The 45479-nt window shown below is 33.6% G+C and carries 40 protein-coding genes, 1 rRNA gene and 1 pseudogene; 23 read left to right on the top strand and 19 right to left on the bottom strand.

The features are described from left to right. The coding region (locus tag A9G31_RS03930) for an IS3 family transposase (protein ID WP_141671374.1) at nt 1-650 on the top strand (650 nt) is incomplete at its 5' end. Nucleotides 651-733: 83 nt separating this feature from the next. On the opposite strand, the gene A9G31_RS03925 is transcribed toward A9G31_RS03930, so the two are convergent. From A9G31_RS03925 to miaB, 12 genes are all read right to left on the bottom strand, one after another. Then, on the bottom strand, nt 734-1150 hold the full coding sequence (locus A9G31_RS03925; protein WP_065560534.1) for a HEPN domain-containing protein: 417 nt from the start codon (nt 1148-1150) through the stop codon (nt 734-736). A 13-nt stretch (nt 1151-1163) separates the two neighbouring features. Next, complete coding sequence (locus A9G31_RS03920) at nt 1164-1688, bottom strand: hypothetical protein (RefSeq protein WP_141671372.1); 525 nt, start codon at nt 1686-1688, stop codon at nt 1164-1166. 175 nt (nt 1689-1863) lie between these two features. Further along, nucleotides 1864-2421, bottom strand: coding sequence for a ribosome recycling factor (gene frr, locus A9G31_RS03915; protein ID WP_065560532.1), 558 nt, complete (start codon nt 2419-2421; stop codon nt 1864-1866). Nucleotides 2422-2450: 29 nt separating this feature from the next. Further along, the gene (gene pyrH, locus A9G31_RS03910) at nt 2451-3185 is read right to left on the bottom strand and encodes a UMP kinase (protein WP_065560537.1); all 735 of its coding nucleotides are present in this window, start codon (nt 3183-3185) and stop codon (nt 2451-2453) included. 118 nt (nt 3186-3303) lie between these two features. Continuing rightward, on the bottom strand, nt 3304-4161 hold the full coding sequence (gene tsf, locus A9G31_RS03905) for a translation elongation factor Ts (protein WP_065560531.1): 858 nt from the start codon (nt 4159-4161) through the stop codon (nt 3304-3306). A gap of 84 nt (nt 4162-4245) precedes the next feature. Then, nucleotides 4246-4983, bottom strand: a complete 738-nt coding sequence (rpsB, locus tag A9G31_RS03900) for a 30S ribosomal protein S2 (RefSeq protein ID WP_065560530.1) — start codon at nt 4981-4983, stop codon at nt 4246-4248. A 465-nt stretch (nt 4984-5448) separates the two neighbouring features. Then, nucleotides 5449-6630 carry a serine hydrolase gene (locus tag A9G31_RS03895; RefSeq protein WP_065560529.1) on the bottom strand — a complete coding sequence of 394 codons (1182 nt, stop codon included), beginning with the start codon at nt 6628-6630 and terminating at the stop codon, nt 5449-5451. Between the two features lie 14 nt (nt 6631-6644). Then, nucleotides 6645-7751 carry a peptidoglycan glycosyltransferase MrdB gene (gene mrdB / locus A9G31_RS03890; RefSeq protein WP_065560528.1) on the bottom strand — a complete coding sequence of 369 codons (1107 nt, stop codon included), beginning with the start codon at nt 7749-7751 and terminating at the stop codon, nt 6645-6647. Nucleotides 7752-7753: 2 nt separating this feature from the next. Then, a complete protein-coding gene (gene mrdA, locus A9G31_RS03885) occupies nt 7754-9691 on the bottom strand; it encodes a penicillin-binding protein 2 (RefSeq protein WP_065560527.1) in 1938 nt (645 codons plus the stop codon). An 18-nt stretch (nt 9692-9709) separates the two neighbouring features. Beyond that, entirely contained in the window at nt 9710-10744 is a 1035-nt protein-coding gene (locus tag A9G31_RS03880; RefSeq protein ID WP_065560526.1) for a PhoH family protein, read from the bottom strand. A gap of 25 nt (nt 10745-10769) precedes the next feature. After that, nucleotides 10770-11249 (bottom strand): hypothetical protein, encoded by a 480-nt coding sequence (locus A9G31_RS03875; protein WP_065560525.1) that lies wholly within the window; start codon nt 11247-11249, stop codon nt 10770-10772. A gap of 79 nt (nt 11250-11328) precedes the next feature. Further along, nucleotides 11329-12756 carry a tRNA (N6-isopentenyl adenosine(37)-C2)-methylthiotransferase MiaB gene (miaB, locus tag A9G31_RS03870; RefSeq protein ID WP_065560524.1) on the bottom strand — a complete coding sequence of 476 codons (1428 nt, stop codon included), beginning with the start codon at nt 12754-12756 and terminating at the stop codon, nt 11329-11331. A gap of 300 nt (nt 12757-13056) precedes the next feature. Between miaB and A9G31_RS03865 the strand changes: the two genes are divergently transcribed. Further along, nucleotides 13057-14292 carry an N-acetylmuramoyl-L-alanine amidase gene (locus tag A9G31_RS03865; protein ID WP_065560523.1) on the top strand — a complete coding sequence of 412 codons (1236 nt, stop codon included), beginning with the start codon at nt 13057-13059 and terminating at the stop codon, nt 14290-14292. Between the two features lie 43 nt (nt 14293-14335). Here A9G31_RS03865 and rsmG read toward each other — a convergent pair whose 3' ends face one another. Together rsmG and mnmG are read right to left on the bottom strand one after the other, a co-directional pair. After that, nucleotides 14336-14935 carry a 16S rRNA (guanine(527)-N(7))-methyltransferase RsmG gene (gene rsmG, locus A9G31_RS03860; protein ID WP_065560522.1) on the bottom strand — a complete coding sequence of 200 codons (600 nt, stop codon included), beginning with the start codon at nt 14933-14935 and terminating at the stop codon, nt 14336-14338. Beyond that, the gene (gene mnmG / locus A9G31_RS03855; RefSeq protein WP_065560521.1) at nt 14913-16805 is read right to left on the bottom strand and encodes a tRNA uridine-5-carboxymethylaminomethyl(34) synthesis enzyme MnmG; all 1893 of its coding nucleotides are present in this window, start codon (nt 16803-16805) and stop codon (nt 14913-14915) included. The genes rsmG and mnmG overlap by 23 nt, the downstream gene beginning before the upstream one ends. A 573-nt stretch (nt 16806-17378) precedes the next feature. Between mnmG and hda the strand changes: the two genes are divergently transcribed. Then, nucleotides 17379-18062, top strand: coding sequence for a DnaA inactivator Hda (gene hda, locus A9G31_RS03850; RefSeq protein ID WP_080702332.1), 684 nt, complete (start codon nt 17379-17381; stop codon nt 18060-18062). Between the two features lies 1 nt (nt 18063). Next, complete coding sequence (locus A9G31_RS03845) at nt 18064-18843, top strand: Cof-type HAD-IIB family hydrolase (protein ID WP_065560520.1); 780 nt, start codon at nt 18064-18066, stop codon at nt 18841-18843. 68 nt (nt 18844-18911) lie between these two features. Here the strand turns inward: A9G31_RS03845 and A9G31_RS03840 are convergent, their stop codons facing one another. After that, entirely contained in the window at nt 18912-20414 is a 1503-nt protein-coding gene (locus A9G31_RS03840; protein ID WP_065560519.1) for an MFS transporter, read from the bottom strand. A 289-nt stretch (nt 20415-20703) separates the two neighbouring features. Between A9G31_RS03840 and A9G31_RS03835 the strand changes: the two genes are divergently transcribed. The 4 genes from A9G31_RS03835 to A9G31_RS03820 are packed head-to-tail and all read left to right on the top strand — an operon-like array spanning nt 20704 to nt 27333. After that, nucleotides 20704-22272 (top strand): oligogalacturonate-specific porin KdgM family protein, encoded by a 1569-nt coding sequence (locus A9G31_RS03835; RefSeq protein WP_065560518.1) that lies wholly within the window; start codon nt 20704-20706, stop codon nt 22270-22272. Between the two features lie 40 nt (nt 22273-22312). Continuing rightward, nucleotides 22313-23878, top strand: a complete 1566-nt coding sequence (locus A9G31_RS03830) for an SGNH/GDSL hydrolase family protein (protein WP_065560517.1) — start codon at nt 22313-22315, stop codon at nt 23876-23878. 18 nt (nt 23879-23896) lie between these two features. Beyond that, a complete protein-coding gene (locus A9G31_RS03825; RefSeq protein WP_065560516.1) occupies nt 23897-25063 on the top strand; it encodes a pectate lyase family protein in 1167 nt (388 codons plus the stop codon). A 32-nt stretch (nt 25064-25095) separates the two neighbouring features. Continuing rightward, nucleotides 25096-27333 carry a right-handed parallel beta-helix repeat-containing protein gene (locus tag A9G31_RS03820; protein ID WP_065560515.1) on the top strand — a complete coding sequence of 746 codons (2238 nt, stop codon included), beginning with the start codon at nt 25096-25098 and terminating at the stop codon, nt 27331-27333. Nucleotides 27334-27627: 294 nt separating this feature from the next. On the opposite strand, the gene A9G31_RS03815 is transcribed toward A9G31_RS03820, so the two are convergent. Further along, nucleotides 27628-28263, bottom strand: coding sequence for an RpiB/LacA/LacB family sugar-phosphate isomerase (locus tag A9G31_RS03815; RefSeq protein ID WP_065560514.1), 636 nt, complete (start codon nt 28261-28263; stop codon nt 27628-27630). A gap of 253 nt (nt 28264-28516) precedes the next feature. On the opposite strand from A9G31_RS03815, the gene A9G31_RS03810 reads away from it, so the two are divergent. From A9G31_RS03810 to kdgR, 4 genes are all read left to right on the top strand, one after another. Then, nucleotides 28517-29689, top strand: coding sequence for an oligogalacturonate lyase family protein (locus A9G31_RS03810; RefSeq protein ID WP_065560513.1), 1173 nt, complete (start codon nt 28517-28519; stop codon nt 29687-29689). 43 nt (nt 29690-29732) lie between these two features. Next, nucleotides 29733-30533 (top strand): gluconate 5-dehydrogenase, encoded by an 801-nt coding sequence (locus A9G31_RS03805; RefSeq protein ID WP_065560512.1) that lies wholly within the window; start codon nt 29733-29735, stop codon nt 30531-30533. Nucleotides 30534-30623: 90 nt separating this feature from the next. Then, nucleotides 30624-30944, top strand: coding sequence for a cupin domain-containing protein (locus tag A9G31_RS03800; protein WP_065560511.1), 321 nt, complete (start codon nt 30624-30626; stop codon nt 30942-30944). Between the two features lie 116 nt (nt 30945-31060). Further along, entirely contained in the window at nt 31061-31855 is a 795-nt protein-coding gene (kdgR, locus tag A9G31_RS03795) for a DNA-binding transcriptional regulator KdgR (protein ID WP_081299334.1), read from the top strand. 9 nt (nt 31856-31864) lie between these two features. Here kdgR and A9G31_RS03790 read toward each other — a convergent pair whose 3' ends face one another. The 3 genes from A9G31_RS03790 to tusB all read right to left on the bottom strand — a co-directional run bounded on the left by A9G31_RS03790 (nt 31865) and on the right by tusB (nt 33939). Further along, nucleotides 31865-32971 carry an anhydro-N-acetylmuramic acid kinase gene (locus tag A9G31_RS03790; protein WP_065560509.1) on the bottom strand — a complete coding sequence of 369 codons (1107 nt, stop codon included), beginning with the start codon at nt 32969-32971 and terminating at the stop codon, nt 31865-31867. 4 nt (nt 32972-32975) lie between these two features. Further along, a complete protein-coding gene (locus A9G31_RS03785) occupies nt 32976-33539 on the bottom strand; it encodes a Sua5/YciO/YrdC/YwlC family protein (RefSeq protein WP_065560508.1) in 564 nt (187 codons plus the stop codon). 118 nt (nt 33540-33657) lie between these two features. Then, nucleotides 33658-33939, bottom strand: a complete 282-nt coding sequence (gene tusB / locus A9G31_RS03780) for a sulfurtransferase complex subunit TusB (RefSeq protein ID WP_065560507.1) — start codon at nt 33937-33939, stop codon at nt 33658-33660. Between the two features lie 127 nt (nt 33940-34066). Here tusB and tsaE point away from each other — a divergent pair, with 127 nt between their 5' ends. From tsaE to A9G31_RS03725, 11 genes and pseudogenes are all read left to right on the top strand, one after another. Continuing rightward, nucleotides 34067-34540, top strand: coding sequence for a tRNA (adenosine(37)-N6)-threonylcarbamoyltransferase complex ATPase subunit type 1 TsaE (gene tsaE / locus A9G31_RS03775; protein ID WP_065560536.1), 474 nt, complete (start codon nt 34067-34069; stop codon nt 34538-34540). A 65-nt stretch (nt 34541-34605) separates the two neighbouring features. Continuing rightward, nucleotides 34606-35310 (top strand): annotated as a pseudogene (locus tag A9G31_RS03770) (N-acetylmuramoyl-L-alanine amidase); the annotation flags it as partial. Between the two features lie 20 nt (nt 35311-35330). Beyond that, on the top strand, nt 35331-37187 hold the full coding sequence (mutL, locus tag A9G31_RS03765; RefSeq protein WP_065560505.1) for a DNA mismatch repair endonuclease MutL: 1857 nt from the start codon (nt 35331-35333) through the stop codon (nt 37185-37187). Then, complete coding sequence (gene miaA / locus A9G31_RS03760; protein WP_065560504.1) at nt 37180-38091, top strand: tRNA (adenosine(37)-N6)-dimethylallyltransferase MiaA; 912 nt, start codon at nt 37180-37182, stop codon at nt 38089-38091. Before mutL ends, miaA begins: the two co-directional genes overlap by 8 nt. A gap of 289 nt (nt 38092-38380) precedes the next feature. Next, nucleotides 38381-38626: an RNA chaperone Hfq gene (gene hfq, locus A9G31_RS03755; RefSeq protein WP_065560503.1), complete on the top strand. Its 246-nt coding sequence runs from the start codon at nt 38381-38383 to the stop codon at nt 38624-38626. Nucleotides 38627-38645: 19 nt separating this feature from the next. Next, nucleotides 38646-39941: a ribosome rescue GTPase HflX gene (gene hflX, locus A9G31_RS03750; protein WP_065560502.1), complete on the top strand. Its 1296-nt coding sequence runs from the start codon at nt 38646-38648 to the stop codon at nt 39939-39941. A 23-nt stretch (nt 39942-39964) separates the two neighbouring features. Then, entirely contained in the window at nt 39965-41182 is a 1218-nt protein-coding gene (hflK, locus tag A9G31_RS03745) for an FtsH protease activity modulator HflK (protein ID WP_065560501.1), read from the top strand. 10 nt (nt 41183-41192) lie between these two features. After that, nucleotides 41193-42152, top strand: coding sequence for a protease modulator HflC (gene hflC, locus A9G31_RS03740; RefSeq protein WP_065560500.1), 960 nt, complete (start codon nt 41193-41195; stop codon nt 42150-42152). Nucleotides 42153-42171: 19 nt separating this feature from the next. Next, the gene (locus A9G31_RS03735) at nt 42172-43470 is read left to right on the top strand and encodes an adenylosuccinate synthase (protein ID WP_065560499.1); all 1299 of its coding nucleotides are present in this window, start codon (nt 42172-42174) and stop codon (nt 43468-43470) included. Nucleotides 43471-43548: 78 nt separating this feature from the next. Beyond that, a complete protein-coding gene (gene purT / locus A9G31_RS03730) occupies nt 43549-44730 on the top strand; it encodes a formate-dependent phosphoribosylglycinamide formyltransferase (RefSeq protein ID WP_065560498.1) in 1182 nt (393 codons plus the stop codon). Nucleotides 44731-45029: 299 nt separating this feature from the next. After that, nucleotides 45030-45479 (top strand): 16S ribosomal RNA (locus tag A9G31_RS03725); the annotation flags it as partial.

Genomic DNA, 45479 nt, shown 5'->3' with positions numbered 1-45479 from the left:
TTCCTAAATGCTTTAATCGTATCAGAAAGCTCGGCTATAAATGGAATCATAAACGGGTGTATCGGGTGTATTGTGAGTTGAAACTTAATCTCAGGGTAAAGCGTAAACAGCGCATTCCTCCACGAAGCCCAGAAAGGCTATCAGCACCCAATAAACAAGGTGAATGTTGGTCAATGGATTTTATGAGTGACAGTAGTCGTAATCAACGTCGCTTTAGGACATTCAATGTTATCGATGACTTTAATCGTGAGGCGTTAGGGATTGATATTGCAGTAAGCTTACCAGCAGGAAGGATTTCCCGTTACTTAGATAAACTGACCGAATATCATGGATATCCATTAAAAATACGGGTCGATAATGGGCCAGAATTTACAGGAAAAACCTTTATAAACTGGGCTAAATCACATGATATAACCATTGATTATATCCAGCCCGGTAGCCCTTATCAAAATGGCTATATTGAACGATTTAATCGTACCTATCGTACTGAAGTACTCGATTTATATCTTTTTAACAACTTAGCACAAGCAAGGAGAATAACCGAAGAATGGTTAACGATTTATAATACCGAAAGACCGCATGAGGCATTAAATAACATGACACCGATTGAGTATAAAACACTAAAACAAGCAGTATTATTTTCTATGTAAGTTGTATACTAAGTTTGGGGTATTTACACTTTGGCTTTTTTTGGGGAGTGGTGTTTTTTACGAGGGTAGCGGTTGGGTGTTTTTTAAAAGAAGTTATAGTTAAGCGTTTGGCACAGAGTCGTTTGATAAAGGTATAACTTGTTTATATCTTGTATAAATTTTCTAGCTTTAGCTATACTAAGTTCAGCTTCTTTTTTGTCTAATGTTTCTTGTAAATGATAATCACATTTAATTCTAAGTGCTTTTTGCTCTAACAATCTTGCCCTTAAAGAAATTAATTTCATTCTTGGAATGGCTTCATCTTTACCAGGAGCAGCTAAATAATCGGTGACTCTTTTATGAGAAGGTTCATCTTTAGGTAATCTAAAATTGATTGAAGATAAGATAGCGTGGTAACAACTATAATACGCTCTAGCAATTGCATTACGATAACCGATTTCATCATTCCGTTTTAATGAATCTTCAGCAAAAGAGAGAAAGTCTTTACAGTTTACTGGCACTTCCTTTCGCCTCCTAAGTAATAACTCGATATTCAGATTTTAGATAACGAATAGAGACGCCGAACGCCTTATCATGAAGGTGTTTATTTTCAGCAATTTTATCAGCCAACTCACCATCTATTTTAGCCAAACGTACAAAATCAGAGTCGTTGGTTGTTAGTATCATAATATTAATATCGTCGTCTGGATAATACTCACAACAAATTTTAGAATGTGATAACCGATAGGTATCAGCTATATCAAGAAAAGTTTTAAGTAAAAATTGCATATTTTCATCACTCAATTTTAAATTAGTTTGAAATTGACGCAATGAATCAAGGCGTTGAGATAACCCATAAATAACATCTTTTTTATTTAATTTATCAAGTTCTTGATATACTTTGTTAATTCCCTCAAAATTACCATTCCATAAATATGCATCAAACAAATGTATTAAAAAATTAGAGCTATTTGAAATTTGATTATTTGCCCTAATGATTTCTGCAATATGTTTTTTAATGAATCCTATATCAAATAAATAGGTTATATAATTCATCATAAAATAAGGTTCATTATAAGAAAAAGATTTTTCCTATCAACCAATAAAAATTTAGATTACTTATATTGGCATTTTCCATCCTAAAATAGGTTTGTATAAAAATTAATTTTTCAAGGGAAAAACGCTCTGCTTTATAAAACAGAGCGTTTGGAAGGAAAGGGAAAAAGTAGAAGAATTAGAATTCCATTAGTTCTTTTTCTTTATCAGCAAGCACTGTATCTAATTTTTTAATTGCGGCATCTGTCGCTTTTTGGATTAAATCTTGTGCCTTACGTTCATCATCTTCAGATATTTCTTTATCTTTTAGTAATGCTTTGATTTGGTCGTTGGCATCACGGCGAATATTACGGATCGATACTCGGCCTTGTTCTGCTTCGTTACGAACAATTTTGGTTAAGTCTCGACGGCGTTCTTCGGTTAATGGTGGAAGTGGTACGCGAATAACAGTACCTGCTGATGCTGGGTTAAGTCCTAAATCTGATGTTAAGATTGCTTTTTCAATTAGTGGTGTAAGTGATTTGTCAAATACAGTAATCGCTAGCGTTCTTGCATCTTCAGCAACGATATTAGCTAGTTGGCGTAATGGTGTTGGACTACCGTAATATTCAACCATAATACCATCTAATAAGCTTGGTGATGCGCGCCCCGTTCTTACTTTAGAAATATGATTTTGAAACGCATCAATACTTTTTTCCATGCGCGTTTGCGCTTCTTTTTGAATCTCGTTTAACATAATAAAAACCTTATTTAAAATAAAGATGATTAACTGGTTACAGTTGCTTTGTTATTAATTAATGTTCCTTCTTGTTCGCCTAATATAACACGACGCAACGCTCCAGGTTTATTCATATTAAAGACACAAATTGGTAGATTATGATCCCTTGCTAATGTAAATGCCGCTAAATCCATTACTTTAAGCTCATCTGTAAGTACTTTTTCATAGCTTAGTGTTTTATAAAGTGTTGCTGTTGGATCTTTAACAGGATCGGCAGAGTAAACACCATTTACTTTGGTCGCTTTTAAGACAACATCTGCACCAATTTCAATACCCCGTAAGCATGCTGCTGAATCGGTTGTGAAAAAAGGATTACCAGTTCCTGCAGAAAGGATAACGACTTTACCATGGCGAAGCAAGCTAATTGCTTCGGTCCAACGATAGTCATCGCATACACCATTTAATGGAATGGCTGACATTAAGCGAGCGTTTACTTCTATTCGGTGCAATGCATCGCGCATCGCAAGTCCATTCATGACGGTTGCAAGCATGCCCATGTGATCACCAACTACTCGGTTCATTCCCGCTTTAGCAAGTCCTGCACCACGAAATAGATTACCCCCCCCAATAACAACAGCAACTTCAACATTCATTTCAATAAGCTCTTTTATTTCTTGAGCCATACGATCAAGAACGGTTGCATCAATACCAAAACCTTCGTCACCTTGTAGTGCTTCACCACTGAGTTTAAGAAGAATACGTTTATAAAAAGGGGTTACCATATGATGTCTCACTGTTTCGTTATTTAATAAAATAAGGAGCTAGAGCTCCTATCTAGCAGTAATTTTAAAATACTTTGTAGATAAACAAAACCGCCTTAACGGCGGTTTTATAAAACAATTAAGATTGTTTTGATATTGCTGCAACTTCTGCAGCGAAGTCAACTTCGACTTTTTCAATACCTTCACCCACTTCAAAACGAATGAATGAAGCAACTGCTGCACTCTTTTCTTTTAATAAGTCGCCAACAGTTTTTGAAGGTTCCATTACAAATGGTTGACCAGTTAGTGATACTTCACCAGTGAATTTACGCATACGGCCTTCAACCATTTTTTCAGCGATTTCACGTGGTTTACCTGACTGCATTGCGATATCAATTTGAATGTTACGTTCATGTTCAACCACGTCAGCAGGTACATCACTTGGATCAACGTATTCTGGTTTGCTTGCAGCAATGTGCATTGCAATATGTTTAACTAATTCATCATCAGCACCGTTTGCAGCAACTAATACACCAATACGAGCACCGTGTTGGTAACTACCTACTACGTCACCAGCAATTTCAGCAACACGACGAATACCGATGTTTTCACCAATTTTAGCAACTAAAGCTGTGCGCTCTTCTTCAAATTTAGCTTGTAGTGTAGCAATATCGCTAATGCGTTCTGTTAATGCTGCCTCTGCAACTTTATCACTAAATGCTAAGAATCCTGCATCTTTGGCAACAAAGTCTGTTTCGCAGTTTACTTCTAAGATTACACCAAATTTTTTATCCGCAGAGATTTTAGAAATAATAACACCTTCAGCTGCAACACGACCTGCTTTTTTAGCTGCTTTTGCTTGACCTGATTTACGCATGTTGTCAATTGCAAGTTCGATATCACCGTTTGCTTCAACTAATGCTTTTTTACATTCCATCATACCTGCGCCAGTTCTTTCGCGCAGTTCTTTTACCATAGAAGCGGTAACTTCAGCCATTTTTTAATCCTCTATTTAACCATTGTGATGATTTTCATTAGAATGGGTCGATATTATTATCGACCCTGAAAATATTTGAGTTTATTACTCTGCTGCTGGTGCTTCTTCTACGAAGCTTTCTTCAGATACTGGAGATTGGTTTTGTTCACGACCAGAACGTACTGCTTCAGCAACTGCATTTGCATATAATTGAATTGCACGAATCGCATCATCATTACCTGGAACAATGTAATCAATACCATCAGGATCTGAGTTAGTATCAACAATAGCAATGACTGGAATACCTAAATTGTTAGCTTCTTTGATAGCGATATGTTCGTGGTCTGCACCAATAACAAAGATCACATCGGGTAAGCCACCCATATTTTTAATTCCACCCAAACTATTTTCTAATTTAGCCATTTCACGAGCACGCATTAGTGCTTCTTTTTTGGTTAATTTATCGAATGTACCATCACTAGCTTGTGTTTCTAAATCTTTTAGACGTTTGATTGATTGACGTACTGTTTTCCAGTTAGTCAACATACCACCTAACCAACGGTGATTAACGTAGTATTGTCCACAGCTTTCAGCAGCTTGTTTAATTGCTTCGCTAGCTGCACGTTTTGTACCAACAAATAAAATTTTACCTTTACGAGCGGCAATCTTGTTTAATTCAGCTAATGCTTCGTTGAACAGTGGTACTGTTTTTTCAAGATTGATAATATGAACTTTATTGCGTGCACCAAAAATAAATGGTTTCATTTTTGGGTTCCAATAACGAGTTTGGTGTCCAAAGTGTACACCCGCTTGTAACATATCGCGCATTGATACTGTAGTCATGATTTCCTCATTTTGACGTTGGGGTTATGCCTCCACATATCCGCTCTATCCGACCTATACATAAAGAAAAAGGCACCCCGGAAAAGTGTAATGATATGTGTGTGTTATAACGTTAATTAATCATTAAATTTAATGCTTTTATTCATCATTACTTTTGCAAAAATAATGTGAAATGTAGCGCGCGTTTTATACCATAAATAGTATAATATTGCTAGCTTTATTTGCATTTATAAGTTATTAGCGGTGTTAATTATTGTAATGATGTATAGGTTAGTTTTATTAAGTGTTTATTGTATATTTAATTAGCAGCTATTTGTTAAATACAGCGTTTTAATAAAAAATTCAATAAAATCAATATTCTACCGGAGTGTTTTTCATAACGATTTTTTATGTTAGAAGATGATTTATTTTTAATAGGTAAGGTTGTTCTGTAAGCTGATACTTACAGAACAATGATAACTGAAACTAGCTAAATAATTTATGGCATTGTAAGCTTATCCAATCCCATATACCGCCAAAGAATCCTGTTTCTTCAACATTTTGTAAAGCAACAAGTGGCTGTTCACTAATCACTTTTCCATCTAATAGGAACTGCATTTTACCTACGGCCGTACCTTTGGTTATTGGAGCATAAATATAATCATCAATTTTGTATTCAACTTGCACATCTGCTGAACGACCTTTTGGTACTGTGATGTAAGCCCCATTAATTGCACCTAATTGAACTTTATTTTCATCACCATACCAAATCGTTTCTGTTGCTAATGCCGTATCAGCTTTTACAGGATTTGCAGTTTCAAAAAAGCGGAATCCCCATACTAATAGTTTTTTACTTTCTTCTTCACGCCCTTTAAAGGTTCGTCCACCTAGTACCGCTGAGATTAAGCGAGTATTGCCATCAACCGCTGAAGCAACTAAGTTATAGCCAGCAGCATTAGTATGTCCTGTTTTAATTCCATCAACGTTTAATGTGGTATCCCAAAGTAGTCCATTTCGATTAAGTTGTGGTTTTGATAGGGTATAGGTAAATTCTTTTTGTTTATAAATAGAATATTCTTCTGGTAAATCACGAATCAATGCTTGCCCTAAAAAAGCCATGTCTTTAGCTGTTGTGTATTGCCCTGGCGCATCAAGCCCATGAACGGTTTCAAAATGGGTATGGTTTAGCCCAATTTTTTTTGCATAATCATTCATTAGGTTAACAAATGCACCTTGGCTTCCTGCAACATGTTCTGCCATTGCAATACAAGCATCGTTGCCAGATTGGATGATAATACCTTTATTAAGATCAGAAACTGATACTGTTTTACCCACTTCTAAAAACATCAATGATGATCCTTTTAAAACAGGGTTGCCCGTTGCCCATGCATCTTTACTTACTACAACCATATCATCATTTTTTATGCGTCCTGATCGTAACGCTTGACCAACCACATAGCTGGTCATCATTTTAGTTAGGCTAGCAGGATCACGCTGCTGTTCAGCGTTATATTGCGCTAAAATTTCGCCCGATTTTGCATCGATTAATATATAAGATTCAGCATCTAGTTGTGGAATAGCTGGGATAGGAAAAGCCATTTCAGCCGACGCTGATGAACTAATTGCAAGCGCAAACAAAGCAAAAGATAATTTAAATTTCTTTTTCATTTATATCAATTCCGTTAAATATTTTTAGACAACATATATCGATGTGTGTGGATAGACATCATAATGCCAAAACTTGCCATTAATACGACTAAGGATGAGCCACCATAACTTATTAGTGGTAATGGTACACCAACAACAGGCAAGATTCCACTGACCATACCAATATTAATAAATGCATAAATAAAAAATACTAAAATTAGTCCACCCGATAAAATTCGTCCAAATGTTGTTTGTGCTTGAGCTGCAATAATAAGTCCACGCACAATTAAGCATAAAAATAGAATTAATAAAATAATAGAACCAATAAAACCAAACTCTTCAGCTATAACTGAAAAGATAAAATCGGTGTGTCGCTCTGGTAAAAATTCAAGTTGTGATTGTGTCCCTTCAAGCCAACCTTTACCCCATATACCTCCTGATCCTATTGCTGTTTTGGATTGAATAATATGATAACCAGCTCCATTTGGATCAAGTTCAGGGTTAATTAGCATTAATACACGTTTTTGTTGATAATCATGCATTAAAAAGAACCACATAATTGGTAAAAATATAGCAATTAAAATTAATGCAATAAGAATATAGCGCCAGTTCATTCCTGCTAAAAAAATAATAAAAAGCCCTGACATAATAATCAATATTGCTGTACCTAGATCTGGTTGCATAGCAACAAGTAATGTCGGTACGCCAATTATACCAAGTGTTTGTAGTGTGGTTTTTAATGGCGGTGGGCATCCGTCACGGTGAATGAATTTAGCAACCATTAATGGTACGGCTATTTTGGCTATTTCAGATGGTTGAAATCGCAAAATACCTAAATCTAACCAGCGCTGTGCACCTTTACTGGTATATCCAAAAATATCTACTAGTAATAGTATGATAATACAAACAATATATAGGTGTGGAGCCCATTTTTCATATGTTCTGGGCGAAAATTGTGCCAGCGTAATCATTACACTATAGCCAAGTAATATTTGTATTACTCGCTTTTGCATCATATCAAGACTTTGTCCGCTAGCACTCCATAGTATATAAAGACTATAACCAAGTAATAAAGTAATAAATAAAAAAAACAGGGGATCAATATGTATTTTTTGCCAAAAAGATTTTTTACTATTATTCATTATTAGTCTTCAGCTCCTGTATTTGGTGATGATTCATCTAGCTCTGTTGAGTTATTGCCGAGAAGATAAAAATCTAATATTTTACGAGCTACTGCACCACCATTTGAACTTCCGCCACCACCATTTTCTAAAATAATAGCTAATGCAATTTTTGGTTTATCGTAAGGTGCATAAGCTATAAATAATGCATGATCGCGTAAATGTTCAGGTATCTTATGGGCGTTATAGACTTCATCTTGTTTTAAACCATAAACTTGTGCGGTACCTGATTTGCCAGCCGCTTGATATTTTGCATCTGCATAAATTTTACGGGCTGTTCCTCGTGATCCAAACATGACACGATGCATACCTTCTTTAGCTAAATCCCAATAAATTGATTTAACATTAACTAAACTATTATCTTCTATGTATTTTTCAGGATTAATTGTTGGTTGATGTTCATCTGAATTTAAAATATCGCTCTTTTTATATAATAAAAAATGCGGAGTATAAGTTTTACCATTATTAATTAACGTAGTTAATGCTTTTGCCATTTGGATAGGTGTTGCTGTCCAATAACCTTGACCAATGCCAACTGGAATAGTGTCACCTTGTAACCAAGACTTTTTATGGCGCTTCAATTTCCATTCACGACTAGGCATAACTGCTCGTGTTTCTTCGTTTGGTGAAATATCTATACCTGTTCGTTCACCATAACCAAATTTAGTCATCCATAAATTTAGGCGGTCAATGCCCATATCATAAGCAACTTGATAAAAGTAGGTATCAACTGATTCTTCAATCGACCTTAATACATCAACTCGACCATGTCCCCATTTTAACCAATCACGATAACGCCGTTCAGTACCAGGTAGTTGCCACCAACCAGGATCATTAACCACACTTTTTGGGGTGATCACTCCTTCACTTAAGGCCGCAATGGAAATAAAAGGCTTAACAGTCGAAGCTGGTGGATAAGCTCCTAGTAAAGCTCGATTGAAAAGTGGCTTACTAGGATCTTTGAGTAATTCGCTATATTTAGTACTTGATATGCCACCAACAAAATAGTTGGGATCATAACTTGGGCTAGAAACTAAGGCTAAAATTTCACCATTGTTAGGATCAATAGCTACCACAGCCGCTTTACGTCCAGCCAGTAATTGTTCTATATAAAGTTGTAATTTTAGGTTAATAGATAAATAGATATCTTCGCCCGCTTGTGGTAGTTGTTGATTTAGTTTGCGTACAATTCTACCTCGGCTGTTGACTTCAACCTTTTCATAACCAGGGATTCCGTGTAATACATCTTCGTAATACTTTTCTATCCCCATTTTTCCAATATTAAAAGTTGCTACATAGTCGCTAGTTTTATTTTCATCTTCTAAACGCTGTTTATCTTGACTATTAATTTTAGAAATATAACCAAGAATATGCGTCAGTGATGCTCCATAAGGATAATAACGATGCTGTATACCTGCAATAGAAACATAAGGAAAACGATGTTGATCTACAACAAAACGCGCTATTTGTTTTTCGGTTAAATTATCTTTTAATGGTACCGGACGATGAGCTCTATAATTACGACGCTCTTTTTGAAAATTTTCAATATCTTCATCAGTCAAATCAACAATTTTTTTTAATTCTTCAAATTGTTCATTGAGGTTTTTAGTTTTATCGGGAATGATATTTAATTGATAAGTAATATTGTTAATCGCTAATGGCGTACCATTACGATCATAAATCATGCCGCGATTAGGTGGAATAGGGATAATTTCGATGCGATTATCATTAGATTTTGTCGTGTAATAACTATAATTCAAAATCTGTAAACTAGCTAAGTTTGCAATCAATACAATAATTAAAATAATAATGACAATAAAAGAAAACAGTGCTCGGCGTAAAAACAAGTTTGCTTCCGCTGAATGATCTCGAATTTTAGTTTTCTTATGTTTACTTGAGATAGAGATAATAGTACTCCTCTAAATACTTCTTTCTGTATGCTGCAACTTATGTTGCATAAGTTGCTGTTCTTCCCATTTTTCGTAAGCATTAACAATTCTAGCAACTACTGGGTGGCGCACGACATCTTCACTATTAAAAAAATTAAAACTAATTTCATCAACTTGGCTTAATACTTCTATTGCATGACGTAATCCAGATTTTTGATTTCGCGGTAAGTCAATTTGAGTAATATCACCTGTTATTACCGCTTTTGAATTAAAGCCAATTCGAGTTAAAAACATTTTCATTTGTTCAATCGTAGTATTTTGACTTTCATCAAGAATAATAAATGCATCATTTAATGTTCGTCCACGCATATAAGCGAGTGGCGCCACTTCAATCACGCTTTTTTCAATTAGTTTTTCGACTTTTTCAAAACCTAACATTTCAAATAAGGCATCATAAAGTGGACGTAAGTAAGGATCCACTTTTTGGCTTAAGTCACCTGGTAAAAAGCCAAGTTTTTCACCAGCTTCGACTGCTGGTCGAGTTAGTACAATACGACGAATTTGTTGTTTTTCGAGCGCATCAACGGCAGCTGCTACCGCTAAATAAGTTTTACCTGTTCCAGCAGGTCCTATACCAAAAGAAATGTCGTAATCCAAAACATGAGCTATGTATTGTGCTTGGTTCGCTGTTCGGGGTTTGATTATACCTCGCTTAGTTTTTATCATCACTAGCTTTCCGCCTTGATGATCAACATAACTAGGTAAGTGTTCACTCATTTTTTCAAGCGCACCTGTCTCTTTGATAGCTAAATGAATTTGTTCTGGTTCAATATCAATTATTTTGTCTTTGATTTTGGTTTGTTTATAAAAAGATTGCAAAATATCAATAGTCGCCCTAACACAAATATCATCGCCAGTTATTGAAAATAAATTACCTCGATGATTAATTTCAATACCAAGCCGACGCTCTAACTGTTTTATATTGTCATTATAAGGACCACAAAGACTATTAAGCCGCTGATTATCAGCGGGATCAAGTATGGTTTCTTGTGTTGTAATATTCAAAAATAAAACCTCTATTCAATTAATTTTAATTGCTGAGACGCTGTTCACATAAAGAACATTTTTCAACGCCTTTTATAAAATCCATTTTACATTGATGACAAGAAACTATATTTCCCTTAACAACATTATTTACTGCACTTGTTGATTGATTTTCATCAAATCCTTGTGATTTCAATTTATTAACCAACATTGAAATAGGTGTTCCACTTTTTAACTCTTGTTCAACATATGAAGCTATTTGTTCTTCAAATGTTGGCGGTACATAGTCGAGCACATTTTCGTTATAATCGTTATTACATTGATTACATTTTATATAACGACCTAAGGTAGAGTAACTAAAAATAGGAATAAAAAATAATGTAAAATATTTTGCTACTTTTATTTGTGTGTATTTCTGTTGTTTTTCGTCAGTAGTAATATTTTGTTGTGAGCAACAATTAGGACAATTAAATTGTCCACCACGTTCGTTAACTTCTCTTCCACGAGTACCAAAAATAATAAACATTTTTTCTTTCCTATTTTCTTATTTAATAACTTTTTAATTTCTATTTAAAATAACTAACTAAATATTTTACGTTTTGCTTTTATGGTTGATAAATACCAACACCTAAATCATTTTCCTTTCGGGTTCGAGATATAACTGACATTGGTGATTCGCTTACGCGTAGATCCATTTCATCTTCAGTTCTTACTACTTTGCCACGCAATGAATTTGGATAAACATCGGTAATTTCAACGTCAACAAATTTACCAATCATTTCAGGGCGACCTTCAAAGTTAACAATTCTATTATTTTCAGTTCGGCCTGTTAATTCCATAAGATCTTTTTTAGATGGACCTTCAACCAAAATACGTTGCACTGTATTTAACATACGACGGCTAAATTGCATAGCTTGTTGGTTAATTCGCTCTTGAAGAATGTATAGTCTTTGTTTTTTTTCTTCTTCCGAAACATTATCTTCCATTTCAGCAGCTGGCGTACCTGGACGTGCTGAATAGACAAAACTGTAACTTAAATCAAAATTAACATCGGCAATTAACTTCATGGTTTGTTCAAAGTCTTCTTGTGTTTCACCAGGGAAACCAACAATAAAATCAGAGCTAATTTGAATATCTGGGCGTACTTTGCGTAGTTTTCGAATAATTGATTTATATTCAAGCGCAGTATGCGTGCGTTTCATTAAGTTTAATACACGATCAGAGCCACTTTGTACTGGTAAATGTAAAAAATTTACTAGTTCTGGTGTGTCACGATAAACATCAATAATATCATCAGTAAATTCGATTGGATGGCTAGTTGTAAAACGAATACGATCTATACCATCAATGGCTGCAACTAAGCGTAGTAATTCAGCAAAGGAACAAATATCACCATCGAATGTCGGTCCACGATATGCATTTACATTTTGACCTAATAGATTGACTTCACGTACACCTTGCTCAGCAAGCTGAGCTATTTCATAAATAACATCATCACAAGGTCGACTAACTTCTTCTCCTCGAGTATAAGGAACTACGCAATAAGTACAATATTTATTACATCCTTCCATAATTGAAACAAATGCAGTTGGGCCTTCGCTACGAGGTTCTGGTAGGCGATCAAACTTTTCAATTTCAGGAAAACTTACATCAACCACATGATTGCCTTTACCACTTTTAACTTGCTCTATCATTTCTGGTAAGCGGTGAAAGGTTTGAGGTCCAAAAATAATATCCACAAATGGCGCACGTTTACGAATATGGGCACCTTCTTGCGAAGCAACACATCCCCCTACACCAATAATAATATTTGGGTTATTTTTTTTAAGGTTCTTCCAACGTCCTAATTGATGAAAGACTTTTTCTTGGGCTTTTTCTCGAATAGAACAGGTATTGAGTAATAAAATATCTGCTTCTTCGGCATTTTCAGTTAAAGTTAAATCGTGGGTGGATTCAAGGAGATCTGCCATTTTTGTTGAGTCATACTCATTCATTTGGCAACCCCAAGTTTTGATATGTAATTTTTTGCTCATCAATAACTCAGCTATAATTTAATTGTTAAAATGAAAACGGGTTTAAATCCGCGATTTTAGCGTGCTATATTGTAATCTTTTGTTATTGTAGGGTCTATAACAAAATAAAAAATGACTGCTCAAAGCTGTGCTTGTTTTATCATTTAAATTAGCATGTTTTTGTTATAAAAATGGGTAGATAATTTAAAAAAATTTATTTATCAAAATAACTGTCGGTTATGATAATCATTCTTTTTAATGTCCCTTTATTTTATGCTATTATCCGCCACTAACTTTGATAACAAATAAAGTGTTTAATATATGAAAAAAACATTTAGCCCAACAAAACGCCTATTAGTTAAAGGTATTATTGCTACATGTTTATTATCTGTTACTCGAGTTGGCTTTGCAGCAACTAAAGCACAAATCGTTGCTGTACGAGTTTGGCCTTCATCTACCTATACACGAATAACTTTAGAATCAAATATTAAACTCAATTATAAAAGCGCTTCGCTATTTAATCCGAATAGGATAGTGATCGATATTGATAATCTCAATTTAAATCCAACTTTAAAAGCAATAACATCAAAAGTTTTAAGTCATGATCCTTATATTAAGTCAATACAAGTTTTGCAATTAGATCCTAAAACTGTAAGAATTATGATTGAATTAAAACAAAATGTTAATCCTAATACTTTTACTCTATCACCTATTGCAGAATTTAAACATCGTTTAGTGATGGATCTTTATCCTTCCAGAACAACTTCAACAAGTGATGATGATCCTTTACTTGCACTATTAGAAGAATATAAAGCCGGTGATCTTAGTAAAAAACAAGCAGAGATCAAAACCCAAACAAATAAAAAGAAAAATGCACCAATTATTGTCGTGCTCGATCCTGGACACGGTGGCGAAGATCCAGGTGCTATTGGCTATAATAGAACACGCGAAAAAGATATTGTTTTGCAAATAGCTCGTCGAACTTATAATTTACTTAAGAAAGAGACTAATATTAAAGTTTATATGACCCGTAATGAAGATGTTTTTATTCCATTAAAAGTCCGCGTAGCTAAGGCACGATCGTTGCGTGCTGATCTTTTTATTTCTATTCATGCTGATGCCTTTACTAACCGTTCTGTTGGTGGTTCATCTGTTTTTGCTTTATCGACACGTGGAGCAAGTAGTTCAGCAGCTAGTTATTTAGCTCAAACTCAAAATGAAGCAGATCAAATAGGCGGTGTTAGCCGCAGTGGCGATAAATATTTAGATAATACTATTTTAGATTTGGTTCAAAAAACAACGTTAAATAATGGTGTGTTACTTGGTAATGCTATTTTGAATCGAATGAAAAGAATAAATAAGTTACATAAACAATCACTTGAAAAAGCTGGTTTTGCAGTATTAAAAGCACCCGATATTCCATCGGTTTTAGTTGAAACAGCCTTTATTAGTAATATTACCGAAGAAAAAAAATTAAAGACTGCTTCGTTCCAAAATCAAGTATCTAAATCAATTGTTGATGGTATTAAAGATTATCTGAAAAGGCGAAAAAATTAAATTTATAAAAAGTTTCAGAAAATCTTTTAGTTAAGCACAAAAATTATTGAATAATAATTAAACATCTTTCAGCATCTAACTCAGGTATAGTCAATTTTATATTTTGTTTAAGTGTAAAACCATCTGTAATAGGATCTATGTCACTTCCTTTTAGAGCATAAAAAACTCCTTGTTCATTAGGAAGATGTTTACACCAACTAAGCATGTCTTGCAATGAAGCAAATGCTCGGCTAATAACTCCATCAAACTTTTTATCGTTATATTCTTCTATTCGGCTTTGTATTGGGTTTATATTAGTTAGCTTTAATTCAAACTGAACTTGTTTTAAAAATCGAATACGCTTACCTAAACTATCCACCAAATCAAATTGTTTATCTGGATTAATAATTGCTAGTGGAACGCCTGGTAAACCAGGACCGGTTCCAACATCAATAAAAGTTTTGCCAGTTAAATAGGGCGATACAACTAAACTATCCATGATATGTTTGATTAACATTTCATTAGGATCTCGTACAGCTGTTAAGTTGTAAGTCTTATTCCATTTGTTGAGCATTTCAACATAATGGATCAATTGATCTATTTGTGATTCTGAGATCAAAAGATCCGTTTGATCAATTAGATTAATGAGTTTCTTTTTTAACATAATTTTTCTTTTTTAAATAAACTAGCAACATTGAAATCGCAGCAGGAGTAATTCCTGATATACGCGAAGCTTGTCCTATTGAAACAGGTTTATGTTGTTTTAATTTAGCCACAACTTCGTTCGATAAACCCGATATTTCAGCATAATCAATATGCTCAGGAATAAGCGTTTCTTCATTGCGTTTTTGACGTTCAATTTCTTCTATTTGCAGTTTTATATATCCATCATATTTAACTTGAATTTCAACCTGTTCCGCAGCCTGTGCGTCAGACAATCCAGGCGCAAATAATGAAAGCGATTTCAATGTGTTATAACTCATTTCAGGTCGCTTAAGTAACTCTTCTCCATTCGCTTCTTTAGTCAAATTAGCACTTAACACGGCATTTACTTCGTCAATACTTTCAATATGAGGATGTACCCATATATCACGTAATCTTGCTCTTTCTTGTTCAATAGCTTCAAATTTTTCGTTAAAACGTTGCCAGCGATAATCATCAACCATGCCCAGCTTGCGACCAATCTCAGTTAAGCGAATATCAGCATTGTCTTCACGTAACATTAAACGATATTCTGCACGCGAGGTAAACATGCGATAAGGTTCGTTAGTGCCAAGAGTACAAAGATCATCAACTAACACCCCTAAATAAGCTTGATCACGGCTTGGATACCATTGATCTTGATCATATACAAAACGTGCTGCATTTAAACCGGCAAGCATTCCTTGAGCAGCGGCTTCTTCATAGCCAGTTGTTCCATTGATCTGTCCTGCTAAAAATAGACCTTTAATAACTTTACTTTCAAGTGTTGGTTTAAGATCCCTTGGATCAAAATAATCATATTCGATCGCATAACCTGGTCTGACAATATTAGCATTTTCTAATCCTTTCATACTGCGTACAAATGCTAATTGTGTATCGAATGGTAAACTTGTTGAGATCCCATTTGGATATATTTCGTTGCTATCTAATCCTTCAGGCTCTAAATAGATCTGATGAGAATTACGATCCGCAAAACGCATAATTTTGTCTTCAATAGATGGGCAGTATCTTGGACCAACTCCTTCTATAACACCTGTATACATGGGACTACGATCTAAGCTATTTCGAATGATCTCGTGTGTTGTTTCGTTAGTACTTGTTATATAGCAAGGAATTTGTTTAGGATGTTCGCTTGCATTACCTAAAAATGAGAATACAGGAACAGGATCATCACCATATTGTGTGTCTAATTTTGAAAAATCAATTGTTCTAGCATCAATTCGTGGTGGGGTACCAGTTTTTAATCGTCCCATTCTAAATGGATATTGATGAAGTGATTTTGATAAACCGATCGAGGCTGGATCTCCTGTTCGTCCACCACTATAATTATTAAGTCCTATATGGATTTTCCCATCTAAAAAGGTACCTGTTGTTAACACAACAGCTTTAGCTTTAAAGGATACTCCCATTTGGGTTTTTACACCTATGATCTGATCGTTTTCTATGATCACATCTTCAACAGATTGTTGAAATAGCATTAAGTTTTCTTGGTTTTCAAGTGTTTTTCGTATCACTTTGCAATATAGTGATCTATCTGCTTGTGCTCTTGTAGCCCTTACTGCTGGTCCTTTACTACTATTTAAGATCCTAAATTGGATCCCTGCATGATCAATAGCCCTTGCCATTAAACCACCCATTGCATCAATTTCTTTTACCAAGTGGCCTTTACCTATACCACCAATAGCAGGATTACAAGACATTTGTCCTAATGTATTGATATTATGGGTTAAAAGTAGTGTTTTTCGCCCCATTCTTGCTGATGCCATTGCTGCTTCTATTCCTGCATGACCGCCACCAACGATGATGACATCAAAAAGATCTGGATAAAACATAAAAAGCCTCGTATTTATTTTGTGTACAGATGATCGCTAATTTAGATCTGGAGATTTGGTTTATTTAGGGTAGGAGATTTTACTCATCTTTTCGGTTACGTCAAATGATCTATTTTGATCGCGATTTAAATAAAATAAGATCTTTCAGATGATCTTTTTATTTTTATTATTATTAGATTGGATCATTTTTGTTGATAACTCTTTTTTATAATTATTTTATAGGATCTTATCGATCAGTTTATTCTGTTAATTGATCGGATCTTTTTTTGTTTAAACTTGTGTATAACTATTCTTTTTATCCACAAGTGTTTTCTATTTTGAAGTTGTTAATGCGATCATAACAGCTTGTTATCCTAATTTTTAACAGAGTTATCCACAAAAATTAAGTTTGATTGCTTGAATTTTAACTTTTTATTGCTCTTATTTTAAACAGAATGTTTTGATCGTTTTGTTGTTTTTTGTTTTATTTTTGAATTAGCAGTTATCTATTTGTCTTTTTATATAAAAGTGATTGATTTTTATAAAAGCAAATTTATACTTAATATGATTTTATTTGTATTGTGAGGTTACTTTATTACTCTTTCACAGCTACCTTTGCCTTTTCCATTATCTAATAATGAAACTTTTGATAGTTTTTATGTAGGTAATAATCGGTTATTGTTTGATTCGTTGCAAACCTTATTAGGTAAAGAGGGTTTTAATGTCTTTTATATATGGGCGGCTAGCGTTGCAGGCCGAACTCACCTTTTACATGCGTCAAGCCAAAATAAATTAGCTAGTTATATTCCATTAAAACAGCATTATCATTTGGTACCTGAAATTTTACAAGGATTAGAAAATTATGATTTAGTCTGTTTAGATGATATTGATGCAATAGCTGGTCATAGAGATTGGGAAGAGGCTATTTTCGATTTATTTAATCGTTTGACAGAAAAAAATGTGAGTAAATTATTAATAACCGCAAATGCTCCACCTAAACAAATTTCTTTTATATTGCCTGATTTAGTTTCTAGGTTGTCTTGGGGGCAGGTTTATCAATTAAAAGAACTTAGCGATGATGATAAGCTTAAAGCTTTGCAATTGAGAGCGCAATTAAGTGGGTTTGAACTATCAACAGATGTTGGGTTATTTTTATTAAAACGTGTTAATCGTGATATGCGTACATTGTTTTCTTTATTAGAAAAGTTTGAAGTAGCAACGTTAGCACAACAACGAAAGTTAACTATTCCTTTTATTAAAAATATTTTGGATTTGTAATATGAGTCATAAACCTGAAGCTATTGTTTTTTTTGATTTAGATGGGACATTGTTTAATAGTCAAATTGATGTATTGTCTAGCTCTCTTGAAGCTATAGAAAAATTAAAACAAAATAATATTATTCCAATGATTGCAACCGGTCGAACACCTTGTGAAGTTGTTGATTTAATGAAAAAAACTAAAATTGATTCAATCATTGGTATGAATGGGCAAGTTGTTTTATACAAAGGCGAGAAGGTTTTTACTAATAATATTGATAAAGATGTGATAACAAGGATACATCAGTATTCTAAGCAGGAAACGAATATTCCTTTATCTTTTTATAATGATGAAATGATGTGTATATCTGAGTATAGTCAACCAGCCGAGAAGTTTTATCATTATCTTAAGCAACCAGTTCCTCCTGTTGATGATCAGGTTTATTTAAAATCGCATATTCAGATGCTTTTATTACTTTGTGAATCTGGAGAAGAGCTTTATCGAGATGTTTTTCCTGAGCTAACCTTTATTCGTAATACCCCTTACTGCGTTGATGTTTTTAATCATGGTGGCTCTAAAGGTTATGGTATTACTCAGTTATTACAAAATAAAGAGTTCACTGATGTGCCAACTTATGCATTTGGTGATGGTATGAATGATTTTGAAATGTTCCTAACCGTTGATCATCCTATTGCTATGGGTAATGCAGTTGATGAATTAAAAGCAAAAGCTGAGTTTGTTACAGATACTAATAATAATGATGGTATTGCTAAAGCGTTACAAAAATTTGGGTTGATTTAATTTTCTATTTAAAAAAATCATCTAATTGTTAATATTAGATGATTTTTTTATTTAGATTTTATTTATTGTTAGTGATGCTTAAAACCAACATTATTATTGCCAAAGCAGTTGTCATAGTCATATCCTGTTAGCTCTTTGACTAAGTTTCTTATTTCTGGTGTTGCATCTTGTTTTTTACCACCATTTTTTAGTCTTTCTAGCTCTTGAATAACTTGTGCGTGAGTAGATTTATCTAATTTCATGCGATATGTAAATATAATACCTAAAATGGCCATTCCACATACCCCAACAATCATTACTAAGTTGATTGCATTTACGGCGCTTTGTGGTTGTACGCTATTGACCCCTGAGACAAATCCAGAAAACTTCAATACGAGTCCTAGAATAAAAACAATTGTTGCTCGCATTAGTTTACCTGCCATAGTCATTGCACCTGCGTAGATACCTTCACGGCGTCTTCCGGTTAATACTTCATCAATATCGGCTAGAAATGTATAAACACTCCAAGGAATGTAATAAACCCCACCAGTACCTAATCCAAACCAAATTGTGATACCAACAACAATCCAAGTTATATTTGGCATATTAAAGTAGTAGATACCAATATAACCAATTACAGAAGATATAACGATTAATATGGCGATCACAAAAGGACGTTTAAATCCGCGTTTTACACACCATGCCATAAAGAATGCAGTTGAAATTAACTGGCATATACTACTTAAACTATTCATTTCTGATACAAATGTTTTTGGTTGACCTAAATTAAAAACCACAAAATAGGTAAATGTTGCTGCAAACAACCATTCAGCTCCGAAACCAAATAAGTACATACCTAAATGATTTCTGAATGTTTTTAATCGGAATGTTGAAAACACGTCAGAAAATAATTTAATTATACTTTCCAAAAAACTAGATGTTGTTTCATCTTCTATTTCATCAACAGATTTCTCCCAACTATTGGTATAAAGTAAAATGAGTGCAATAGCCATAATAGTGGCATAGGTTATACCGGTAAGTAAGAATGGTAATGGTGAATCTTTGCCATTGAATAGATAGAAAAATATACCCGGTATGGCAGCCGCTAAGAAGTTAGCAACTTTACCAAACATCGCTTTTGAACCAGCTAAATAGGTTCTTTGATCAAAGTTTTTGGTCATTTCTACCGGTAATGTGTTGTATGGAATCATTATCATGGTATAAATGAACTCAAATAGAATATAGGTTGTTAAGTAGTACCAAAAATTCATTCCATCAACCCATAGTAATGGGTAAATAATCATACAAGGGATAGCTAATAAAATGAAAAACCGACGACGCCCAAAACGACGCCCTAGTTTGGTATGATTAAAATTATCGGTAATAAACCCCATCAATGGATTTAAGATAACATCTAAATAGGTTGCTATTGAAAATATTAATGTTGCTTGAAAAGCCGAAAGGTCACAAAAAGTTGTATAAAAGTAGAGTAGCCAAGCAGCACTAATAGCCAGTGCACCACTCCCTATTAAGTTACCACTACCATACGAAAATCGAGTTAGTGTGGTTATTTTTTTTTGATTGTCAGCCATAAATTACTTTTCTTTAATAATGAAATAACGTTTTAAAAATATTACTTAAAGATACTAAATTTATTGAAATTTACTTTAAATTTTTTTTTTAGAAATGTGATATTGGTAATAAATTATTTATTTTTTAGAGATTAACTTATACTTTTATTTAAAATAAATTTATACATATCATAATGTTAAAATAAAATTTTGATTGTTTATCTAAACTGTGATCTTATTAACAGAAAAATTTATAAAAAATATAAAACAATATTTTAAAAATAAAAAAGCTAAAAATAAGGTAATAGTGATGAGAAAAATAAAATTAAAAAAAATTTCTTTAATGATACTTATTTCAACATTTTCGTTGTATGCATTTGCTGGCTCTGGTCAAACCACTTTTCAATATGAACACAACTGGAAGTCGATGAATAGGATTCATGCTGATACTTTAAAGTTAATCCATAAAACAGATGATAATTGGCAATATGAATTTAAATTTGGTGTGAATGAAGGCGGAGGAAATAAAAGGGATGTTTTATATGATGATATGTATGGTGGTTCAGGTGGAGTTGTGATCCAAAAAATATTTGGTCTTCCTAATGATTGGGGGGCATTAATTCCTGCATTAGAGTTAGGATTTGGTAAAGATTTAACTCTTTATCAACCTGGTTTGAAGTATAGCTATAAATTCAATAGTGATTGGTCAAGTAGCTTACGTTATCGCTATGAATGGAAAAAAATATCGCAAGCCGAACGGTATAAAATTGCAAAAATTTTCGGTAATGAAGTTAAATATATTTCAAGTAGTAATACAGGAAGGCATCGTTTAGATTGGGCATTGGCTTATTCAGGAATAAAAGTACTTAATCTTGTCTATACCTTTAATTACTATATTGGTGACTTTACCAATCAATCATATAAGGCATTGAAGAATGAATTAGCTAAAAATAAATATAAAGCTTATAACAATAAAAAAACGGACTATGAACAAGAATTTAAAGTAACTTATAACTACTCAAAATTATTTCGACCATATTTTTCTATTTCTGATGTTTCCAAAAACAAAACAACTGATACCCGACAAGCAAAATTTAAAGTCGGTTTTAATTACGCTTTTGGAAAATCAAATAATACAGAATCTAATTTTACTTATAAAACCTATTTTAAGTATGTTCATAATTATGGTTTAAGATCTCGTTATCATAGTGATAATTTTGGTTTGCATCTTGATTTTGATAAGCAAGGTTATCTTGGTATTGGGATAACGACTTATAATCAATTGAAGGATAGAGTCTTTTTTGATGATTTAGCTTCAAACTATTATCAAATGTATGGTGGTTATAATTTTTATCTTGCTGATAATTGGATTTTAACACCAAATATGGAAGTAAGATTTTATTCGGGTGGTGGATATAAAGCGAAAAGCAAAGAAAATATTCCTCATTATCAATTAGGTGATGTCAGTGACTCACAACGACCAGGTATGCGATACGCACCAGCATTGAAATTAACTTGGTTATCAGACAATGATCTTTCGTTTTATGGCCAATATCGATTTGAATATCGTAAAGTTTCCCGTAATAAACGAGAAGATAGTGTTCAAGGTTATGTTGATAATCGTTCACGTAATCGATTTGATATTGGAACGCATTATGTTTTATCTCCTGATTGGAATATAGGATATCGCTTTTCATATTTAAAGGGTAATTATGTATTACAAAATGATAGAAAACATGATTATCAACAAGAAGTAGATATTAATTGGCAAGCCACAAAAGATTGGCAAATTAATTTTGCCGCAGAAGATTTTGCTAAAAAAGTACATTCAAGTGCCAGAGAAACAAAGTTAGCTCTTGGGTTAAGTTACTTATTTTAGTGATAGATACAATAATAAAATATGTATTTGTGGTGTAGCTATGTTAAAAAAATCAATTTTAAGCCTTTTAATTTTTTATTTTTCAGGGAACCAAGCTATTGCTAGTACTTTATTGCAAGGTTATGTTTATGTTAATAAACCTGTTGCTAATGCATCAGTAATAATTCGTGATGTAAATAATAAAACCTTAACTACTATAACTGATGAGAGTGGGTTTTATCAGCAAGATATTTCACAATTATCTGCACCATTAGTTTTGTTTTCCGATAATAATTTACTTCATAGAGTTGGGCAAAAAGGAATATGTGCTGGTAATTGTATTACATCATTAGTTAATGTATTACAAAAAGATAAGGTTAATACAGGCAATATCAACCCATTTACAGATTATTTTGTAAGTGAAGTTGCAAAACAAATGTCTCTTATTGGCCCTGAACAGTTGATTGAGAGAGGTATTTTTTCAACTATAGATGATGATGTTTTAGTCAAAGCAAGGCGGAAATTATACATAAAGTTTGATCATGCATTGCAACAAGTTGGGATTACTGATCAATTATTTGATCCTGTGAGTGAAAGTGATCCTAAAATAAATCGTTTATTTGATTTGATTATTTTCAATCGAGGATATGATTCTACTAGTGGGAAAGTTGGGGCTACAGTGCTATTAGATATGCGTTTTAAGCCTATTAGTGATCAATCTATTTTTGATTATGGACTCGTTGTTGAGCAAAAAATTGAAATTATTAATGCTCAAAAACGGATATTTATTCTTAGTGATTCAACTGCTTCTCATTATGATGCTAAAGTCTATCCGAGAATGGGGTGGGGGCAGGTTTTTGATCGGTTTATTGATAAAAGTGCCAATATTGTGGTGATAAATGGTGCTCAATCGGGGCGTTCTAGTCGTAGTTTTTATGATGAAGGCTGGTTTGATTTAATGGCACCATTAATGCAAAAAGGTGATTATATGATCATCGCTTTTGGTCATAATGACGAAAAATGTGATTCAAGTAACACCAAGCGAGGACAAGCCGATGTAAGTCACTTATGTACATATCCTAATGATGCAAATAATCATAAGCAGTTTCCTGTAGATAATGAAAATATGTCTTTTCAAACTTCACTTGAGCGTTATATTAATTTTGCTAAACAGAAGCAAATGACGCCAATTTTAATGACTCCTATTACACGATTCCGTGATGCTAATAATAAAATTGCCTTCCAAAATCAAAGTATAGATCCAGTTAGTCATACTCATTATACGAGTAATAAATTAGGTTTTGCTTACTGGGGTGATTATTCTCAAACGATAAAATATACGGCTAAAATTCATCGAATTGCTTTAATAGATCTAGAGTCATTAAGTATTGAATTTGCTAATCAACATAAAAATGATTGGCAATCTTACTGGTTAGTTGTTGATCCTAATGATGCAAAATTTCCATATTACAAAACACAGTCTTCAGGGGTAATTGATCATCCTGATACAACTCATTTTCAGGAAAAAGGTGCATTAGCAATAGCTAAAATTATAGCCAATGCAATAACCAATGATTTTACCTTAAAAAAAGGCATCGTTATTGATCAAAATCAGATTAACCAATAAAAAATAAGGATTTATTAAATGAAAAAATTAATGGCAGCCATTTTAATTTCTTTTGCTATAAATTCATATTTTTCAATATGTCATGCTTTATTGCCAGCACCAATCAAAGTTAAACAAGCTCTTGATGTTGCTCCAATAGGAGGATTTGGTAGCTATGATTTAAAGAAAAATAGTGGAACGATCGGTGGCTCTCAAGCTAATAAAAATATGATTTTTTTGGTAAGTAATAAACAAGATCTTTTGGATGCGATCGTGATAAATAAAGATCAGCCACGTATTATTCAAGTCTTTGGAAAAATTGATCTTAGTGATAACAAGCCATATAAAAACTTTGCAGATCAAAAATCACGATCCTTAATAAATATTCCTAGCAATACAACATTGATTGGTATTGGTGACAATGCCGGCTTTATCAATGGTTCGATAGTGCTGTCTAAGGTAAATAATGTCATTATTCGTAATTTGAAAATTGAAGCGCCGGTTGATATTGAACCAAAATTTGAAAAGGATGATGGTTGGAATGCAGAATGGGATGGTATTAACATTATTTCTTCAACTTATGTTTGGATTGATCATGTGACTTTTACTGATGGTCAATTTACCGATGATAAGTATCAAGAAAAAGACGGATGGAAATATGTTCAACATGATGGTTTATTAGATATTAAGCGAGGTAGTGATTTTATTACTATTTCTTATTGTTTATTTGAAAATCATGATAAAACTATGTTGATTGGCCATAGTGATAAGAATGAAGATCAAGATGAAAATAAGTTAAATATCACTCTACATCATAATGTTTTTTCTAATATTCGACAACGGGCACCAAGAGTAAGATTTGGAAAAATCCATCTTTATAACAATTTGTTCAAAGGCTCTGTTTATCAGTCTAAAACAGCTTATCCTTATCTTTATTCAATAGGTTTAGGCATCAAAAGTAGTGTTATTTCTGAAAGTAATCAGTTTATGATTGATGGTCTGAAAGATAGCTGCAAACTTGTTAAGTTGTTCAAAGGCGATAAACTCCGCGATAGTCATTCTTTATTTAATCAACTAACTCTTAATTTATCGTCTTGCGGTTTTGATAACAACGTTACTTGGTCTGTTCCTTATCAATATTATTTAGACGATATTAATTATTTTACTGAAAATTACACTAAGTTAGTTGGAAACGGAAAACTTTGATAATTCAAAATAGACAAAAATAAGGATATATAATGAAAAAATTATTAACTTCGGTACTTTGTATATCGGCTCTTTATATTGGTACTGCTGGTGCACAAGAATGGAAAGTTGTAGCTTTTGGTCAGTCAACTGATTTAAATTTTGCTTCACTTATTAAACCTGAAAAAGTAGGAATAAATAATGCTTGGATAGCAGGTCAAAAAGCATATTTAATTCCTAACCAGACTTATGAATTACCTGCTGATTTTTATCTTGAAAGCAGAGGCGGTAAAATAGCTAACTCTCATGATGGAATGGTTGTTTTTTATACTAAGCTTCCAGTTAATCAGACTTTTATATTAGAAAGTGATGTAACATTAGAACAAATTGGACCTGAAGTTGATGGCAAAACACCAGCAGCGCAAGAAGCTGTTGGCTTATTTGCCCGAGATACTATTGGGGTTGCTAGGAAAGAGCCTCAGCCTGCCGGCTATGAGGAGTTTCCTAATGCTTCGAATGTAATTATGAATGCATTAATTACACAGAATAAAAAAAATGATAATTTAGTAAAAGTAACAGCATTAGTACGTGATGGTGTGATAAAAGCTTGGGGTAATGAAGGTATATCAATTAATAAAAATGATTATGTTCAGAACGTCAATTATGTTGAGGTTAAAAATATGCATTTAACCCTAACAAGAACTTCAGATAAATTTATTTTAGAGATGAAGGATAATATAACAGGTACAGCAAAAAAATGGCAAATGAATGATTATTCTGGCTTTATGAATCAACAAGATAATGAAAGTATTTATGTCGGTTTTTTTGCTTCTAGAAATGCCAAAGTGGAGTTTAAAAATTCTGCTTTAACGCTTGGCAATGAACATGTTAATTATGATAAATTACCTGTTAAACCACCAGTAATTGTAGATATTAAACCCACTTTAATATTATCTTCACCGCAAGAGGTATACAATAAAAACTATACGTTACAATTTTTTCCAAATACTTCCGGTACTGTTTTTGTAAAAGAGCTTGATAAAACTCTTTATGCCAAAGTTGGTGAATTATTACAATTTACAACTGAGTTAAAACAAGGAAGTAATACTTTTAGCGTTGAATTTAAAGATAAAACTAAAAAAAATAATCAAAGCTTTACTATAAATTTGGGTAAGTCAACTCTTGAAAACCTATCTAATATTATTGTTTCACCAACAGGTAAAAATACTAATAAAGGAACAAAACAATCACCCGTCGATTTACAAACAGCAATTAATAGTATTGAACCCAATGGGGTGATTTATTTAATGGATGGTTATTATGATGGTGTAACGATTCCTGCAACATTAAGTGGTTTACCAGGAAAATTTAAAACTATTTTGGCGATGAATAAACATAAAGCTGTTTTTATCAATAAGACATTTGATTTAGATAGTTCTTATTGGTCGATAAAACAAGTTATTTTTGACGGTAATATTGATGGTAAAGATAATAAACCTGCTTATTTAAGAATTTCTGGTAACCATAATATAATCGATCAAGTTGTTACTCGTAATAATAGTGATACAGGATTAGCTATTTCAGCCAAAAGTAAAAATCGACTATTTTGGCCTTCTTATAATTTAGTTATAAATTCAGATTCTTATAATAATATGGATAAATCAGGCAAAAATGCCGATGGTTTTGCCGCAAAATTAGGTGTAGGAAAAGGTAATGTGTTTAGAGGATGTATTGCTCATAATAATACAGATGATGGATTTGATTTGTATAATAAAATTGAAGATGGCCCTAATGAACCTGTTTTGATTGATAGTTCTGTTACTTATTCTAATGGTTTTCCTTTCTCTAAACCAAATATTGCTAAAGGTAGTATTGGAAATGGTTTCAAATTAGGTGCTGAAGGCCAACCAGTTAACCATAAGATTATTAATTCCATTGCGTTAAATAACAATATGGATGGTTTTTCTGATAATTTTAATACTGGTTCTTATAGCATTAATAATAATATAGCTATTAATAGCGCAAGATATAACTATATTTTACGAGCTAATCCATATGTTTTTTTAAAACCGATTGTTACTTTTGAACATAATTATTCTATTCGTGATAGCTGGCAATCAGTAATTAAAGATTCTTTGGGACCACAAGTCAGTGTAAAAGATTTTAAATCTGTTACCCGTAATCAATTATGGAAAGATAATGTTGAATTTACAATTACACGAGATCAAAACGGAAATATAGTCTTACCAAAAGCATTAAAAGAATTAATTGATAAACACTTTGTTAAATAATTAATATTAAATAATTAGTGTTAAAGTTTAGCGCTAAGCCTATTATTAAGTTTAGCGCTTTTTATTGAGATAATTATTCAACAGTAGTTTTCACTAAAACTTTTTTATTTAGTAATATTATCAAATTTCTGTTAATTTTTGTGAATTTACTCACATTGAGTTTTTTATAACTACCTAACTGTGGGGATAAATTAGTTTAATAGGTTCTTATATCGTTAATGTTATTGCGGTAAGTTTATTATTTGCCATTTCTTGCAACCGAAGTTACTTTTTGAAATGGCAAAATAATGCTAATTAATCTAATAAGCTTTTGATAAAGTCTGTAACTTGAGGATCTTGGCTGTTTTCAAATAGACATTTTTGGAAACGCTCACCTTTAATTGCATCTTTAAGTAATGATTGATCAATGGATTTTAATGATTCAATTAAGCTTTTACCTGCTGCATTTTTCATTTCGTTTAAAATGATAGCATTTTCATTTTGTGATTCACGACGTTCTGGTGGATAACCTAAACCTTTTTCACCTTCAAAAGCTTTTTCAAAAATATAGCGTGCATTAAGTTCAGCTCCCCAGCCGAAGCCTTTGGCAAAAGCCAGTGATAATGCATTACCATTATTAACTTGAGCAAATAAATAAGCATCAGTTGGTTCAAGACAGTAACCACAGTTAACACCAGGAAAAGCATTTAATGCCATAAGAGCTCCTTGTCCTGTGCCACAGCCGGTAATAACAAAATCAACAGCTTTACTATTTAATAAAATAGCGCTAATAATGCCTAAATGAACATAAGTTAATTTGTTGTCGTTATCGCTATCCATTCCTACGTTGAAAACAGTATGTCCATGTTTTTCAGTTACATTTTTTAATTCATTTAGAATAATTGGGTTTTTAGCCGCTTGGCTAAATTCATTCATTAGTGCTATTTTCATGATTTACCTCTATTTTTTTAGTAATAACAAATTATAAAAAACAGTTTTTGTTATTGTTATTAATGTATTTTATTTTTATTATAAGCCATAAAAAAATATATCAATTTTTTAACTAAAGTAAAATGATGTTTTAATAAATTTATTGCAATGTGATAAAAGTCACAAAACTATCTTTTTTTTTATATTACTATAGCCAAAAATAATAATTTAACGTCTTTTATTAATTTAATTTTTTTAAATTTAGGGAGTTTATATGGCTAGGGGAAATATTGTGAAATTATCATTTTCTTCTTTTATTGATGATGATTCAAAAAATGAAATTATCCGTTTAACACCTGAAGGTGTTTTATGCCATCGTAATTATTTTTATCAAAAATGTTTTACAAATGATGGAAAAAAAATTCTTTTCGCCGGAGAATTTGACACGAATCGCAACTATTACTTGCTTGATATTGAAAGCCAGACAGCAAAACAACTAACGGAAGGATCTGGTGATAATACTTTTGGTGGTTTTTTATCTCCTGACGATAAATTTTTATATTACGTTAAGAATGAACGGAATTTACAACAAGTAAACCTCGATACTCTAGAAGAAAAAAATGTCTATACAGTGCCTGACCAATGGGTTGGTTATGGTACTTGGGTGGCCAATAGTGATTGTACTGAAATTGTCGGTATTGAAATTGATAAAAAAGACTGGACGCCGTTAACTGATTGGAACATTTTTAAAGCATTTTATAGTAAAAATCCGCATTGTCGTTTGATCAAAATTGATATAGCAACAGGTGTTTCAACAACTGTTATTGACCAAAATGTTTGGTTAGGACATCCTATTTTTAGGCCTTTTGATGACAATACTGTTGCTTTCTGTCATGAAGGACCTCATGACTTAGTGGATGCAAGAATATGGTTAGTGGATCGTGATGGTAAAAATGAACGTAAAGTTCATGATAATTTAGTTGGTGAAAGTTGCACTCACGAGTTTTGGGTTCCGAATGGATCAGGACTTGCTTATGTTTCATATATAAAACATAAGCAAGAGCGTTATATTCGTCTTTATAATCCTGTTACCAATGAAGATAAAGAAATTATGGAAATGCCTGCTTGCTCACATTTAATGAGTAACTTTGATGGATCTCTTTATATTGGTGACGGAACAGGAAGCCCTGTGGATGTCGTTGATACCAATGGTTATAAAATTGAAAATGACCCTTGGTTATATATTTTGGCGCCTAAAACTAAAACGGCCCATAAATTAGTCAAACATAATAGCTCTTGGCGAGTATTGGATGGCGATCGCCAAGTGACTCATCCACATCCATCGTTTTCGCCTGATAATCAATATGTTTTATACTCGTGTGATGCGCAAGATGAACCAGCACTTTATTTAACAAAAGTGCCTGCTAATATTTTAAAAGAAATGTAATAGCCCCTGTTTTGTTCGTCATAAATATAATGGAGAAATAACTATGTCGATTTTAGATAAATTTTCACTTAAAAATAAAGTTGCACTTGTTACTGGTGCTTCTTACGGTATTGGTTTTGAAATTGCCAAATCTCTTGCTTCAGCTGGGGCAAAAATCGTATTTAATGATGTTGTACCAGAAAATTTACAGAAAGGACTTGATTCGTATAAAGCTGAAGGTATTAACGCACATGGATATTTATTTGATATTACAGATGAAAAATCCGTTGAAAAAGCTATTGCACAAATTGAACAACAACATGGTGTGATTGATATTTTAGTGAATAATGCTGGAATTATTCAACGTAAATCAATGTTGGAAACCAGTGCTGCTGATTATAGAAAAATTATTGATATTGATTTAACTGGTCAGTTTATTATGGCAAAAGCAGTATTGCCCTCTATGATTAAAAAAGGTAGCGGAAAAATTATCAATATTTGTTCTATGATGAGTGAGTTAGGTAGAGAAACAGTAGTAGGATATGCATCTGCCAAAGGTGGTTTAAAAATGTTAACTAAAAACATTTGTTCTGAATTTGGTAGCGCTAATATTCAATGTAATGGCATTGGTCCTGGCTATATTGCTACACCACAAACTGCGCCATTACGTGAAAAACAAGCTGACGGATCTCGTCACCCATTTGATCAGTTTATTATTGCTAAAACGCCTGCCGGACGCTGGGGTACTCCAGCTGATTTAGCTGGAGCAGCTGTTTTTTTAGCATCTGATGCATCAAATTTTGTTAATGGTCATATTTTGTATGTCGATGGTGGTATTTTAGCATATATCGGTAAACAGCCTTAATTGAATATTATCTAAAAATTGACTGATATAAGAGATAAAAAGTTTTTGCTTTATTATCTCTTTAATGTTTTAACTATTTAGGAGATATGCATGTTTTGTTTTAATTCAGATTGCGAATTAATTGATTTAGGTAATGGTGTTAAACGTAAGATATTAGCGCATGATGGAAATCTGATGGCAGTTGAAGTTCATTTTGAAGCTGGCGCAATTGGTGTTGTACATCACCATCCACATGAACAGTTAACGTATGTTTTATCTGGTGAATTTGAATTTACTATTGGTGATGAAACTAAAATTGTTCGTTCTGGTGATACTTTATATAAGAAACCAAATATTGAACACGGTTGTGTTTGTAAACAGGCTGGCGTATTAATTGATATGTTTACCCCGCAAAGATTGGATTTTTTATAAAATAGCTAGTAACTAGTCATGATTATATATGATATAATTTCAAGAATTTCAATTCGTTCTAATTTATCATTTTATAATTAAATAATGACTAATTATAGTAAGGAGATGTGCTTATCATGAACGATAGTTCACCAGAATCCGTTGCTTCAGTTTTGAAAGTTTTTGGGATTTTAGAGGCTTTATCTGAGTCAAAAGACATTGCAATATCAGAATTATCGCAAAAAGTAATGATGCCCAAAAGCACAGCTTATCGTTTTTTACAAACCATGAAATCGTTAGGTTACGTTAATCAAGAAGAAGATTCAGATAAGTACTCACTGAATTTGAAATTGCTTGATTTAGGTAACCGAGTACTTTATCACCAAAATTTTTTGGCTATTGCTGATTTAGAAATGAGAAAATTACGGGATAAAACTAAAGAAACTATCCATTTAGCTGTTCGTGAAGGTGATCAAATAATCTATGTTAATAAAGTTGCTTCCGAACAATATAGTCTTTGTTTAACTTCTAAAATTGGTAATCAAGCTGCAATTCACGCTAGTGGGCTCGGTAAAGTCTTATTAGCATGGTTAGACGATGAAAGTAAAAAAAACTTAGTTAATAATATTGATTTTGTAAGGTATACCCCAAAAACGATTACTAGCAAAGAGGCTTTTTTATTAGAACTTGATGATGTTAAACGCTGTGGATATGGTAAAGATGATGAAGAATCTGAGCTTGGGTTACGATGTTTTGCAGTGCCGATTTATAATCGTTTAGGTAATATCATTGCCGCATTGAGTTTATCAACATCTATTTTTAGATGTAATACTGCGGAAGAAGAAGCAAAACTGGTTAGTGAAATTAGTCAATCTGCGGCAAAAATATCGGAATTGATCGGTTTCAATAAGCAATCAAAATCTTTGGATTAATCGCAGTAATTATTGATATATTACCCCCAAACACACAGCTTGGTTTGCCCCAGTTACTTCGGGAATATTTGATGGAATATTGTTGATTCGGCAATAAGCAAGCCAAGCAAAGGCTATTGCCTCCATATCGTCTCCATTTATACCTTTTGTATCGGTTGTTAATACTGACCATGATGGTAATAATGCTGATAATCTTTGCATAATAAGTGGATTTTTAGCACCTCCGCCACAGACTAAAAGCTCGCAAGGTAATTTTTTTAATATAGATAATTTGTTGATTTCATTTGCAATTGATAAAGAGGTTAATTCAACGAGCGTTGCTTGAATATCTTCTGCTTTAAAATCCGTCCCTATTAATTTTTTATGTAACCATGGTAAATTAAATAACTCTCTACCTGTACTTTTAGGTGCTGGTATTTTGAAATAATCTTCATCAAATAATTTATTCAATAAGTCTTGATTAACTTTTCCTGTTTTTGCCCACAGTCCATTTTTATCATAGCTTTTACCTAGGTTTTGATTTATCCAGCAATCAAGTAGTACGTTTCCTGGACCTGTATCGTAACCAATAACAGTATGGTTAGGAATTAATACTGAAATGTTACTAATTCCTCCTATATTTAATACTATACGATTGATTTTTGGATCTTTTAGCACCGCTTTATGAAAAGCGGGGACTAGTGGTGCTCCTTGCCCTCCATAAGCCATATCTTTTCGGCGAAAATCAGCTATGGTGGTTATGCCTGTTTTTGCTGCGATAATATTGGCATCGCCAATTTGTTGGGTAAATGGGTTTTTACCGTTTGGTGCATGGTAAATAGTTTGCCCGTGGCAACCAATTGCTTTTATTTGTTGTTTATCAATTTTATTGTTTTTTAAAAATTGATTGATACTATCAGCAAATAATTCACCAAGTTGATGGTCTAATTCACCCAAATTTTGTAATGTGGTTTGCTTTGTTTCACATAATGTTAATAGTTGCTGTTTTAAATTGGTGGGCATTGGGTAGCAACTACTAGCTATTGATGTGACATTTTTTGCGGTAATATTAACTATAGCAATATCAATTCCATCCATGCTAGTTCCCGACATCACACCAATATATAAATTTTGCATATATCTATCCTTGTCGAATAATGTTACCTGTTTGAATATCTCTGATTTGAGATGGCTGTAATCTATTACCTGTTTCGCCTGCTAAAATCGGAAAATTTTGGCCAAATTGTTTGGCTACTTCGATGGCTGTTTTACAAGGAGAATAACTCGATAGATTAGCGCTGGTTGAAACTATCGGTTTGCCATAAAGATCGCATAGTTTACAAACTAAGGGGTGATTGGTGACTCGTACTGCTATGGTGTCGAATTTACCAGTCAAAAAATAAGGTGTTTTTGTATTTTTAGGAAAAATCCAAGTAATAGGGCCAGGCCAGTTAGTAAGTGCTAACTGTTTTTGTTCATTGGTAATAGCTAATTCATCTATATAGGGGATCAGTTGTTGGTAATGGCTGGCAATTAAAATTAAGCCTTTATCTACTGAACGCTGTTTTAATTGTAACAGTTTCAATACGGCTGATTCACAATCAGGATCACACCCTAGACCGAAAACGGCCTCGGTAGGGTAAGCAATCACTTCGCCATTTTTTAAATAATTATTGATTTCTGATAGCGTTAATAAATTAGCCATAAATTTGAATACGAGCTGAGTACAATTGAGATTTATATTAAACTTAGGTTTTAGGTTTTGCAAATTTGCATGATTCATGCTTTTTAAAACTGGGTGGTGGTAGCATTATGCCCTATGGTCATTCCCAGTTCATTTGTGGAAAATGGTTAGTTGTAAGTTCAATAACTTGTTGCATATTGATAATTTTAAGCCTTGAATCAATAATTTTGCTTATTCCTCGGGCTTCTATATCGCTGTTGATGACGTAACAGTGTTTAGTTTTTTTTATAATATCATTTAATAATGGATTATTTTGTATAGCCAGAATAACGCCATTTTGCCAGAACAGTACAACATCTTGAGCTGATATTAATTGTGGATTTATGGCTGATTGGTTTGCTGTTGATATAGTATGTAGCATTATTTTCACTTTTTATACTGAAACGTATAGTTATCGGAAACTTTTTTACAAAATCAAGTTTATTTTGGTTAGTACATCTTTGATGTTATTAGTATATAATAAGAACTATTTATTGAGCAAAGAATTCATCATGAAATCAGTTATTTTAAGCAATGAGCAACAAACGATTTTGTTTGGCAGTAAGCTTGCCAAACTGTGTTTAAACTATTTGTCCAAGCATGATGATACAATTGTTATCTATTTAATTGGCGATCTTGGTGCAGGTAAAACAACTTTTAGTCGTGGTTTTTTGCAACAATTAGGTCATGTAGGTAACGTAAAAAGTCCAACGTATACATTAGTTGAGCCCTACCAATTTGATGATTTTTCAGTTTATCATTTTGATTTATATCGGCTTTGTGATCCAGAAGAGTTAGAGTTTATGGGGATTCGTGAATATTTTTCTTCACGATCAATTTGTTTGATTGAGTGGCCACAGCAAGCAAATGGGATTTTGCCAAGCGCTGATCTTGAAGTTCATTTGACTTATTTGGCGCTTGAACGTACTGCTTGCGTTCAGGCTATAAGCGAAAAAGGTCACGAGATTATTAATCTATCATAATTGAAATAAACAATATAAAGACAATGAAAAAACTATTCACTTTTGTTATCTTATTACTGCTTTGTAGTTCTGCCTATGCAGCTAAAGTTGTTATTGCTGTTGATGCGGGGCATGGTGGTAAAGATTCCGGCGCAATAGGGAAAAATAAGTTATATGAAAAAACAGTTACCCTTTCTATTGCTAAAAAACTTACCAATTTACTAAATAAAGATCCTAATTTTAAAGGGGTATTAACCCGTAGTAGTGATAATTTTATTTCTGTTTCGCAACGCTCTGAAATCGCTAGAAAAAATAAAGCTAATTTGTTAGTTTCCGTTCACGCTGATGCTGCGCCAAATCGGAATGCAACCGGTGCCTCGATCTGGGTATTGTCAACTAAGCGAGCTGACACAGAACTTGGTCGTTGGCTTGAACAAGATGAAAAACAGTCACAATTACTTGGCGGGGCGGGTGATGCGCTTAGTGATGATCATGATCATCATTTAAGTCAAGCTGTATTAGATCTCCAATTTTCTTATTCTCAACGAGTGGGGTATGAGTTAGCAAAACAAGTATTAAAAGAAATGAAAGGGATAACAAAGCTACATAAATCTGCTCCAGAACATGCAAGCTTAGGAGTATTACGTTCACCAGATATTCCATCGATTTTAATTGAAGTTGGTTTTATCTCTAACGAAGGTGAAGAACGTTTACTAAGTAGTAATACTCATCAAGATAAGATTGCCAAAGCTATCTATCAAGGTATAAAAAATTACGTTAAACAAAATCCAAAATTTGGAGAACAGCATTAATGGCAATTCATATTCTTTCTCCTCAATTAGCGAATCAAATTGCTGCTGGTGAGGTGGTAGAACGTCCAGCATCAGTCATTAAAGAGTTGGTTGAAAATAGCCTTGATGCGGGCAGTACTCAAATTGATATTGATCTTGAGCAAGGCGGCTGCAAATTAATTCGTATTCGAGATAATGGTTGTGGTATTGCTAAAGATGAATTAGCACTGGCGCTTGCTCGCCATGCGACAAGTAAAATCAGTAAGTTAGATGATTTAGATTCTATTATTAGCCTTGGATTTCGTGGTGAGGCACTGGCGAGTATAAGTTCAGTTGCAAGATTGACATTAACTTCACGCACAGCTGAACAAACTGAAGCTTGGCAAGTTTATGCTGAAGGACGGGATATGGAGCCGGTGATTAAACCTGCAGCACACCCTGTTGGTTCGACTGTTGAAGTACTTGATTTGTTTTACAATACGCCTGCAAGACGCCGTTTTTTAAAAACAGAAAAAACCGAATTTATGCATATTGAGGAATTTGTTCGGCGTATTGCGCTTGCACGTCCTGATGTTACTTTTAATTTGCAGCATAATGGTAAACTTGTTAAGCAGTACCGTTCATCTACCCTTGAAAAAAGGGTAGAATTGGTATGTGGGCGAGTATTTATGCAAAAAGCAGTTAAATTAGACTGGCAACATGATGATTTGTTCATTCAAGGTTGGGTGACAAGTAGTGAAGTTAGTAATTTGCAATATTTTTATGTTAATGGTCGAGTTATCAAAGATAAATTACTTAATCATGCATTGCGACAAGCCTATATAAGACGTGCGAATGAACAACAAAGTTATGTGGTGTTTTTACAAATAGATCCAAAACAAGTTGATGTTAATGTTCACCCTGCTAAACATGAAGTCCGTTTTCATGAGGCAAGATTGGTTCATGATTTCGTTTATCAAGCTATAGTTATGGCTCTTGAATCGGATTTATCTGTAACAGATGAAAAAGTAACAATAACACCTAATCGGCAAGCAGCTGGAGAAAATATCTTTAATCAACAGACGATTTCTAAGCCTTATCAAGCTAGTAACCAATTACCCAAAAAACCTAGTAATTATGCTAAAGAAAATGCGTTGTATGGTCAGTTAGTTAGCGTTGAATCTCCTTCTCAAAATATTGCACAACTTGAGCCAGAAAAGCCATTTTTATCGGTAGAAGAAAATGAAATAACTGAACCACAAAAAGCGGTTATTGAATCATTATTTCCTAAACAAAATTTACCATTGCAATCATTACAACAGCAGCTTGATAATTCATTATTAGTGACATTTGGACGGGTGTTAACTATTATTCAACCTGATATTGCATTGCTTGAAAAAAATGAAGATAATCAACAAAAATTAATGTTGATGAAGTTGCCTATTGCTCAACAAAAATTCGTTGCGATTAAATTATTGTCACAAGATTCTGAAAAATTGCTTATCCCATTAACAATTTTAATTAATAATAAGGAGCAGAAAGTCCTTTCTTCTTATCAGCCGCAACTAAATTTTTTAGGTTTTGATTTTTATATTGATAAAGCGAAGCTGTATTTGCAAAATGTTCCTAAAATGTTGCGTACTATCAATTGGCAACAATTATTGCCCGCTTTAATTGCTTTTATTTCTGATTCAAAAAATGAAGTTTTAGATCCAACGCAAATAGCGGCTTGGTTAGCTAATCAGTATTATGATAGTGTTACGATGAACTGGAGTGTAGTAAAAGCCATTCAGTTACTCGCTCAATTAGAACAAGTGGATATTAATCTGTTACAACAAGATTCATTTTTATACCCAATTGACATGCAATCTTTAACTCAATCGATTTATCATGAATAAACCAAAAATTATTTCGTTAATGGGGCCAACAGCATCTGGTAAAACGGCATTTGCTATGGCGCTTTATGATCGTTATCCTATTGATATTATTAGTGTCGATTCAGCTCTAATTTATCGTGGTATGGACATTGGTACTGCAAAACCGACTAAAGAAGAGCAACAAAAGTATCCACATAAATTGATTGATATTTGTGATCCTGCAAAAAGTTATTCAGCTGCAAATTTCCGACAGGATGCATTGATTGAAATTGAAAAATCATTGGAGAAGGGGCGAGTTCCTCTATTAGTAGGCGGTACAATGCTCTATTTTAAGGCTTTAATTGAAGGGCTTTCACCGCTTCCTGCTGCTAATAGCGAAATTCGTGAGCAAATAGAGGAAAAAGCCAATAAATTAGGTTGGCAATCGATTCACGAAGATCTAAAAAAAGTCGATCCAATTTCAGCTGAACGAATTCATCCTAATGATCCTCAGCGGCTTAATCGTGCTTTAGAGGTTTATTTAATTTCAGGAAAAAGTTTAACTGAACTTACACAGGAAAGTGGTGAAGCATTACCATATGATATTATGCAATTGGCTATTATGCCGCAAGATCGTTCGCAATTACATGAACGTATTGAACAACGCTTTTTACAGATGTTGGATCAAGGATTTGAAAATGAAGTAAGAGCACTTATGCAGCGATCGGATTTACATTTAAATTTACCTTCTATGCGTTGTGTTGGGTATCGTCAAATGTGGGAGTATTTAAATGGCAATACAAGTTATGATGAAATGGTTTTTAAAGGAATTTGCGCTACTCGTCAATTAGCTAAACGACAAATAACATGGCTTCGCGGTTGGAAGCAACCTATAACATGGTTAAACAATGATAATATGGATACAATTTTCCGAAACGTATTCTAAGCGATAATTTTTATAGTGGTCTAATAATATACAATTATAAGTTCTTTAGTAGTTAAAATTATGTGTATTATTGTCAGTATTTAGTATTTTGTTTATCTTTTTAGTTTAAATTTATTAAAAATTTAGTTATTTGTGCATTAATTATAGTTGATTGGTTCAAGAGAAGCTTTTTTTGTGTTATTTTGGTAGATACTTGAAGATGTATCTAAAATAGTATGTAAAAATACATTAATTATTTATAAATGTATTTATTTTATCTTAATATAATTATTTTCTAAAGGATAAACTCATGTCAAAAGGGCAGTCATTACAAGATCCTTATTTAAATTTGCTTCGTCGAGAGCATGTTCCTGTCTCAATCTATTTAGTTAATGGTATTAAGTTACAAGGGCAAATTGAATCATTTGATCAATTTGTGATTTTGTTAAAAAATACTGTAAGCCAAATGGTATATAAACATGCCATCTCGACAGTCGTACCATCTAGACCTATTTCTGGATTGGTATCTCAAGCCGAAGAGGAAAGCGAAAGCTGAATTTCAGTGGAGAATCTGATTGTTTGAGAGATATAAAGGCGGTGAATCTGCCTTATTAGTCCATGTATTCTTCCCTCAAGAAAGCAATATCGAGGATCTTAAAGAGTTTGAAATTTTGGTTTCTTCGGCTCAAATAGATATTCTCGATATTGTAACAACCTCAAGAAAAGCACCTCAAACCAAATATTTTGTAGGTGAAGGTAAGGCTCAAGAAATAGCAGAAAAAGTTAAACAGCTCAATGCTTCTGTTATTTTAGTAAATCATTCTTTAACTCCCTCCCAAGAACGTAATTTAGAGCAATTGTGCAAATGTCGTGTTGTTGATAGAACCGGATTGATTCTTGATATTTTTGCTCAAAGAGCCAGAACACATGAAGGTAAATTACAGGTCGAGTTAGCACAGTTACAACATCTTTCGACTCGTTTAGTTAGAGGTTGGACGCATTTAGAACGTCAAAAAGGTGGGATAGGTTTACGTGGTCCAGGTGAAACTCAATTAGAAACTGATAGAAGGTTGATTCGTCAACGGATTCAATTAATTTTATCAAGACTTGCTAAAGTTGAAAAACAGCGAAATCAAAATCGTCAATCACGAAATAAAGCAGATCTATCAACAGTCTCTTTTGTTGGCTACACGAATGCAGGTAAATCAACATTATTTAATGCATTAACAAATGCTGATGTATATGCTGCTAATCAGTTATTTGCTACACTCGATCCAACACTTCGTCGAGTTATTGTTGATGATGTCGGTGAAGTTGTTTTAGCTGACACAGTTGGTTTTATTCGTCATTTGCCGCATGATTTAATTGCGGCTTTTAAAGCAACGTTATTAGAAACTCAACAAGCAGCATTGTTATTACATGTTGTTGATGCAGCAGATCCTAATTTATTAGATAATATGCATGCTGTTGATGAAGTTTTGCACGAAATTGATGCGCACGAACTTCCAACATTACTTGTTATGAATAAAATCGATTTGATAGAAGGCAAACAACCAAGTATTGATAGAGATGAAAACGGTATACCAATTCGTGTTTGGATTTCAGCGCAAAATAGTTTAGGATTAGATCAATTATTTATTGCTTTAAAAGAAAGGCTAGCTAAGCAAATACAAGTTTGCCAATTAAACTTACCTGCTTATTTAGCAAGATTAAGAAGTCGTTTATATCAGTTAAATGCGGTAGAAAATGAATTTATTAATGAGGATGGTAGTTTTCATCTAGATGTGAGAATTCCCTCTATAGAATGGAATCGCCTCTGTAAACAAGAACCAGATCTGTTATACTTGATCAATAAGCAAAATAACAACTAATTATCAAATGGAGCATATACAATATGGCGTGGAATCAGCCCGGCAATAACGGACAAGATAACGACCCATGGGGGAATAATAAAAAAAAGCCAACTAATCATTCATCTAATGGTTTATTTGATAAAGTTAAAAAATTATTAAAAAAAAATAATTTCGGTAATAATAATGGTTCCTCAGGAATTAAATTGCCGATAACTAAAATTATCATATCTATAATTGCCTTACTTGTTCTAGTTTGGGCGGGAAGTGGATTTTATACCATTAACCAAAATCAACGAGGTGTAATTACTCGCTTCGGTCAAGTTCAATCTGAAATCATTCAACCAGGACTAAATTGGAAGCCAACTTTAATCGATAAAGTGTATATTGTTGATACACAGGGCATTCGAAATTTCAACGAAAAGGGACTTATTGTTACAGCTGGTGAAAATTTGGTTTTTGTTGATATAAATGTGCAATATAGTGTCAGCGATCCTTTAAAATATTTATTTAATGTTACTAATGTAGAAGATAGTTTGCGCCAAGCTGCCGATAGCGCCCTTAGAACGGTGGTGGCAAGTTCTAATATTGATGCGATAATTTCTGATGAACGTTCAGCTCTAGAACGTAGCACTAAAGATGAGTTAGTCAATATCATTAGTCCCTACGATATGGGTATTAATATTGTTAATTTGAATTTTCAAGTTGCTCGTCTACCTGATGAAGTGAAAGGTACTGACAATAGAACGCTTCATTCTCAAGACGATAGTGAGCGAGAAATTAAACAAGCTGAAGCTGATAAGGTGCAAAAAATTCAGCAGGCTGAAGAGCGTTCAGCAGGAATTTTAGCTGATGCTAATGCTTATAAGATTAGAGTAGAACTTGAAGCTGCAGGTGATGTGGCCAGTTTTGAAAAAATCTTACCACAATATAAAGTAGCACCAGAAATTACTAAAGAACATTTATATATTGAAACTATGGAAAGAGTATTAACCAAAACCAATAAGATTATAGTGAATGATAAAAATGGAAATTTGATGGTGTTACCGTTAGAAGCACTATTAAAAAATAAGAGTGAAAAAAATTCTCAAACAATGACGTTATCAAACCAAAATAGTGAATATAATTCCAATATGCTGAGTTCGTCTGAAACAGTAAAAGAACAGTCTCAATCAAAGCCGGAATTATCAAAAGAAAATAACACTAATAACACCATTAAAGTTGGCGAGACTACGCGGACTCCACGGTTTATGGGAAGATAAGGAGAAAAGCATGCGCAAATTATTGGTTCCTATAGTATTAATTTTGATTGGTATGTTTTTTTCTAGCGCTTATGTTATTGAAGAAGGTACTCGTGGAATAGTTTTACGGTTTAATAAAATTATAGGATTATCTGAACCTGGATTACATTTTAAATTTCCAGGAATGGATAATGTAAAAATTGTTGATGCTAAAATCAAAACAACAAATAGTCCTAATAATGTTGGTCAAGAACAAAAGTTTAGAACACGTGAAAATAAAGATTTAGTTGTTGATTATTTCGTACAATGGAAGATTGTTGATTTTAATCAATATTATGAAACTATTTCTAGTGGTAATAGTATTGAGAACTTATTGCTTGCTCGATTAAATGGCTGTTTAAGAGCAGAAATTGAAAAATTAAATATTATTGATGTTGTTAATGATCCAAATAATAGCGCTGATAATTCTATTGTGAATCGTGTAAAGGATATATTGAATAGTACGGTTCAAGAATTGGTTAAAAGTGATTCGATTGAAAACCATACTAATAAAGATGAAAAAGCTTTAGAGGGTAATCAAGCGAGTATAAGACCATTCGGTATTGAAGTTATTGATATCCGCTTAAAGAAAGTTAATTTTCCTCAAGAAATGTCTAATTCTATTTATGAGAAAATGAAAGTAGACCGGAAGAATGTTATCCAAAATCAACATTTTGAAGGTATTAAAAAAGCTGATGAAATACGAGCAGAGACTATACTAGAAGTAACTAAAATATTATCTGAAGCTGAACGTCAATCTCGCTCTATTCGCGGTGAAGGTGATGCGAATGCAATCAAACTTTATGCTGATGCTTTTGGTAAAGATATAGAGTTTTTTAGCTTTATACGAAGGCTAAAAACTTATGAACGAAGCTTTACAGGTAATGATATTGTAGTTATTAGTCCTGATAGTGAGTTTTTTAAATATATGAAATTAAAATCTGATAATTAACAAAATGAGTAAATAGTCTATGAGTAATAATGTTGTTGTGCTAGGTACACAATGGGGTGATGAAGGCAAAGGTAAAGTTGTTGATTTACTCACGGAAAAAGCTAAGTATGTTGTTCGTTATCAAGGCGGGCATAATGCAGGTCATACATTAGTTATTAATGGTGAAAAAACAGTATTACACTTAATTCCATCAGGAATTTTACGTAATGATGTTATTAGCATTATTGCTAATGGTGTAGTACTTTGTCCTGATGCTTTGATGAAAGAGATGAAAGAGTTAGAAAATAGTGGTATTCCTGTTAGGGAAAGACTCCTTATCTCTGAATCATGTCCTCTAATTTTGCCTTACCATATTGCATTAGATCAAGCTCGAGAAAAAGCTCGTGGCAATAAAGCTATTGGAACAACAGGGCGTGGTATTGGTCCTGCTTATGAGGATAAAGTTGCTCGCCGTGGACTTCGAGTTGGTGATTTACGTGATCGTCAAGCTTTTGCTGAAAAACTAAAAGATGTGATGGAATATCATAATTTCCAATTAATCAATTATTACAAAACCGAAGCTGTAGATTATCAAAAAGTTTTAGATGCTACATTAGCTATAGCTGATATTTTAGTTGCTATGATTGCCGATATTCCTGCGCTTTTAGAAGATGCACGAAGAAAAGGCGAAAGAATTATGTTCGAAGGTGCACAAGGTACATTACTTGATATCGATCATGGTACTTATCCTTTTGTAACTTCTTCTAATACTACTGCTGGTGGTGTGGCAACGGGATCTGGTTTTGGTCCACGTTACGTTGGCTATGTGTTAGGTATTGTTAAAGCTTACTCTACGCGTGTTGGTGCAGGCCCATTCCCTACCGAGCTATTTGACGAAGTTGGTGAATATCTTTGCAAACAAGGTAATGAATTTGGTGCAACAACTGGTCGTCGTCGTCGCACTGGATGGCTTGATGCTGTTGCTGTGCGTAAAGCGGTACAACTTAATTCTGTTTCAGGATTTTGTTTAACTAAACTTGATGTGTTAGATGGGCTTAAAGAAGTAAAAATTTGTGTCGGTTACCAATTACCAAATGGTGATATTATCAAAAATGCTCCAGCTGCCGCTGAAGAGTGGAGCTTAGTTAAACCTGTTTATGAAACTATGTCAGGTTGGAGCGAATCAACTTTTGGTATTAAAAGCTATGATGCACTGCCACAAGCAGCAAAAGCTTATATCAAAAGAATTAAAGAGTTAACCGAAACACCAATTGATATTATTTCAACAGGTCCGGATCGCAATGAAACCATTATTTTACGTGATCCTTATCAAGCATAATATTGATTAGAAAATCGGGATAATTTTCCCGATTTTTTATTTTTTGAGATATAACGATTAACTGTGTATGAGGGAATTATGGCTAAATTAGGTACTCCTTTATCACCGACTGCAACTAAAGTATTACTTTGTGGTGCAGGAGAGTTAGCTAAAGAAGTGGCGATTGAATTACAACGTTTTGGCTGTGAAGTTATTGCAGTTGATCGCTATGCTAATGCGCCAGCAATGCAAGTAGCTCATCGGTATCATACTGTTAATATGCTTGATGGGGATGCTCTAAGAAAAGTCATTGAAATGGAAAATCCCGATTATATTGTTCCAGAAATTGAAGCTATTGCCACATCTACACTAGTTGAGTTGGAAAAAGAAGGATTTACTGTTATTCCAACAGCAAAAGCAACGCAATTAACAATGAATCGTGAGGGGATTCGCCGTCTTGCTGCAGAAGAATTAAAACTACCCACTTCATCTTATCGTTTCGCCGAAAACGAATTTGAATATGAACAAATGGTAAAAGAGATAGGTTTTCCATGTTTGGTTAAGCCAGTTATGAGCTCTTCGGGTAAAGGTCAATCTTTATTACGTAGTGAAGCAGATATTAAATCTTCATGGATATATGCTCAAGAGGGAGGGCGCTCTGGTGGGGGTAAAGTAATCATAGAAGGTTTTGTTGATTTTGATTACGAGATTACTTTGCTGACTGTTCGGCATATTAACGGAGTTTCATTCTGCGAACCAATTGGCCATCGTCAAGAAAAAGGTGATTATCGAGAATCTTGGCAACCTCAGCAGATGCCTGAAAAAGCATTGAAACAAGCGAAAAATATTGCAACTAAAATAACAGAAGCATTAGGTGGTCGAGGGGTATTTGGTGTTGAATTATTTGTTAAAGGGGAGCAAGTATGGTTTAGTGAAGTATCACCTCGCCCCCATGATACCGGTATGGTGACATTAATTTCACAAAACCTATCTGAGTTTGCATTACATGCTAGGGCAATATTAGGATTGCCAATTCCAATTATAGAACAATATGGTGCCTGTGCATCATCTGTCTTATTAATAGAAGGTAACTCCAAACAAATAACTTTTGCTAATATTGATAAAGCATTAAGCGAACCGCAAACTGATTTACGTTTATTTGGTAAACCAGAAGTAAAAGGAACAAGAAGAATGGGAGTTGCGTTAGCTAGAGCATCGACAGTTAAAGAGGCTACTAATAAAGCTATTAATGTGACAAAACAACTAAAAATAACCCTATAATGCCTAAATTTGTGTAAAAAGCAGTCATTCAACACAAAAAAATAAAAATTTCTAAAATAGGGGTTGACGTTCACATGTGAAGTGAGTAACATACGCAACCCTTGAGACAGCGAACTAAGTCAACGAAAAGTTGATGGGGAATAGAAGCTGTCAGCTCTTTAAAAAGAAGAAACAGACAATCTGTGTGGGCACTTGCGAGACGAAAGATTAAAGTCTACGGACTAAAAAATTAAGTCTTGATAAGTGACACTGAAGATTCATTTGAATATGTCAGAGACAGTTATTGAGCATCAAACTTTAAATTGAAGAGTTTGATCATGGCTCAGATTGAACGCTGGCGGCAGGCTTAACACATGCAAGTCGAACGGTAACATGAGTGCTTGCACTTGATGACGAGTGGCGGACGGGTGAGTAAGGTATGGGGATCTGCCGAATGGAGGGGGACAACAGTTGGAAACGACTGCTAATACCGCATAAAGTTGAGAGACCAAAGCATGGGACCTACGGGCCATGCGCCATTTGATGAACCCATATGGGATTAGCTAGTTGGTGGGGTAATGGCTCACCAAGGCGACGATCTCTAGCTGGTCTGAGAGGATGACCAGCCACACTGGAACTGAGACACGGTCCAGACTCCTACGGGAGGCAGCAGTGGGGAATATTGCACAATGGGGGAAACCCTGATGCAGCCATGCCGCGTGTATGAAGAAGGCCTTCGGGTTGTAAAGTACTTTCGGTGATGAGGAAGG

Origin of the sequence: Gilliamella sp. Gris1-4 (assembly GCF_001690335.1) — a bacterium.
In the GTDB taxonomy this organism is placed as follows: Bacteria; Pseudomonadota; Gammaproteobacteria; order Enterobacterales; family Orbaceae; genus Gilliamella; species Gilliamella apicola_P.
This window is presented reverse-complemented; position numbering and strand designations above follow the sequence as displayed.

What these genes read in the sequence shown, in the direction of transcription:
- miaB (WP_065560524.1), bottom strand. Translation starts at nt 12,756, where the DNA reads ATGAGCAAAAAATTACATATCAAAACTTGGGGTTGCCAAATGAATGAG.
- A9G31_RS03875 (WP_065560525.1), bottom strand. Translation starts at nt 11,249, where the DNA reads ATGTTTATTATTTTTGGTACTCGTGGAAGAGAAGTTAACGAACGTGGT.
- A9G31_RS03820 (WP_065560515.1), top strand. Translation starts at nt 25,096, where the DNA reads ATGAAAAAATTATTAACTTCGGTACTTTGTATATCGGCTCTTTATATT.
- A9G31_RS03815 (WP_065560514.1), bottom strand. Translation starts at nt 28,263, where the DNA reads ATGAAAATAGCACTAATGAATGAATTTAGCCAAGCGGCTAAAAACCCA.
- A9G31_RS03785 (WP_065560508.1), bottom strand. Translation starts at nt 33,539, where the DNA reads ATGGCTAATTTATTAACGCTATCAGAAATCAATAATTATTTAAAAAAT.
- tsf (WP_065560531.1), bottom strand. Translation starts at nt 4,161, where the DNA reads ATGGCTGAAGTTACCGCTTCTATGGTAAAAGAACTGCGCGAAAGAACT.
- kdgR (WP_081299334.1), top strand. Translation starts at nt 31,061, where the DNA reads ATGAACGATAGTTCACCAGAATCCGTTGCTTCAGTTTTGAAAGTTTTT.
- hfq (WP_065560503.1), top strand. Translation starts at nt 38,381, where the DNA reads ATGTCAAAAGGGCAGTCATTACAAGATCCTTATTTAAATTTGCTTCGT.
- purT (WP_065560498.1), top strand. Translation starts at nt 43,549, where the DNA reads ATGGCTAAATTAGGTACTCCTTTATCACCGACTGCAACTAAAGTATTA.
- hflC (WP_065560500.1), top strand. Translation starts at nt 41,193, where the DNA reads ATGCGCAAATTATTGGTTCCTATAGTATTAATTTTGATTGGTATGTTT.
- A9G31_RS03845 (WP_065560520.1), top strand. Translation starts at nt 18,064, where the DNA reads ATGAGTCATAAACCTGAAGCTATTGTTTTTTTTGATTTAGATGGGACA.
- tusB (WP_065560507.1), bottom strand. Translation starts at nt 33,939, where the DNA reads ATGCTACATACTATATCAACAGCAAACCAATCAGCCATAAATCCACAA.
- A9G31_RS03830 (WP_065560517.1), top strand. Translation starts at nt 22,313, where the DNA reads ATGTTAAAAAAATCAATTTTAAGCCTTTTAATTTTTTATTTTTCAGGG.
- A9G31_RS03865 (WP_065560523.1), top strand. Translation starts at nt 13,057, where the DNA reads ATGAAAAAAACATTTAGCCCAACAAAACGCCTATTAGTTAAAGGTATT.
- A9G31_RS03810 (WP_065560513.1), top strand. Translation starts at nt 28,517, where the DNA reads ATGGCTAGGGGAAATATTGTGAAATTATCATTTTCTTCTTTTATTGAT.
- rpsB (WP_065560530.1), bottom strand. Translation starts at nt 4,983, where the DNA reads ATGACTACAGTATCAATGCGCGATATGTTACAAGCGGGTGTACACTTT.
- A9G31_RS03805 (WP_065560512.1), top strand. Translation starts at nt 29,733, where the DNA reads ATGTCGATTTTAGATAAATTTTCACTTAAAAATAAAGTTGCACTTGTT.
- A9G31_RS03825 (WP_065560516.1), top strand. Translation starts at nt 23,897, where the DNA reads ATGAAAAAATTAATGGCAGCCATTTTAATTTCTTTTGCTATAAATTCA.
- A9G31_RS03835 (WP_065560518.1), top strand. Translation starts at nt 20,704, where the DNA reads ATGAGAAAAATAAAATTAAAAAAAATTTCTTTAATGATACTTATTTCA.
- A9G31_RS03840 (WP_065560519.1), bottom strand. Translation starts at nt 20,414, where the DNA reads ATGGCTGACAATCAAAAAAAAATAACCACACTAACTCGATTTTCGTAT.
- rsmG (WP_065560522.1), bottom strand. Translation starts at nt 14,935, where the DNA reads ATGTTAAAAAAGAAACTCATTAATCTAATTGATCAAACGGATCTTTTG.
- miaA (WP_065560504.1), top strand. Translation starts at nt 37,180, where the DNA reads ATGAATAAACCAAAAATTATTTCGTTAATGGGGCCAACAGCATCTGGT.
- A9G31_RS03800 (WP_065560511.1), top strand. Translation starts at nt 30,624, where the DNA reads ATGTTTTGTTTTAATTCAGATTGCGAATTAATTGATTTAGGTAATGGT.
- A9G31_RS03790 (WP_065560509.1), bottom strand. Translation starts at nt 32,971, where the DNA reads ATGCAAAATTTATATATTGGTGTGATGTCGGGAACTAGCATGGATGGA.
- mutL (WP_065560505.1), top strand. Translation starts at nt 35,331, where the DNA reads ATGGCAATTCATATTCTTTCTCCTCAATTAGCGAATCAAATTGCTGCT.
- hflK (WP_065560501.1), top strand. Translation starts at nt 39,965, where the DNA reads ATGGCGTGGAATCAGCCCGGCAATAACGGACAAGATAACGACCCATGG.
- pyrH (WP_065560537.1), bottom strand. Translation starts at nt 3,185, where the DNA reads ATGGTAACCCCTTTTTATAAACGTATTCTTCTTAAACTCAGTGGTGAA.
- frr (WP_065560532.1), bottom strand. Translation starts at nt 2,421, where the DNA reads ATGTTAAACGAGATTCAAAAAGAAGCGCAAACGCGCATGGAAAAAAGT.
- mnmG (WP_065560521.1), bottom strand. Translation starts at nt 16,805, where the DNA reads ATGTTTTATCCAGATCTTTTTGATGTCATCATCGTTGGTGGCGGTCAT.
- A9G31_RS03895 (WP_065560529.1), bottom strand. Translation starts at nt 6,630, where the DNA reads ATGAAAAAGAAATTTAAATTATCTTTTGCTTTGTTTGCGCTTGCAATT.
- A9G31_RS03920 (WP_141671372.1), bottom strand. Translation starts at nt 1,688, where the DNA reads ATGATGAATTATATAACCTATTTATTTGATATAGGATTCATTAAAAAA.
- A9G31_RS03735 (WP_065560499.1), top strand. Translation starts at nt 42,172, where the DNA reads ATGAGTAATAATGTTGTTGTGCTAGGTACACAATGGGGTGATGAAGGC.
- mrdB (WP_065560528.1), bottom strand. Translation starts at nt 7,751, where the DNA reads ATGAATAATAGTAAAAAATCTTTTTGGCAAAAAATACATATTGATCCC.